Genomic DNA, 56,248 nt, shown 5'->3' with positions numbered 1-56,248 from the left:
AGCAGGAAGGCGCCGGTGATGATGAGGCCGTACTCCTGGAAGTTGGTGGCCTGGTTCATCCCGAACTGCAGCACCGCCGCGCCGATGACGGCGCCGTAGATGCTCGCCGACCCGCCGAAGATGGATGCCGCGAGCACCGTCATCGCGAACGAGAACGCGAACGCCTCCGGCGAGATGAACAGGTCGAGGTTGGCGAACAGCACGCCCGCCAGGCCCGCCGGCACCGCGCCCAGCGCGTACGCGGTGAGCTTCGTGCGGAACACCGAGATGCCCATCGACGAGGCCAGCACGGGGCTGCGCTTGAGCACGCGCAGCGCCGTGCCGTGGCGCGAGACCACGAAGTTGCGCATCACCGCGAACCACAGGATCGCGACCACGAGGATGACGATGTAGTACGTGCGGGAGTCGATCGCCTCGCCGAACATCGTCGGCGGCATGATGCCGGCCAGGCCGTTGCGTCCGCCCGTGGCCGACTTGAAGATCGAAAGCACGTCGGGGATCAGCAGGATGAGGAAGAACGACGTCATCGCCAGCGACCAGCTGCCCAGCCGCAGGCCGGGGATGCCGGAGATGAGGCCGACGACCAGGGCCGCGGCCGCACCGGCGACCAGCTGCAGCCACAGCTCGGTGACGCCCGCCTTGCTCATGAGGCCCGCGGTGTAGGCGCCGGCGGCGTACATCGCCACCTGGCCCATCGCGAGCTCGCCCGCGTAGCCCAGCGAGAGGTTCATGCCCGCGACGATGAGCGCGAGGATCACCGTGAGCTCGATCTGCCGGGTCACCGAATAGCTCATGCCCATGAACGGCAGCGCGATGAGGACGACCCCGAACAGCAGGGGCCAGATCCAGCCGGGCACCGCCCGGAACTTCAGCCAGAACGACGCCATGTCACACCGCCCGTTCCCTGCGACGGGTGAACAGGCCCGTCGGCTTGACCATGAGGATCACGATGAGGATGAAGAAGATGCTGAGGTTCGCGTAGTCGCCGCCGATGTAGCGGGTGGCCAGCGACTCGGTGAGCCCCACGATGAGGCCGCCCGCGAGCGTGCCCCACAGCGACCCGAACCCGCCGATCGCGAGCACCACGAAGCCCTTCAGGGCGAGCGAGGCGCCGAGGGTCGCGACCGCGTACGTCTTGGGTCCGACGAACACGCCCATGAAGCCGGCGAGCACACCCGTGAAGACGAAGGCCATGAAGGCGAAGCGCCGCACGTTGACGCCGCGCAGCTGCGCGGCCTCGCGGTCCTCGCTCATGCCGAGCAGCGCGATGCCGGTGAGGCTGCGCTTGGCGTACTGGGTGAGGCCGATCACGAGCAGCACGACGACGACCACCAGCGCGAGCTCGACCGGGTAGACGCGGCCGCCCAGGAAGTCGAGCACCTGGTCGCCGAAGAAGAACGGGACGCGGTGCGGCTCGCCGCCCCACAGCAGCTGCGCGACGCCCTCGATGATGATCGAGGCGCCGAGCGTGGTGACCAGCAGGTTGTGCGGGTCTTTCACGGGGCGGATCGCGACGCGCTCTTCGAGGGCGGCGACGGCGCCCACGATGACGGCGGCGACGATGCCCACGATCCACCAGGGCAGGCCCCAGACGACGATGCCGACGTACGCGATGAACGCGCCGAGCATCATGAGCGCCGCCTGGGCGAAGTTGAACGTCTTCTGCGAGAGGAAGACGATGTTGTATCCGATCGCCACGAGCGCGTACACCGCGCCCAGGGCGAGACCGGACCAGATGATCGTCATGGTCGTGAGGGTCCTTCCGTCACGTCGTCGTGTGGATGCGTCGGTGGCCCCGGACCGGGGTGCGATCCGGGGCCACCACTGTCACATCGTTACTGGTACTGGCCGTTGACGAGCGGGCCGGGTGCGATGAACAGGAACTCGCTCGGCTTGGCGTGCGGCGTGTGCGAGTCCTTCGTGAACCCGTACAGCTCGAGCATCGCGGTCTCGGCCGAGTCCTGCACGTCGGAGTCGAGCAGAGCCTCCGCGACCTTCTCGACGTCCAGCGAGCCGGCCTTCTCAGCGGCGGCCTTCACGAGCGGCATCGCGTCGTAGTTGTACGCGAGGATGAGCGACGACTTGATCTCGCCGGACTCGGTCATCAGCTGCACCGCGTCGTTGACGGTGGCGTCGTCGGCGTCGTACTTGGTGCTGCGGAACACCTGCATCGTCAGGTTCTTGACCTGGTCGGTGCCCAGGACGCCGGTGGGCGGCTCGGTCGAGATGAGGCCGGTGGCCGACACCGAGGTGTTGCCCATGATCGGGACGTCCCAGCCGAGCTTCTCGATGCCCTGCAGCACGTAGCCGAGCGGGGCGCCGTAGGCGTCGAGCACGAGCACGTCGGGGTCGGTCTCCTGCAGCGCCTCCAGCTGCGCGGTCATGTCGAGCGACGCGTTGTCGTAGCCCTGCACGCCCGTCACGGTGAAGCCGTCGTCGGCGAACGTCGAGGCGGTCAGCTGGCCGAACAGCTCGCCGTACGCGCTGGAACCGTGGAGGATCGCGACGTCGTCGTACCCGCGGTCGTCCATCTCGGCCGAGAACGAGCCGATGTAGTCGGGGACCGAGGGCGACAGGTCGAAGTTGTACGGGTTGGCCTTCGGGTCGCCCGAGGTGGCGGTCGGGCCGATGTTGAACGACAGCACCTTGTTCTGCGTCAGGATCGGCAGCATCGCCTCGGCGACCGTGGAGGGGCCGGAGTTCATGACGACGTCGGGCTTGTCGTCCGAGGCCATCAGCTCACGGAGCTTGGTGACGGCGACCGTCGGGTCGCCGGTGTCGTCGATGACCTCGAGCTCGACCTCGCGGCCGAGGATGCCGCCCGCGTCGTTGACGGCCTGGACCGACGCCTTGGCGGCGGTGACGGACGTCGTGGCGTTGTTGGCGAGGATGCCCTCGGCGCCGAGTGCGCCGAAGACGACGGCCTTGATCGGCTCGTTGCTCGTCTCGCTGGGGCTCGTTCCCGCGTCGCCGCCGCCGGCGCAGCCGGCGAATGCGAGGGCGGAGACGGCCAATGCTGCGAGTGCTGCTGGAACCCTGGTGCGGTGCATGGACTGGCCTTTCTCATCGTTGAGGGTGAAGGGTGGTGACCAAACGCTTGCTTAGTCAAACACAGAAGATCGGGAGGGGCAATAGCCAACCATGCATTTGCTTGGTTTCGGTGCTACGGTGCCGGTCATGAGCACAGTCGAACCCTCCTCGACCCCGTACGCACGCGCCGGCGCCGCGCTCGTGACCGGCGGCTCGGGCGGCATCGGCGCCGCCGTCGTGCGCCGCCTCGTCGCCGACGGCGAGCGCGTCGTCCTGACGTATCGCTCCACCGAGCCCACGGCGCTCCTGGACGAGCTCGGCCACGCCGTCGAGGCGCATCGCCTGGAGGTGACGGATGCCGCGGCCGCGGCATCCGTCGTCGCCGACGTGCTCGGCCGCCACGGTGCGATCCACACCCTCGTGCACGCCGCGGGCCCGCACGTGCCGATGGTGCACCTGTCGCGGGTGACCCCCGCGCAGTTCGCCGCGCAGGTCGACGCCGACCTCGTCGGCTTCTTCACGATCGCGCACGCGTGCCTGCCGGCGCTGCGCGCCTCGAGGGGCTCGATCGTCGCCGTCACCACCGCGGCCACCCGCCGCTACCCCGTGCGCGACGGACTGTCGGCGGCCCCCAAGGGCGGCGTCGAGGCCCTCGCGCGAGGGCTGGCCGCAGAGGAGGGCCGGTACGGCGTGCGCGTGAACTGCGTCGGCCCGGGCATGCTGAGCGACGGCATGTCGGCGCGGCTGATGGCCTCGGGCGACCTCGACGAGCGCGCACTGGCGGTGGCCACGGCGAACATCCCGCTGCGACGCTTCGGCACGGCCGACGACATCGCGGAGGCGGTCGCGTTCCTCGCGTCCTCGCGGGCGGGCTTCATCACGGGTCAGAAGCTCGACGTCGACGGCGGCTTCGGGGTCTGACGCCACGCCTCACCCCCGGCTGCGGTCGCGCGGACGGCCGATCACGGTGCGTCGTCCAGGTCGGCGGAGAGACGTTCCAGCAGCCAGTCGATGCGCGCCGCCTCGTCCCGGTAGTACCGCTCGGACCACTCCAGCACCACCGACGGGAAGTGCCATGCCGGCACGTCCGCCGCGTGCTCGGCGTGCGAGGCGGCCTGCTCGGCGCGGGAGGCGGCATCCGCCCGGTGCTCCTCCAGCATGCGACGCAGACGCCGAGGATCGGAGTTGTGGGCAGCCCACACGCGCAGCAGGACCGGGTTCTTGAGAACCACGGCCTCGGGCTCGACGGCGTCGGCCCACGCGCGGATGCGCCGGCGGCCGGCATCCGTGATCGCGTACACGCGACGGCTCTTCGCCTCGTGCGTCTGCTCCACGCGCGAGGTCGCCAGGCCCAGCTTCTCGAGCCGGCGCAGCTCGGCGTAGATCTGGCTGTGCGAGGGCGCCCAGTAGAAGAACGCGAGGCTCTGGTCGGCCCAGCGCTTCACGTCGTAGCCCGAGAGCTCCTCCTCGAACGACAGGATGCCGAGCACGGCGCGGCTCGTCGCCGGCAGATCGATCTCGGCCTCGGTCGGTTCGCTCGTCACGGTTGACCTCCTCGTCACCCGATGCGATACTCCGAAACGGAGTATGACTAATAGACATACTAGCCTCTTCCCCTCACGATCGAAGGAGATCGGATGGACGAAACACGGCGGATGCTGGAGCTTCTGAACGCCGGATTCCCCGACATCACCGGGCTCGACCCGCTCGCGGCGCGCGCCCTCGTCGACGCCCGCGTACGGGCGCCCGACAACCTCGACGACGTCGCCACAGCGCAGGATCTGGTCGTCGCACCCGGCGTGCCGGTGCGGGTGTACGAGCCGCACGAGCGCCGGCCGGAGGCTCCGGTGACGGTGTTCGTGCACGGCGGCGGGTTCCTGCACGGCTCGATCGCGAGCCACGACGGATTCTGCCGGCGCTGGGCGAAGCACACCGGTTCGGTCGTCGTCTCGGTCGAGCACCGCCGCGCGCCCGAGCACCGCGCGCCCGCCGGCGCGGAGGACGTCGTGGCGGCGGTGGACTGGGTGGCCTCGGCCGATCTCGGCGACGGCGTCATCGCCGCCGGCGACAGCTCGGGCGGCAACCTCGCCGCTGTCGCCGCACTGATGCTGCGCGACCGCGGGGACTCCCCGCTCACCGGACTCGTGCTGGCCTACCCGTTCCTCGATCCGGCGATGGACACGCCCTCGCACCGCAGCCGGGCGGAGGGCTACTTCGTCACCGGCCGCCAGCTGCGCTACTACTGGGAGACCTACCTCGGCGGCCCCGTCGAGACGGCCGAGGTCGACTGGCGCGTCTCACCGCTGCGGGCCGACCTCGCCGGCCTGCCGCCGACCATCGTCGTCACCGCCGGGCTCGATCCGCTCTGCGACGAGGGCCGCGCGTTCGCCGAGCGCCTGGCGGCCGCCGGCGTGCCGGTGCTGCACCGGCACCATCCCGACCAGTTCCACGGGTTCCTGACCATCCCCGGCTACGGCCCCGGACGCTCGGCGTCCGAGCTGCTCTGGGCCGACGTCGACGACACCCTGACCGCACCCGCTCCGGAGGAGGCAGCATGACCGAGACCTGCGACCACCACGACCTGATCGTCGTCGGAGCCGGCTTCGCCGGCCTGTACACCGTCATCCACGCGGAGCGGCTCGGGCTGGACGTGCTCGGCCTGGAGGCGGGCGACGGCGTCGGCGGCACCTGGTACTGGAACCGCTACCCGGGCGCCCGCTGCGACGTGGAGAGCATCGACTATTCGTTCTCGTTCGACCCGGAGCTCGAGCGCACCTGGCGCTGGTCGGAGCGCTACGCGACGCAGCCCGAGATCCTCCGCTACCTCGAGCACGTCGCCGACCGCTACGACGTGCGCCGTCACTACCGGTTCGACCAGCGCGTCGCATCCGCGCAGTGGCACGAGCGCGCGCGGCGCTGGGAGGTCCGGACCGAGGCCGGACTCGTCGCGACCGCGGACTGGCTCGTGATGGCCACCGGAAGCCTCTCGGCGCCGGTGCTGCCCGACCTGCCCGGACGAGACACCTTCGCCGGCGAGGTCTACATGACCGCCGCCTGGCCGCAGACCGACCCCGACCTCGCGGGAAAGCGCGTCGCCGTCATCGGGACCGGGTCCTCCGGCATCCAGGCGATCCCGCTCATCGCGCAGCGGGCGGCGGAGGTGGTCGTCTACCAGCGCACCGCGAACTACAGCGTGCCCGCGTTCAACCGCGGACTCGAGGATGCCGAGTGGCAGGCCGCGCTGGCGGACTACGCGCACCGTCGCGAGCTGTCGTGGAACGGCCTGGCCGGCTCGCCCTGGACGAGCCACCCGGTCCCTTACGACGAGGTTCCCGAGGCCGAGCGGGAGGCGGTGTTCGAAGAGGCGTGGACGCGCGGCGGCGTGCTGTTCGCCAAGGCCTTCGCTCGACAGACGGCCGACATCGAGATCAACGAGGCCGCGCGGGCGTTCTTCGAGGGCAAGCTCGTCGAGCTCGTCGACGACCCGCAGACCCTCGCCGATCTCACGCCCTCCGACCACCCCATCGGCACCAAGCGCATCTGCACCGACTCCGGGTACTACGAGACGTACAACCTGCCGCACGTGCACCTGGTGAACCTGCGGCGCGAGCCGATCACCGAGGTCACCCCGACCGGCATCACGAGCGCGCAGGCCCACCGCGAGCACGACGTCGTCGTCTATGCCACCGGCTTCGACGCCATGACCGGCGCTCTCACGTCGATCGACATCCGCGGCCGCGAGGGGCGGTCGCTGCGGGACGAGTGGCGCGACGGCCCGACCAACTACCTGGGCGTCGGCATCCCGGGCTTCCCCAACCTGCTGGCCCTCAACGGCCCCGGAACGCCCAGCGTGCTGTCGAACATGGCGCTCGGCGCCGAGCAGCAGGGCGCCTTCGCCCTGCGACTGGTGCAGCACTGCCGCGCGAACGGGTTCACCTCGGCCGAACCGCGCAGCGATGCCGCGCAGGCGTGGGCCGCGCACGGTGCCGAGCTCGCGGACGCGACGCTGTTCGGTTCGGCGCGGTCCTGGTACACCGGCGCGAACATCGAGGGCAAGGCGCGCGGCTTCCTGCCCTACATCGGCGGGTTCCGGCCTTACATCGACCGTTGCGACACCGTCGCCGACGGGGGTTTCGCGGGATTCGTGCTCAGCGAGCGGCGTCCGGTGGCGGTTCCGGTCGCCGCGGTCTAGGATCGAGCAAAACAACCAAACGCTTGATCGGGAGGCATCATGGGCGATGCGCATTTCGGGTTCGCGGAGGGCACGAGCATCCTCGTGACCGGCGCCGGCAGCGGGATCGGGCGCGCCACCGCGCTCCGTGCCGCACAGCAGGGCCTGGACGTGAGCGCGTGGGACATCAACCCCGCGGGGCTGGAGACGCTCGCCGACGAGGTCGGGGCGCTCGGGCGCCGCGTGCACACGTGGGTCGCCGATGTGGGCGATCAGGATGCCGTCACCGCGGGGATCTCCTCCGCCACCGCGGCGCTCGGCACCATCGCGCTGCTGCACAACAACGCCGGCCCGCCCTCGAGCGCGGACCTCGCGTTCGACGACGCCATCATCGCCTGCGTCGGCAGCGTCCGCCGCGTCACCGACGCGTGGGCCGCGGCCGGACCCGGAGCCGGTGCGGCGATGGTCGTCACCTCCTCGGTGGCGGGCAACCTCGTCGGCACCGCGAGCGACTGGTACTCGGCATCCAAGGCCGCGCTGGCGGGGTACATGCGCCACCTCGCCGCCCACCGCGCCGGTGAGTTCCGCAGCAACGCCGTCGCCCCCGGCATGACCGACACCCCGCGGCTCGCCGGGTTCGCCGCCAGCGACACGGGTCAGCGCGTGCTCCAGCGGATCCCGCTGCACCGCATGGGCGCGGCCGACGACATCGCCTACGCGACGCTGTTCCTGCTGTCGCCGCTCGCCGGGTACATCAACGGGGCCTACCTCCCCGTCGACGGCGGCTGGACCGTCACGCAGTGACGACGATGCGGGAGGGGCCGACAGCCCCTCCCGCACCCGCCCCGCTCATCGGGGCACGCGGACGCGCAGCGCTCTGATCGCACCACGACGCTCGGCGGCCGCCTCCTGCGGCAGCCACGTGCGAGCCGTGCACACGAACAGATCGCGGCCGTCCGCTCCCCCGAGCGCCACCGCGTAAGGGTCGTCGATCGCGAGCCGGTCGGTCACCACGCCGCCGGCGTCGACCCTGACCACCTCGCCGCTGAAGGGCGAGGCCACCCACACGGCGTCCTCGGAGTCGATCGCGATCCCGTCGGGCCACTCGACGTCGAACTCGATCAAGGTGCGACGGCCCGACAGTCCGCCGTCCGGGGCCACGTCGAACACCGTCAGCCGCCCGGGCTCGGCGCGCGTCTCGGCGACGACGAGCTCCGTGCCACCGCTTCGCAGCGCCATGCCGTTGGGGAAGTACAGGTCCTCGGCGACGACACGGGACGAGCCGTCGGTGTCGACCAGCACCAGCGTCGCCGGAGCGATCGGCTCCCCCGGAGGCGCTTCACTGCCGTAGTTGCCCACGTACGCCCGGCCTGCGGCATCCGTCAGCAGATCGTTGACGTGCCACGTCGTGAGCGAGGAGAGGTCGGCGTGCAGCACCGGCGCGCCCGCCGGCGCGCGGAGATCGACCCGATAGACCGAGCGGTCGTGCTGCGACGCCACCAGCAGGGTGTCGTCGTCGAGGAATCCGAGCCCCGAGGGCTTTCCGGGGATGTGGGCGAGGATCTCCAGCCGCCCCTCGCGCAGGCGCAGCACCTGGTGCGAGTGGACGTCGGAGAAGTACAGGGCTCCGTCGCGCCACCGCGGACCCTCGGGAAAGGCGAGGCCCTCCACGACGGCGACCGGCGAGCCCGTCACGGCAGCCCCTCGACGGCTCCGGCGGCCACGCGGCCGCCGCCGGCCGGATGCGCCCGAAGGTCGCGGTCCACGGCATCCGTCGCCGCGAACAGCTCGCGCACCTGCCCCTTGGCGATCTTCTCGGCCGCCGCCCGCGGCAGGTCGTCCACGACCGCGACGCGTTCGGGCAGCAGGTGCTTGGACACCCCTCTGGAGAGGAGGAACCCGGTGAGCGCGGCGACATCGAGCGCGACGCCGGGCACCTGGCAGAGCGCGACGCCGATCCGCTCGCCGTACACCGCGTCCGGCACCGGAACGGCCGCCGCCATCAGCACGTCGGGATGAGCCTCGACGGCCTCCTCGACCTCGACGGCCGAGATGTTCTTGCCGCCGCGGATGATGAGATCGCTGATGCGGCCCACGACCTGCAGCCAGCCGTCGTCGTCGATCTCGACCAGGTCCGGCATCAGCAGGTAGCCGTCGCGGAAGAGCTCGGCGTTGGCCGCGTCGTCCTGGTAGTAGCCGATGCCGATGGTCGGGCTGATCACCCCGGGGCGCCCGCGACCGGCTGCGGTCACGTCGCCTTCGGTGTCGAACAGCCGCACCTCGACGTCGTCGCCGACCCGACCCGCCGTGCGCAGCCGTCGCTCCTGCGGATCGCGCAGCGTGGTGTAGCTGATCGAGCCCGACTCGTTCGAGCCGTAGAACTGCAGCACCGACGCGCCGACGCGCTCTTCGAACTCGCGGGCCCGCTCATACGAGACGGCTTCACCGCCGGTGAACATCGCCCGAAGGGCGAGCCGGGGGTCTTCCTCGGCCAGCTCGGGGCAGTCCAGCAGCATCTTGAACTGCGTGCTCACGCAGGCGAGCACGGTCACCCGCTCTGTCGCGAGCAGCCGCAGCATCTCGGCCGCGTCGAAGCGCTCCATGAGGACCGTCGTCATCCCCAGCAGGGCCGGCGCATAGTGCGCGGTCCACAGCCCGAACCCGAACGGCCCGGGCACGGCGCCGAACATGATGTCGTCGGACGTGAGGTCGGCCCCCGCGATCGCGAGCTCGCTGAAGCGGAGCCAGCGGTTCGCGAACTGCATCACCAGCTTGGGCCGCCCGGTGGTGCCCGAGGTCGAGTTGAGCATCGACAGCTCGTTCGGCCCGGTCGCCCGAGCGGAGAGGTCGACGAAGGATGCGGCGGGCTGCGGCGACAGGAGACCGTCGGCGTCGCACCGATACGCCGCGGGTGCGGCATCCGGAGCCACCTCGATGAGATGCGAGACCTCCCAGCCCTCGCGGGCGAGGTCTCCGACGATCTCGCCCGCGGCGCGGCCTCGGTGGGCGCTGCGCGTGAGCAGCACGCGCGCGCCGGACCGGCTCATCAGGTGGTGGATCTCCGCGGGTCCGGAGCGCGCACCCATCCCGAGTGCGATCGTGCCGCTGCGCTCGGCCGCGCACAGCGCGATGTGGAACTCGGGCGCGTCGGGCAGCAGCACGCCGAACACCTCGCCCGGCGCGAGCACCGCGGCCAGCACCTGGGCGAGCGCGTCGATCCCGGCGTCGTACTCGGCCCACGTCATGCGCCGCCCTTCCGACACGAAGGCGACCTTGCCGGGGTGGTTGCGCGCCCGCGCGCGCACGTGATCGGCGACCGAGAGCGAGCCCCACCAGCCGTTCTGCGTGTACGCGGCGACCGCGTCGGGGTGCGGGGCGGGCAGGCGGCTCATTCGGCCTCCTCGATCTCTTCGTGGATGACGCCCATGGCGCGCTGGTACGCGTCGTCCAGGCTCGCGGCGTCGTCGTAGGGGCCGCTCAGCTCGGCGCGCAGCAGCACGTGCCCGCGATCCACGAGGCTCTGCAGCGGGCCGAGGGCGGGGTCGAGGATGAGGACGCTGGCGCCGTCGTCGGCGATCCGCCGGATCGCCTCGACCAGCGCCGCGACGATCTTCGGGGCGAGCCCGGTCATCATCTCGTCGAGGATCAGCGCGCGCGGCTCGCCCATCAGCGCCCGGCTCACGACGAGCATCTGCTGCTCGCCGCCGGAGAGGACCCCCGCGAGGCGGTTCTCCCGTTCCCGCAGCACCGGGAAGCGGTCCAGCGCCGCCTCGACGGCGTCGCGGCGCAGATCCAGCAGTTCCGCCATGACCTGCAGATTGTCGCGGACCGACAGGCGCGGGAACAGCTGGCGCCCCTGCGGCACGATGGCCAGGCCCGCTCGCGCCCGGGCGATCGGGGCGAGGCCGGAGAGGTCGTCGTCGCCGAGCCGGACCTTCCCTTGCGCGGTGACGGAGCCGTAGACCCCGAGCGCGAGGCTCGACTTCCCGGCGCCGTTGGGTCCGACGACGGCGGTGACCCGGCCGGCCGGAACCACGAACGACGCGTCCTGCACCGCGGTCGCCCGGCCGTAGAAGACCGAGAGCCCCTCGATGCGCATGTCGCCGGTCATGCCGCCTCCCCCTCGTCGTCGGCGTCGACCGCGCCGAAGTACACGCGCTGCATCTCGGGGCTGGCCAGGCACTCGCGCGGCCCGCCCTCGAACACCTTGCGGCCCTGGGCGAGCAGCATCACACGGTCGGCCAACGAGGTCAGCAGGTCGACGTTGTGGTCGACGAGGATGACGCCGTGGCCCCGGCTCTGCACGCTGCGGATGGCCTCGATGATGCCGCCCACCGAGTGCGCATCGGCACCCGCGAACGGCTCGTCCAGCAGCATCACGGTCGGGCTCTGTGCGAGAGCCCGCGCCACCTCCACGAGTCGCTGCTCGCCCAGCGACAGGTTGGCGCACGTCTCGGCGAGATCGGGCACGCCGAGCTCGCCCGCGATCCGGCGTGCAGCCTCGAGCTCGGTGCGCCGGGACAGGATGCCGTCGGTCACGATGCCGCGCGTGAGCGGCCACGCCGAGCCGAACCGCCGCGCCGAGGCTCCGACGAGGATGTTCTGCTCCACCGTCAGCTCGAGGGCGAGGTGAGGATGCTGGAACGTGCGTGCGAGGCCTCGCCGGGCCCGCGCGGACGGCGGCCCGGAAAGCCGCACCCCGCCGAGCGTGAGCTCGCCGCTGTCGGCCGACTGGATGCCGGTGATGAGGTCGACGAGGGTCGTCTTGCCCGCGCCGTTGGGACCGACGAGGCCCAGGATCTCTCCCGCCGACACCCGGATGTCGACGGCGTCGACGGCGACCAGACCGCCGTACGCCTTGGACAGGCCGCGGCCTTCGAGAAGGACGTCACTGCTCATCGCGAACCCGCTTCCCCGCACGACCGCGGACGGCCAGGACGAGCTTCTGGGCGTAGCCGATGATCCCGGACGGCGCCAAGAGCAGGATGCCCAGGACGACGACGGCCAGCAGCAGCTGCCCCGAAGCCTCGAACTCCGGCATGTTGACGGTCAGCTGAACCACGATGATCGCGCCGATCACCGATCCCCACGCGCTGCCCTGCCCGCCGATGAGCGGGATGAAGATCGCCATGAAGACGATCGACAGGGTGAACGTCTCGGGGGTGATGCTCAGCACGAAGCTCGCGAACAGCGCTCCGCCGAGCGATGCGACCGCGGCGCCCACGGCGAGCGCGACGGTGGTCAGGGACGCCGTGCGCACGCCGACGGCCTCGACGGCGGACGGCACGTCGCGCATCGCACGGACGGTGACGCCCCACGAACCGGTGCGGACGCGCTCGATCGCCGAGGCGACGACCACGACCAGCAGCAGCGCGAAGGCCGCCTGGACGATCCGCGGCGGCTCCCAGCCGAAGATCGACGGGGCCGGGATGCCGCCGATGCCGGCCGAGCCCCCCGTGAGCTCCTTGGCCTCGATGAGCCACGGCTCGAAGGCGAGTCCGAACAGCAGCGTCGCGGCGGCGAGGTAGAAGCCGCTGAGGCGTCGGGTGAGCAGGCTCAGCACCACGGCCACCAGCGCCGAGGCCAGAGGGCCCGCGATCCAGCCGACGATCGCCGGCAGATCGGTCTCGGTCGTGACGATCGCGACCGAGTAGCCTCCGATCGCGGCGTAGGCGCTGTAGGCCATCGACAGCGAGCCGGCCAGCACGAACGGGATGTACATCCCGAGCGCGATGAGGGCGTACACGGCGACGAGGACCAGAAGGTCCTGCCGGTAGCCGCTGGCGCCCGCCCACCACACCATGAGCAGCCCGACGACCAGAGCGGCGCCCGGAGCCAGCAGGCCGCGCAGCGGGGTGCGCCGCGGAGGCGCGTCGATGAGAGTGGAGACGGCGGTCACGTCCGAACCTTTGCGACGAAGAGCCCTTGCGGGCGGAACGCGAAGAACAGCAGCGCGATGACGAGCACCATCGTCGTCGGGCCGAGGTTCCCGAAGTAGTACGGCGCGAACACCTGGATCGCGCCGAGCACCAGGCCGCCGACCAGCGGCGCCCATACGCGGCCGGTGCCGCCGATCACGAGGGCGAGGAACCCGACCAGGGTCCACGAGACGCCGCTCGTGAAGGCGACACCCGCCTTGGGCGCGTACAGGATGCCGGCGGCTCCGGCGATGAGCCCCGCGACGAGGAACGCGATGAGCCGGATGCGGCCCACCGGCAGTCCGAGCAGCGCAGCCGCCGAACGGTTGTCACCGACGGCCCGCAGGAGGCGTCCGGTGCGGCTCCACCGCATCCACGCCGACATGACGGCGAAGGCGACGGCGGTCGTGCCGATCAGCAGCACGGTGGCCCCCGTCACGTACACGCTTCCGATCTGCCACGGGCCGAGCTCGACCACCTGCTGGCCGGGCAGGGCGCGGCGCCCGAAGAGGGCGCCGGCGCCCTGCTGCACGATGAACATCACCGCCGTCACCGCGACCAGCGCGGGCAGCTCGCCCCCGCCCGACCGGCGCTGCACCGGCCGGACGACGAGCAGCTCGGTCAGTCCGCTGACGATCGTCGAGATCGCCAGCCCGCACAGCACCGCCAGCCACACCGGCATGTCCCATTCGGTGACGAACCAGGACGCGCCCAGCGCGGCGACCATGGCGTACGGGCCGATCGCGAAGTTGAAGAAGCCGGCCCCGACGAGGGTGACCTGGTACCCGAGTGCGATCAGCGCGAAGAAGCAGCCGATCTCGAGCACCGAGAGCCACAGCTGTGGTTCTGTCATGGCATCCGGCTCAGCACGACACCTGGTACGCGGGCCACGCGCCGGCAGGCTGGTTCTTCTTGTCGAAGGTGCTCAGCACCAGGCCGCACAGCGAGTCCGCGCCGATGTGCTTGTCGGCCGTGAACGACAGCGTGAAGCCGTCCTGGCCGAACGAGGCGGCGTACCCGCTGATCTCGTTGAGCGCATCGTTGATCGCCGCCGGGTCATCGGTGCCGCCGGCCGCCTCGATCGCCTGCTTGAGGAGGTACACGGTGTCGTATGCCTGCGCGTCGTATGCGGTGAGGCGGTAGTCGTCGCCGTTGGCCGCGGTGAGCTTGTCGGCCAGGGCCTCGGTCGCAGGGTTGTCGGCGTCGATCGCCCCCATGTACACCACGTCCGCGAGCACGCCGGGGTTGGCCCGCTCCCACGCGTCGGGCTGGTTGCCGATCGAGGCCAGCGAGAACCGGGTCACACCCGGCAGCTGCGGGGCGAGCGTGTTGTGCGCGAGCACCTCGAAGTTGCCGCCGACGCTCATGACGAGCACCGCGTCGGGGTCGGCGTCCTTGATGCGCGCGGCCTGCGCGTTGAGGTCCGCCGCGTCCACCGGCGCCTTCTCCTGCGCCACGACGTCGATGCAGTCCTCGAGGCCCGGGATCAGCAGTCCCGAGATGTTGTCGATCGCGGGGGTGGTGTCTGCCAGCACGGCGAGGGTCTCGTAGCCCTTCTCCTCGAAGGCCCCGCAGTACACGTCGGAGAAGTCGTCGAGACCGTTGGCGAGCATGTAGGTGAACTCGTTGTCGGGCGGCAGGCCCACCGAGGTCGTGATCGCGACGGGGGCGATCGCCGGGATGCCGGCCTGCTTGACCACGGCCTTTGCCTGCAGCACCGAGCCGCCGCCGGTGGCGAGGATGATCGCCTGCGCGCCCTGGTCGACGAGCTTGCGCACGACCGAGGGGGTCTTCGTCGGGTCGGATTCGTCGTTGCCCACGACGATCTCGACCTGCCGGCCGAGGATGCCGCCGGCCTCGTTGATCTCGTCGACGGCCATCCGCACGGTGTTGCCGGCGATGGTGGCGTACGACGCGCCGGGGCCGGTGCTGTCCTCGTCCAGTCCGATGACGATGGGGGCCTTGTCGCCGGTGGCCGCCGGCTCCTCCTCGCCACTGGCGCAGGCCGTGAGGGCGAGTGCGAAGACGGTCACTCCCGCGAGCGCTGCGGTGCGCTTGCTGATCATACGAACCTCCATTGGTCGTCGTCGGGGGGCACAAAGAGTTCCCAAGCAATTGCTTGCTAGTTCCACAACATAGCCATACATTGAAGGCGAAGGCAACCAAGCATTAGGTGGGTGTCCGCTCGAGAGCGCGACGGCGACGAGGAGGCACGATGGCGGTCGAAGGCATACGAGAGGCGACGGCGCCGAGCATGGGCACTGCCACCGGCCGCGTGCTGCACTCCCACACCGTGCGGCTGAGCTACGGCGACACCGACCCGGCGGAGATCCTCTACTACGCCGCATGGTTCCCGAAGATGGAGGCGCTGCAGTCGGAGTTCCTGTACCTGCAGGGCCTGCGCCAGGACACGCTCAAGGAGCGCTTCGGCTGGTGGACGGTCTCGCGGGCGACGGAGTGCGAGTACCTCGCCGCCGCGCGCCTGTTCGATGTCGTGCGGATCGACCTGCGCCTCGGGCGGATCGGAACCAGCTCGTTCCGGTTCGAGTTCGAGATGCGCCGCGAGGAGGACGACGTCCTCGTCGCCCGAGCGGCGAACACGGTCGTCACCGTCTCGCCCGACCAGTCGACGGTGCGCATCCCGCCCGACCTGCGCGCCCTCCTCGAGGACTGGGCCGCACCGGAGCAGACCCGATGACCCCGGAAGAACGGCTGCAGCGCATCGAGGACCGCCTCGACATCGCGCGCCTCATCGCCCGCATCGCCCACCTCGCCGACACCGGCGAGGTCACTGCGTACCTCGACTGCTTCACCGCCGACGCCGCGTGGGAGCTCACCTCGGCGACCGGGCTCGCCCTGACCGAGCAGGTGCGCCGCGGGCGTGCAGACCTCGAGGCCGGCGTCCACGAGCGCCGGGCGTCGGGGATGCAGGGACCGGGCAGCCGCACGAAGCACGACGTGTCGTCCATCGCGGTGGCCGTCGACGGCGATCGCGCGAGTGCGACCTCGTACTTCCGCTACTACGCCGACGCCGACCGCACGCCGACGCTGTCGGCGATGGGCCGCTACGACGACGAGTTCGTGCGCACCCCGGGCGGCTGGCGGCTCGCGCGCCGGGTCATCGCGCGCGACTGACCCCCGGCATCCGCTCGGCTCACCCTCGCGCGGCCCGACCGCTGCGGGCGTAGTCGCCGCTGCGGACGAACTCCAGGTGCAGCGCCGTCTGCCGCAGGGCCGAATGCAGCCAGAACCCGTCGAGACCGTCCCAGCCCGCGGTCCACGACAGGCGCCGCGCGTACTCCCACACCGCGGCGTCGCCGAGCTCGGGGATGAGCGCGGCGACCTCGGCGGTGCGGCGCAGGTGGTGGGCCGCGATCGCGGCGCGGCGCAGGCCGAGTCCGTCGAACCGGTACTCGTGGCCGGGGAGCGCCTGGAGGCCGTCGAACGGCGCGAGCCGGTCGAGCGAGTCGAGGTAGTCGCCGAGGGCGTCGCTTCCCGGGAGGGTGCCGATGCCGATTCCGGAGTAGATGCCCGGCAGCACGTGGTCTCCGGTGTACACGACCCCACGCCCGGCATCGACCAGGCACACGTGCCCGTCGGTGTGGCCGGGCGTGGCGACGACCTCGAGCCGGTGGCCGGGAAGGTCGATGACGTCGCCGTCGGCGACGAGGACGTCGGGGACGAGGTCGTCCACGAGCGAGGGCCGGTCGAACGACTCCTCGAGCTCGGCGTGGCGCTCGGGCGGCACTCCCCACTCGGCGAGCCGCCGCGTGTACTCGCCGCGATCGCGGTGCTGCGTCGACGTCTCCTGCGCCAGCACCTGGCGTTCGGTCGCCGAGAGCACGATCCGCGCCCCGGTGAGCGCGCGCAGGCGCCCGGCGTTGCCGAGGTGATCGGGGTGGAAGTGGGTCGCGACGACCGTGCGCACGTCGGCGACCCCGCGCCCTACGGCGTCGAGCGCGTCGGTGAGGATGCGGATGCCGGCATCCCCTTCCCAGCCGGGATCGACGACGTGCACGCCGCCGTCATCGCTCAGCAGCAGGTAGGTGAGCGTGTGCGGAAGCGTGCCCGCGGGGATCGGGGTGCCGATCGCCCAGACGCCCGGCGCGACCTCTTCGGGCGGCGGGATGCGTCCGGCGACCCACGCCGCCTGCTGCGACGCGCTGGTCGCGCGCACGCCGCCGTTCGGATCGGACTGTGCCATTCCTCGACCCTAGCAATTGCTTGGTCGCAGCGGTGAGAACCGATAGCCTCCCAAATGAACGCTTGCTTGCTTAGGAGACCGCGACCCGCATGCCCAGCCCGCGCAGAGACCGCACGACCATCGCGGTGCTCGCCGGCAGCGGGATGCTCACGTCGCTCCAGTTCACGCTCATCGTCCCCGCGCTGCCCGAGATCCCCGCCGCGCTCGGCATCGGCGCCGACGACGCGTCCTGGATGGTCACGATCACCCTGCTGACCGGCACCGTCGGCACGCCCATCATCGGCCGCCTCGCCGACATGCACGGCCGCCGCCGCCTGCTCCTGGTATCGCTCGCGTGCCTGTTCGCCGGATCGGTGCTCGCGGCGGTGTGGCTCGCCCTGCCGACCGTGCTCGTCGGGCGCGCGCTGCAGGGGATGTCGACCGCCATCGTCCCGGTCGGCATCAGCCTGCTGCGCGACCTCGTCAGCCGCGAGCGCGCGACCCTCGGCATCGCGCTGATGAGCGGCACGCTGGGCATCGGCTCCGCGCTCGGCCTGCCGCTGTCGGGCGTGCTGTCGACATTCGGCGGGCTGCCCGCGCTGTTCTGGTTCTCGGCGATCGCCAGCGCCGTATTCCTCGCCCTCGTCGCCGCCTTCGTCGGCGAATCCCCCGTGCGCGCGCCCGGCAGGTTCGACCTCGTCGGCACGATCGCCCTGACGGTCGCGCTCACGTGCCTCCTGCTGCTGATCTCGAAATCGCAGGCATGGGCGAATGCCGCCCCCTGGGCGGTGCCGCTGCTGGTGGCCGCCGGCCTCGCGGCCGCGGCCGTGTGGGTGCTCGTGGCGCTGCGGCATCCGTCTCCCGTCATCGACCTGCGCACGTCGCTGCGCCGTCGCGTGCTGCTGACGAACGTGGCGTCGTTCTTCGTCGCGTTCGGGATGTTCGCGAACCACCTGCTGACGATGCAGGAGGCCCGGGCTCCCGTCGCCTCGGGGGCGGGGCTCGGGCTCGCACCGCTGGGCGCGGGCCTGGTCCTCGTGCCGTCGGCGCTCGCGATGGTGCTGCTGGCGCCGGTCGCGGGGCGGATGCTCGCACGCGCCGGCGGACGGTTCGCCCTCGCCCTCGGGGCGGCGATCATCTGCGGCGCCTACCTGTTCCGGCTGGTGGTGCACGACGGCCTGCTCATCGTCGTCGCCAGCGCGACCCTCGTCGGCATCGGCACCGCGTTCGCGTTCGCCGCCATGCCGACGCTCATCATCGATGCCGTGCCGGCGACCGAGACGGCGTCGGCGACGGCGGTCAACTCGCTCGTGCGGTCGCTCTCGGGCGCGACGGCCAGCGCGGTCTTCGCCTACCTGGTCGTCGCGTTCCCGTCGGCGATCGGCGCCGAGTTCCTCTCGGAGACAGGCCTCATGATCGCGTTCGCGCTGGTGGCGGTGCTCAGCGCGCTGGGGTCGGTCATCGCCCTCTCGCTGCCGCGCCCCGCGCGTTAGCCCGCGCGGAAGGAGACCGGACGCTTCTCGAGGAACCCGGCCCGCGCCCGCGCGTACTCGTCGGACGCGAGCAGCCTGCCCTGCACGGCGAGCTCCTCGGAGCCTGCCCGTTCCAGACCGACGCGATCGGCGCGGCGCAGCAGCGCCTTCGTCTCGAACACCGCGGCGGCGGGAGCGTCGAGCATGCGGTCGACGACCCGGCTCACCTGCGCGTCGAGTGCATCGTCTGGCACGACCTCGCCGAACAGCCCCCACTCGGCCGCCTGCGCAGCCGGGAGCCGCTCGCCGCCGAACGCCAGGCGCGCCGCGCGGGCGGCACCGGCGCGGGCGACGAGCGTGTGGGTCGCTGCGCCGTCGGGCACGAGCCCGAGCGGGAGGAACGGCATGAGCAGGAACGCCGAGTCGGCGGCGATCGTCAGGTCGCACGCCAGGGCGATGGATGCCCCGACCCCGGCGGCCGCGCCGTTCACGGCCGCGACGACCGCGGGCCGCACCTCGGCGATCGCCTGCACGACGTCGTTGGCGGCGGCCACCGTCTCGGCGTCCACGGTGGACGAGAGATCCGCGCCCGAGCAGAACGCCCGGCCGGCGCCGGTGAGCACGATGACCTTCGTCGCGCCGTCGTCGGCGCGCCGGATCAGCGCCGCCGTCTCGGCGAGCAGCTCGGTGGTCAGCGAGTTGAGGCGGTCCGGCCTGTCGAACGTGATGCGGGTCACCTCTGCGTCGCGCTGCACGGCGATGCCGGCCATGGGTCCTCCTCGCGGTCATACCAACCTAATGCTTGGTAGTCTACGAGCATGGCCGACGACGACGTCAAGCAGGCAGGTCCCGGACGCGAGCTGTTCGCACCGCTCACCCTGCGCGGGGTGACGCTGCCGCATCGCGCCGGCGTCTCGCCGATGTGCATGTACGCGGCGACCGACGGCCGGGCCACCGACTACCACCTCGTGCATCTCGGGCGGTTCGCGCTCGGCGGCGCCGGACTGGTGATGGTCGAGGCCACCGCCGTCGACCCTCGCGGGCGCATCTCGCACCACGACCTCGGCATCTGGAGCGACGCGCACGTGCCGCCGCTGCAGCGCATCGCGCAGTTCCTCACCGCCCACGGCGCGGTCCCCGGCATCCAGCTCGGGCATGCCGGTCGTCGCGCCGCGGTGCGCGAGCCATGGCACGCCGGTGCACCGCTGGGCACGGCCGACGAGGCCACCGGCCTCGGCCCGTGGCCTCTCGACGGCCCCTCGGCCGCGCCCGCCGGCCCGGACTGGCCGCTCCCGCGCGCGCTGGACGAGCACGAGGTCGCGGCGAGCATCGCGATGTGGGCGGATGCCGCACGCAGAGCGGCCGACGCGGGCTTCCGCGTGGTCGAGCTCCACGGCGCGCACGGGTACCTGCTCCACAGCTTCCAGTCGCCGATCGCCAATCACCGCACCGACGCGTACGGCGGCACGACGGAGCGGCGCATGCGCTATCCGCTCGAGGTCGTGCGCGCGGTGCGGGCGGCGCTCCCCGACGACATCGTGCTCTCGTACCGGGTCTCGGCCGTGGACGGCATCGACGGCGGGATCGACATCGACGACACGGTGTGCTTCGCGACACGGCTGGCCGCCGAGGGCGTCGACCTCGTCGACACGTCGTCGGGCGGGATCACCACCGACCGCACGACCGACACCCGGGTGCGGCGGCGGTTCGCGTTCCACGCCGACTTCTCGCGCGCGATCCGCGAGGGCGCCGGCGTGCCGGTGGCGACGGTCGGCCTCGTCGTCGATCCGGAGCAGGCCGCCCTCCTGGTCGAACGCGGCGACGCCGACGTCGTGCTGCTGGGCCGCGAGATGCTCGACGACCCGAACTGGGTGCACCACAGCCGCCGCGCACTCGGCGAGGACGAGTTCGCCCACTGGGACATCCGTCACGGCCACGCCCTGGCCGGTCGGGCGACGGCGCTGGAGCGGCTCGCCGAGGCCGGCCAGACGCCCCTCGCCCGGTTCGCCTGAGTCGCACCGCCGGACGCCGCGCGGCGTCGAGTCGGGTCAGACGGGACGCAGCAGCGCGCGCGCCGCGGCGGATCCGTCGAGCAGCCTCACCTCACGGTGCGCGACGCGCCACCCCTCGGCCGTGCGCACGAGCTCCCAGCGGTTGGCGCTGACCCGGGCCGCGCGCCATGCCTCTCCGGCGTGCTCGAACACGACGGAGTGGTTCATCGCCACCGCCGTGGCGCCGTCCTGCGCGAGGTCGATGCGCGGTGCGCTGAGCACGTGCGCGCACCCGGCGGCCATGAGCGCGCGATGCGTGTCGATGTCGACGAGCCCGGGCAGCTCGCCGTCCGCGAGCACGGTGTCGTCGAAGCGGTACGTGCCGCCCGGCGCCCACAGCGCGGCGATCGCGTCGCCGTCCCCACTGTCGGCCGCCGGCCCGTACCGTGTCACGAGATCGGCGATCGCCAGGCGGTCCTCGATCGCCCGCACCCGCCGTTTGAGGTCGCTCACCAGTCCTGCCACGGCACGATCGTCTTCAGGGGCCCGGCGAACAGGCGCTCCCCCGCGACCGGCGCGGAGGCGGCATCCGTCCTCTCGATCTCGGGGACGACCTCGAGCGGTTCGCCCTCGAGGTAGACCAGGCGGATGCGCATGCTGCCCGGCGGGTCGGCGGGGGACTCCTCGAACGGCAGCGAGGAATGCCGCTGCGGGTGGCTGAACGAGAACGTCCAGGCGCCCGCGACGCCGTCGATGCCCAGGAGCGCGGGGATGGTCTCGGCGTCTTCGCGCCGGAACTCCTCGTGGGCGTCGAGGCCATGCGGCTCATCGAACCGCGTGAGCGTGAGGTGGAGCCCTCGGTGCGGGCGGTACGGCAGCACCTCGGCGCCGACGCGTGCGCGCGGCGCGGCGTACCCCTTCACCGGCCGGAAGAACGCGAGCAGGCGCCGCCGCACGCCCGGGATGATCGGCCCGCGGCCCCACTGGAACGACGCCTCTCCGAGCGCATCCCACGCGGCCACCGACGCGTCGGCGGGTGGCCGGAACCAGTACATGGCCACGTAGTCGACCGCGGCGAACTCGGGGGCGGTGCGGGATGCCTCCGCGTACGCGCCGCGGCGGGCCCAGCGATCGCCCCACGCGACGCCGGGCAGCGCGAGGTTCTCCGGCCGGTGGTCGAGCTGGTGCCACCGGTTGTACGCGTCGTGCTGGGTGGGGTCGGTCAGTTCGACGAACGAGAAGAAGGCGAGATCCGAGAACACGGTCCCAGTCAAGCGCTTGCTTGGTGCGAACGCAAGAGCGGTCACCCCGCCGGGGCTGCCGGCGATGCGGCGAGCGCGGCAGCGAAGGACGCCCCCTCGTACTGCACGAAGCACAGCCGGATGCCGTGCAGCGTCGCGGCGTCGAAGATCACCTCGCGCACGTTCCCGGCCCGCAGGTCGCGGACGACACGCAGCCCTCGCGCCTTCGCATGGGCGATCGCCGCGTCGATGTCGTCGACGCGGAAGTGGATGTTGCGGAACCCCTCGCGGGCGCCGGGGATCTCGATGATCTCGAAGCAGCCCGTCGCGTCCATCGCGATCCGCCCCCGCGGCGGCGGCTGATGATCCTCGGCGTCGAGATCGAGGTCGACGAGCTCGTAGTCGAGGCCGGGCGTGAACACCTGGAACTCGAGCCCGAACAGCCCCGAGAACATCTCGAGCGCCCCGTCGAAGTCGTCCACGCCGACGCCGAGCAGCTCCATGGATTCGATGCGCATGCGCTCCGGTCTACCAAAGCGAGCGCTTGGTTGGCAAGGGCCGATGCCGACTCAGTCGTACCGGACGCGATAGCCGTGATAGACGAACCCGTTCGCGAACCGGCGCTCGTCCAGCAGCTCCAGGTCGAGCCGCAGCCCCTCGTCGAGGAACCGCACGCCCCCGCCGACGATCGCCGGGGCCACCATCACGTGCACCTCGTCGAGCACGCGCGCCCGCGCGGCGACGGAGGCGAGCTGGCCGCCGCCGATCGCGAGCGGGTCTGGCGAGGCATCCTTCATCCGGCGCGCCTCGTCGGCGTCGAACAGGTCGCGCAGAGCCGTGCGGCCCGTCGTGACCGAGCTCAGCTTGCGGGAGTAGACGATCTTGTCGATCTCGCGCCAGCGCAGCGCGAACGCGCGCTCGGCCGGCGGCAGGTCGTCCAGCGGGATGTCGTCCCACACCTTCATGACGTCGTACACCTTGCGCCCGTACAGGTGGGTGCTCGCCGGTGCGAGCAGGTCGTTCACGAACGCGTGCACCTCCGCATCGGGCGTCGCCCAGTCCCAGCGGCCGTCGGGGCCGGCGATATAGGCGTCCAGCGATGCGGAGTTGAAGTAGATGAGCGCTCCCACGCTCCCGCACGCTACCCCCGAGGCTCCCCCGCCGACCAGTCCCCGGCCGCTCGCACTCAGCTGCCGAGCGTGACGTCGACCTGGATCTCGGTCGCGATCCGCTCCAGCTCGCCGGTGAGCTCCTCGAGATCCACGGATGCCGGAACGCGCGCCACCACCGTCGCCTCGAAGAGCCGGCCGCCGTACATCGCCGCCTCGGCGGTGCGCGTGGTGAGGTTGTCGATCGACACGCTGTGCCGACGCAGCACCGAAGAGATGTCGCGGACGATGCCCGGGTGGTCATTGCCGATCACGTGGATCGTGAGCGGTCGCTCGCCCTCGGACTCGGGCGGGGTCTCGGTGCCGGCGTAGACGGTCACCTTGAGGAGCCCGTCGAGGACGGCGAGCGCCTCACGCAGCTCGCCCGCGCGCTCAGGCGCGATCGAGACCTCGATGATGCCGGCGAACGCGCCCGACAGCTCGGCCAGCTGACTGTTCTCCCAGTTGCCGCCGTGGTTGCCGACGACGTCGGCGACCGCGGCGACCAGTCCGGACCGATCGTCGCCGACCACGGTGAGCACGAGCGTCGTCATACCGCCAGGGTACCCACGCGCCGCCCTCAGCGCGGGGCGAGTTCGTCGGTCACCGGGAAGGGCAGACGGAACCGCTCCAGCACCGCGCCGACGGCGGATGCCGCACCGAACTCGTCGGCGACGACCGTGACGCCGCGCGCGCTGGCCTCGGCGATACGCACCGGCCGCTCGCTGCCGTCGGGCAGCCGCAACGTCCATCGGTCGGCGAGGTAGCCGATGCCGAGGCGCTCGAGCAGCTCCTCCGCATCGAGCCATTCGATCGGCGCGCCGTCGCCCGGCGTGCGTTCGCGTCCCAGCAGGTCGAAGACGCGGAAACCCTCGCCGTCGGCGAGCATCCACCCGACGACCTCGCCGTCGGGGCGGCGGTGTTCGATCCAGTCGGCGGGGAGCATGGCATCCGAGCCTACCGACAGGTGGCGGGGGCGGGTCCGGCCGCTGGTTGTCCCCAACCCCCGCCCGGCGTCGTCGCCGGGCGGGGGCATCCGAGTAGCATCGCCGTGAACGACCGCGTATGGGGGTGCGCGGTCCGGACTCTTGGGGGAGTCGCATGGCTGATTTCGGCACGGATCCGGCGCGGACGCCACGGCGTACGCGCCGTCGTCGCGTGTTCGCGGGCGTCGCGGGCGGCGTCGTCGCGCTCGCCCTCATCGCCGGCACGGTCGCGGCGATCGGGTTCGCCCGCGCCGGGGCTGCGGTCGACGACGCACGACCGTCCGATGCCGGCGCCACCCCCTCGGCAACGCCGACGCCCACACCGACTCCCCTCACCCCGGAGGAGCAGCTGCTGGCGAGCACGACCGACCCGGCGGCCTGCGCGGTGAGCTTCGCCGGCGACGGCGTCGCGGACGCGCCGATGCTCCAGACGCAGGGCGCGCTGTACACGGGTCTGCCGATCCCCGCCCGCGACGGGCTGGTGTTCGCCGGCTGGTACGCGACGCCGGAGGATGCCGCCGCCCTCGCGATCCCGGCACGCGTCAACGGCTCCGAGCCCGTGGCCTGCACCGATCAGCGTGTGACGCTGCACGGCGCGTGGGTGAGCCCCGAGCAGAACGCGGCCGAGAACGCCCGCATCCCGATCCTCATGTACCACCAGTTCACCGCCAAGCCCGAAGGCGAGAGCGGGTGGCTGCGCGGCAACTACGCCTACATCGGCGACTTCGACGCGCACATGAACCACATCGCCACCGGCGGCTTCTACCTGCCGACATGGGACGAGCTGTCGGCGTTCATCGACGGGCGGCTGTGGCTGCCCAACCACTCCGTCATCGTGACCGACGACGACGCCGACCAGTCGTGGTTCGACCTCGCCGCCCCGGTCGTCGAAAAGTACAAGGTGCTGACGACGTCGTTCATGATCACCGCGTACCGCCAGGATCCGCCGCCGAACATCTACGTGCTCCGCCGCTCGCACACGCACGACATGCACCAGGCCGGCGCCGACGGCCACGGCCGCATCGTCAACTGGTCGGTGCCCGAGATCGTCGCGGACATGGAGGCCTCGTACGGCGTGCTCGGCGTGAAGGAGGTCATGGCATACCCCTTCGGGCACTACAACGACACCGCCAAGGAGGCGCTGCGGCAGGCCGGGTGGGAGATGGCGCGCACCATCGAGCCGGGCTACGTCACGATCGGCACCGACAAGCTCGCACTGCCGACCGTCCGCATCAACTACGGCATGGGGCTCGACGCTCTGATCAACCTGATCGGGTGATCGAAGCCGCGTTGGCGCCGCTCCATGTATCAGATGAGCGCCGTCGGACATCTCTTTCCACAGGCCGGTGACCGGAAACAGAGCAATCCTTGAGGTAACGACACTTTCGCTGTATGAGCTCGCGCTCTAGAGTGGAGGAGCGCTCATATCCGGCACTGGGGCGGGCCACTCGAACTCTTGGGGGAGATCGATGTGGCCGGCAAGCCGGACGAGGGTGGCTGCGGTATGGGAACCGCAGTCTCAGGGGGAGATTCTGGGGAACTCGCATGCTTCATGCACTGTGGGCTGCGCTGCCTGAACGGCGGTGCGGCGAATGACTGTCATCGTGAACGCGGGGATCACGATGACGCCGACTTCGGCGCCCGTGCTCGCCGATGCCGTACCGCGGCTGTTCATCACACCGCGCCTCGCACCGGCCGTCGAACGACGCCAGGCGTGGGAGCGGCGCTACCGCCATCGGCTCATCCTGGCCGACACCCTCACCGTCCTGTGCGCCGCCGGCGCAGCCGCATGGATCCAGATCGCGACGATCGCGCGCGTCGACCTCGCTGACGCACCGTGGCAGTACGGACGCGTCTTCCTGGCGACCGTGCTCATCTGGTGGCTGATGCTCGCGCTCTTTCAGACCCGCGCGCCCGGCGTCATCGGTCACGGCACGCAGGAGTACCGTCGCGTCGCGCACGCAACGGGAATGGCATTCGGCATCCTGGCGATCGGGTTCGTCCTCCTGCAGTCCCAGGGCCTGCGCACCCAGCTGCTGATCGCTCTGCCGGTCGGCACGGCGGGGCTTCTCCTCGGGCGGTGGGTCGCACGACGGTGGCTCTCGCGCCAGCGGCAGAACGGCCAGTTCGTCTCGCGCGCCCTGGTCGTCGGAACACGCCGCGACGTCGAGTACGTCGTCAAGTCCGTCAACGACGACGACCGCATGGGCTACCGCATCGTCGGAGTGACACTGGACGGCGACGACGCGGATGAACTCGTCGTCGGCGACCAGCGATTCGACGCGATCGGCACTCCTGACACCGCTCAGATGGTCGCCGCCCAGCTGAGCGCAGACGCCGTGATCGTCGCGAGCACCCCGGACAGCGACCCTGAGTATCTCAAGCGCCTCAGCTGGGACCTGGAGGGCACCGCGTCCGAGCTGGTTCTTTCGAGCCCGCTCGCGGATGTCGCCGGTCCCCGCATGTCGCTGAAGCCTGTCGAAGGACTCCCGCTCATCCAGGTGCAGCTCCCGACATTCGAAGGCGGCCGCTACATGCTGAAGCGTGCCGTCGACATCGCGCTCGCCGCCGGCGCACTGCTGGTCGTGGGTCTTCTCACGCCGATCATCGCACTGGCGATCAAGCTCGACAGCCCCGGCAAGGTCTTCTTCCGCCAGACGCGGGTGGGACGCGACGGGGAAGAGTTCCAGATGGTCAAGTTCCGGTCGATGTGCAGCGACGCCGAGGAACGGCGTGGTGAGCTCATCGACCGGAACGAGGGTTCCGGTCCCCTGTTCAAGATGCGCGCGGACCCGCGGGTCACGCGGGTCGGCGCACTGCTGCGGAAGTACTCGCTGGATGAACTGCCGCAGTTCTGGAACGTCCTGGTGGGCGACATGAGCATCGTCGGCCCTCGGCCGCCGTTGCCCTCGGAGACTCGCTCCTACGGCGGATCGACCTACCGGCGGCTGTTCATCCGCCCGGGGATCACCGGGCCCTGGCAGGTCGGTGGCCGCAGTGCTCTGACGTGGGAAGAGAGCCTCCGGCTCGATCTGCGCTACGTGGAGAACTGGTCGCTCACCGGCGACCTGCTCATCATGGCGCGCACCGGCCGTGAGATGATCCGTCCGTCCGCGGCGTACTGATCACTTCCCGGCCGGCGGGAAGATTCCGTCGACCATGCTGTCGATGGCGGGGATGAGGTCCGCCGACATCGCCCGCCAATCCTCGAGCGGGCGATTGATCGGGTCCTGGACGTCATCGCCCGGGTCCGACGAGAGGATCCGACGGCGCGAATCGGTCGGATCCTGCGTGGCGAGCCACGCGCGCACGTCGACGCCCCCGGATCGCGGATGATCACGCGCCCAGGCCGCGAACTGCTTCAGCGTGAACAGGCGTGATCCGATGCCCGGGTCCATGGTCGCCAGTTCCCGCACATGGTTGCGTGCGAGGCCCAGGACGATGTCGTAGTCGTCGAGGAAGTCGGGATGCACGGTCGTGCTCACGTGCCCTGCGAGATCCAGACCGAGCTCGCGCGCATGCCGAAGCCCGGTCTCGGGCACACCCCTGTGCCACGTCTCGACGCCCGCGGAGTCGAACACGACGGGCAGACCCTCTGCGCGGCGCTGCGCGAGCGCGGCCGCGAACGGGGACCTGCACTCGTTGGCGGTGCAGACGAACAGCACGCGGATGTCGCCCGTCTGCGTCATACGGGCTGATCCTGATCGAGACCGAGGTCGATCTCGCCCGTGCGACGTCGGCCGTCACGGCGGAGGCCACCCGCGCTGCCACGGGTTTCGTCCGAATCCGCGAACTCACCGTCGATGATCTCATCGTCGATGATCTCATCGTCGATGATCTCGTCGTCGGCGATCCCGTCGTCGGCGATCCCGTCGTCGGCGATCTCATCGTCGGCGATCTCATCGTCGGCGACCTCATCGTCGGCGATCTCGTGATCGGGGAAGAGATCCGTCGCGTCGCCGTCGACCGGATCGTGGTCGACCGCACGAGGTGCGCTCGACGACTTCTCGATCCGCGGCGGGACCGCGGTCGCCTCCCGGTCCGGTGCGGCGTTGTCCGCGCCCTCATCCACCGCGAGCAGTGCCCGATCGTTCTCGAGCGGCTGGGCGGAAGGGCGGGGGGCCTGTCGTGCGGCCGTCGCACGCACGGCCCCTCTGTCGACGTAGTAGGACGAGTACGAACGGGGCAGCCGACGCCGAGACCGATTCACGACGATGCCCAGCACCTCGATCCCGTTCGCCCGGAGGTTGGCGACCGTGTCGCGCAGCAGCGCGCGACGCGTGCGGTTGACCGTGGCCACGAGGATGACCCCGGCCGAATGCGCGGCGAGCTCCGACGCATCGGCGAGCGCCAGCGCGGGGGGCGAGTCGATGACGACCACGTCCGCGCTGCGCACGAGGTGCGCGATGACACGGCCGAGGTCTCGGCCGCCCAGAAGGTCCGCCGGCTCGTCGGTCGTCATCCCGGAGGGCATGATCCGCAGGCCCCGATACGACGTCGACTGCAGCGCGTCGATGATCTGCGTCTGATTCGGCGCGCGGCGCGCGGCAGCGGCATCCGAGAGCAGATCCCCGAGTCCGCTGACGTTGTTCAGGCCGTAGAAGTATGAGCCGAGCTGGCCGCGGCGCAGGTCGCCGCCCACCAGGATCACCTTGCGACCCGCCCGCGCCCACGACACCGCGAGGTTCGTCGACAGGAAGGTCTTGCCGTCGCCGGGCTCCACGCTCGTGATCACGACAGCGCCCTTCCCCTCGGGGAGCATGACCTGGATCGTCGTGCGCAGCGAGCGGATGCCTTCACTGAGGGCCGTCCGCTCGGCAGAGCCTGCCGGCAGCCGCATCTTCTTGCGGGCGACGCGGCGGTCGTTGGCGAGTTCGGCGATCGCCGGCACTCCGGTGAGCGGCTCGACCTCGTCGGAGGCGCGGATGCGGTCGTCGAAGAAGTCGCGCACCAGCGCGATCCCCGCGCCTGCGAGGAGACCGCACACCAGTGCCAGTGCAGCCACGATCAGCATGCTCGGGTTCGTGGAGGTCCCTGGGGCGGCGGGACTGGTCACCGTCAACGGCGCCCCGGCGTTCTGGATCGCGACGATCTGCGCGTTGTAGCCGCTGAGCGACGCCAGCGCGGTCGCCAGGTTCTGCGCCGCGATGGGATCGTTGGGGTTCGCCGCGAGCTGCGTCTGGTACGCCCGGATCTGCTCCGTCGTGGCGGCCACGCTGGCCTGCAGATTCGCCAGCGTGGTCTGGATCGTCGTGTCGACGTAGTCCGAGTAGCTCTGCATCACCGCCTTCGCGCGCTCCTGGGCGGATGTCGGCGTGGGCCCGTTCGCGGTGACCTCGAGGTTGTTGGTCCGCAGCCCCTCGATCACCTGATACGTCACGCTGGAGGCGAGTGCTCCGACGGGTTCGCCGATCGCGTCCGCGGCGGGCTCGAGGATCGTGGGCGTCATGATGATGGAGGGATCCACATCCGCGGTGACACCTGCGATCGATCCCGACGTGATGGAGTCGGTGAGGAACGTGCTGGCGCGCGCTGTCGTCGACGACTTGTAGTTGGGATCGAGACGTGCAAGGTAGGCGCCTGCGACGATCGCGGCCAGGAGGGTCACCGCGACGATGATCCACTTGCGCCGCCACAGTGCAGCGAACACCTCTCTCAGAGTCAATCCGCTCCCCTACCTCGTTGCTGAGTCGCTCAGACTAGTCTGTCACGCGGATCCGCGTCCCCGAATCATCCCAGCCGACAGGCGATCACGGTGCGACCACCGGCTGGAGCACCTCCCACAGCATGTCGCAACGATCGGCCCACGTCGGCACCGACGCGTCGAACGTCACGCCCGGGGCCGACACGGCAGACAGGACCGCCGAGGGGAACTGCTCGCGACGAGCGAGCGAGATCGCATCGGAGTCGGTGTCGCGGAACCCCGCAACGGGCGTCGAGACGATCGGCCGGCCGACGGCGAGGTACTCGTAGAGCTTGATCGGATCGAGGCTGTCGGTGAACGCGTCGACGAGGTGCGGCACGATCAGCACATCGGCGTGCTGCAGATACCCCGGCACGGCGCCGAAGTCGCGCGGCCCGCACAGCCGCACACCCGGCGTGCGCTCGAGGGCCTCCCGGTTCGCCGCCGCGAGCGACACCGGGCCCACCAACACCACCGATCCCCCGACGGCCGAGAGAGCGGATGCCGTCTCCACGGTCAACGGCACGTCCAGCCGGTCCTCGTGCAGCGTGCCGACGTAGAGCGCGACCGGTCCGGCGGGAAGATCCGCCGGGCGAGGCACCGGCCGCCGATACCTCTCGAGGTCCACGGCATTCGGGATGAGCACGACGTCGGGGCGCTGTCCGCTCTTGCGCGATTGCAGCTCCGGCGAGCAGACGATCACCGCACGGCACCAGCGGAACAGATCCTCCTCGTTCCTCGCCAGCCGATCGAGCTGCCGACGCGGCCGGTCGGCGGCGAGCCAGTCGTCGGTGATGTCGTAGATCGCGGGTTCTTCACCGTGCACGACCGCGTGCGCCCAGCCGGGGTCGTTGATCCAGCGCAGCACGTCGGTGGCACCCGTGCGCCTGAGGGCACGGGAGACCGACCTGCGCAGCAGGAAGTCGGCGAGCGGACCCGCGGCCCGGGGAAGCCACTTGGCGGGCTGGAAGAGCATGAGCCGACCGTCGTAGCCTGGCGCCTCCCGCAGGCCGGCAGCGCGCGGTGTGGCGCGTCTCGCGACGAGATCGTGGAGGTGGTCGCGCGCCGGTTCGACGAAGACGACGCGGAGGCTGCGGTGGCGGCGTAGCAGACCGTCTACCAGATACTGGTTGCGTCTCCAGACGCCGTCCCAGGGCTCGAGGGAGAAGACCACGATGGTCCGATTCATCGCGCGAGGACCTCCTCGTAGAGGCCCACGGTGCGCTCGACCTGCGCGTCGACCGAGAACCGCTCGCGCTGCCTCGCCCGAAGCGCCGCACCGTATTCGGCACGACCCTCGTCGTCAGCGACGAGGGCATCGATGATCGCGGCGGCTGCGATGTCGTTCCCCGGCTCGAACAGTCGCTCCGGAGCCACCTCACCGGCCGTCTCGAGGTGACCTCCGCTGGCCGAGGCCACGACCGGCAGCCCGCGCGCCATCGCTTCGAGGACCGACAACCCCAGGCCCTCGCGGGGCGTCGGAGCCAGCAGCAGCCCGGCCCGCGACATCGCATCCCCTACATCCGCCAGATGACCGACGAAGTCGACCGTTCCCGCGACGCCGAGATCCTGCGCGAGCCGCTCCAGATCGCCTCGTTCTGCACCGTCGCCTGCCACGATCAGTCGCCAGCCGTCGGCGGCAGCGGTCGTCCGGCTCCATGCCCGGATCGCCGTGGCGGTGTCCTTCTCCCGTTCGAGCCGCTGCGCGACGAGCACGGTCCTCTCGCGATCGCCCGGCATCGAAGCGACGGCATCGGCGACGCCGGTGTGGACGACCACGCTCGCGCCCTCGATCGCGTCGGCGACGAAGTGGGAGATGGCGATCTGAGCCGAGAACCGGCGGCCGACCCAGGCGAACACCGGCCGGAGCTGAGGCCGGCTGCCGCGCCGCGCCGCGAAATGCCGGGTGCTCACGAGGCGCGCGCGACGGGCGAGGCCCGGGACGGCCGCGACCACATCGGCCTCGGTCATATGGGTGTTGACGACATCGGCGCTCTGCACGGCCGCGAGCGCGCGCATGGCCTGCGACATCGTGGCCGCGGGCACGAAGTCGATCCCGGCGGCGGACAGCGGTGGCCGCATGTGCTCGGGTGCGCCGCCGATGACGGTGACGCGCGTGCCGCGCGCCGCCAGCGCGGGCGCCAGTGCGCTGACGTAACGCTCCACTCCCGCGAATCCGTCTGAGCACACGAGCTGGACGATATGGATGTGCCTGCTCCTCACAGATACCGGCGTGCCGTCAGCACGCGCGCGGGCTCGGACGTGGGCGTCGCTGCGAAGCGATCCGGGCGCAGCGGCCCGCCGTCGCGAAGGGCGACGGCGCCGTAGCAGATGCCGGCGACGATCCAGAGCAACGAGGCCTGGCCCGCGACCCAGTACAGATCGAACTGGCCCTGTGTGAACCTGGTGGCGACGACAGCGACGCCGACCGTGCCGTAGGCGGGGTCGAGTCTCCATAGGGCGATCGCAGCGACAAGGAACATCACCAGGAACCCGATCAGCCCGACGACGCCGACCGAGGACAACACCTCCAGCTCCGCGTTCGGCGGCTGGAACGCCGCGTACTGCCCGGTGTACCACCAGCGCAGGCCGACGCCGAACACCGGCGACTCCCGCCAGATCTCGACGGTCTGGGCGTACCAGTCCAGCCGCTGATAGGCGGAGTTGAACTGGTTGTCTTCTGCGAGCTGGTCGTCGACGAGGGTGAACACCGCGATCGCGATCGGGATCGCCGCGAGCCAGGGCACGACCCTGATCCGACCTGTCTCGGGGTTTCTGCGCAGCGCCACCACGAGGAGACCGACGACGGCGCCGACCATGCCCTGTCGCGACCCGGAGGCGGCGATGCCGACGACGCACGCGCCGATGGCGACCCAGGAGAGCAGACGAGGCCATCGGAACCAGGCCGGTCGCGCGTACAGCAGCACGATCGCCACCGCGAGGGCTCCGCCGATCGTGTTCTTATGCAGTTCCGGCAGGTAGACGGGGCCGAATGACCCCTCCGTCGCCAGCTGGTACACGCCGGCCACGGTCGCGGCGATCGCGATTCCGACGCAGGCGATCGTGTAGATGCCGGCGGAGAGCGCCGCCTGCCCGCTGCGTCCGATCGTGAAGCCGACGACCATGCTGCCCAGGATGAGCACGACCTCGTGCACCCACTCGACGATGTTCGCGCTGTAGGGATTCAGGATCACCGCCGGAAGCGAGGCGGCGATGTACGCCATCCCCGCCCACATCAGGGCGCGCATCGGGAGCAGATCCCGGCCCTTGATGACGGTGAACGACAGCACCGTCGCCAGTGCGAGGACGAAGTCCGAGATGCTGAGGAGGCCCCCCACCCTGGCCATGAGAAGCGTCGAGGGCAGCGCCAGCGCGATGAGCAGCTTGGGCGCCGCCACCGCGACGCCGACGGCGAGCACGGCCAGCGCTGCCAGCACCGCGTAGTCGCCGTATTCGGCGACGCCGCCGCTCATGACGCCGATGCCCACTCCGACGACGAGCACGGCGATGCCGACGGGGATGACGCGAACCGCCACCCCCGACACAGTCCCCCAGCGTCCGCGCACGACACGATTGTAGGGCCGCGGCCTGCGCGGGGACCCCGATGGGGACGGCCGTCACCTAGCATGGCGTCGTGCGCATCGGCATGTCGGCATACCGCTTCAACCATGAGGGCGGGATCGAGCGGGCGTCCTACGAGCTCGCGACCGCGCTCGGCGCGCTGGGCTCAGACGTCACCCTCATCGCGGAGTCCGTCGATCCGCCCGCCGCAGATCCGCTGCGGTGGCAGCGGGTGCGGATGCCGAAGGTCCCCGGTTTCGCTATTCCGGCGGTCTACCCGCGGCGCGCCACGAAGCAGGCCGCGGGCGCGGGGTACGACATCCTGCACAACCAGGGCGCGTGCGCGCTCATGACGCAGGATGTCATCACCGCGCACAGCTGTCACCGCGCCTGGTGGGAGATGAAGTTCCGCGGCGGCGAGGCGGCGCGCGCGCTCCTCAATCCGCTGCACCACGTCGTGCTCGCCACCGAACGGCGCAACTACAGCCCCGGCGCCTATTCGAAGGTGATCGCGGTGTCCAACGGCGTCGGGCGCGAGCTCACCCGCCACTACGACGTTCCGCCGGACCGCATCCGCGTGATCCCCAACGCCGTGGACGTCGCGAAGTTCCAGACGTCCCGCACGACGGGCGCCCGCGCGCGGATCCGCGCCGATCTCGGCATCCGTCCCGACGCGCACGTGCTCCTGTTCGTCGGCAAGGAGTTCCGCCGGAAGGGCCTGGCTCCCGTCATCGGCGCACTGCCCGACCTGCCCGAGTCGGTCGTCCTGCTCGTGGTGGGTGGCGACGACCAGGCGCCGTTCCGCGCCCAGGCCGCCGCCGCAGGCGTCGGAGCCCGGGTCTTCTTCGCCGGGCATTCGCCGAACGTCCACGAGTACTTCGCCGCCGGAGACGCCTTCGTCTTCCCGACGCTCTACGAAGCCTTCGCGCTGGTGTCGCTGGAGGCCGCTGCAGCGGGTCTGCCGCTGCTGACCACCAAGGTCAACGGGACCGAGGACTTCGTGGTCGACGGCGTCAACGGGTTCTTCATCCAGCGCGAGGCGGGGTCGATCGTCGCCGCGGTGCGCCGACTCCTGGACGATCCGGTGATGGCCGAGCGCATGGGGCGCGCCGCGCGCAAGGGTGTCGCGGCGTACACCTGGGACCGCATCGCCGCGCGGACCCGGGACGTCTACGCGGAAGTGGCGGAGGAGAAGAGTGCGCTCACGCGGACGTGACGCGCGCCGCCGTGCCGCGGAACAGATCTCGACGCCGCCGCGCCGACTGGCCGCGTTCGCCGCGCAGCACCAGTGAGCGCACCGACGCGCCCGTGATCATCGCGAGGCGGAAGGACCTCCATCCGCGCTCTCCGGAGTGCTTCCGGAGGAACCGCTGCATGCTCGCGAAGAACAGCTCCTCGCGGCGTACGCCGTCCGAGCTCGTCGCCCCTCCGACGTGCGTGGCCTGCACGGTGGCGACGTCGATGGACCAGCCGAGGTCCCGCGCGCGCTTCTGCCAGTCGGTCTCCTCCGCGTACAGGAAGAACTGCTCGTCGAACCCGCCCACCTCGTGCAGCGCCTCAGCCCGCAGCATCAGGATCGATCCGATCGCGAAGTCGCGCGCGGTGGTGAACCGGCCGAGACCGACCGCCTCGCGCCACGCGCGCGCGGGAGTCGGGAAAGGCCACCAGACCCTGACGTCGTCCCCGCTGTCGGGCTCGGTCTGCGTCGCGCCGACGGCGGCCAGACGCCGATCGGCGTGGAGGAGCGCGTGCATCGCGTCGACGCCGGCCGGCGCGATCCGCGCATCCGGGTTGAGCAGCAGAACGTCCCGATCCGACAGGCCCCGAGCGGCGAGCGCCTCCAGCGCGACGTTCACACCGGCCCCGAAGCCGAGGTTGGAGCCCGGGTCGATGTACGCCGCCCCGTAGGCGCGCGCGACCGCTGCGGTCTCGACGGACGACGAGTTGTCGACGATCGTGACCGGGAACCGATGCTCCAGGCCCTCGAGCGCGTCGACGAGGAGGTCGGGCGAGCCGTACGCGACGACCACCACCTCCGGGGGATGCTGCGCGCCGCTGTCTCGGGACTCCACGACGCGATCGTAGAGGGCGCGGTGCTGCGCGGCCACGTGCTCCCAGGTGAACGCGGCGGCGCGCTCGAGCCCCGCGTCGCGCATCTGCTGCCAGGCGACGAGGGCTTCGTCGACGCCGTCGGCGAGAGCCGTGGCGTCGCGGGGCTCGACGAGCACCCCGACGTCGCCGAGCACGTCGGGGATCGCTCCCGTGCGGCTCGCGACGACCGGCACCCCCGATGCCATCGCCTCGACGGCGACACGGCAGAACTGCTCGAGCCAGCTCGGCGTGGGGATCGACGGCACGACGAGGACGTCGAGCTCGCGGTAGTGCTCAGCGAGGGCGTCGCCGCCGGCGTGCCCGAGGAAGCGGACGCGGTCGGCGATGCCGAGCTGCACCGCGAGTGCCTCCAGCTCCGCCCGCTGCGGACCGTCACCGGTGATGCGGACCTGCCAGCCGGGGCGCGACGCGGTCGCGCGCAGCAGCTCCGCCACCCCCTTGTGCGGCTCCAGCCGGCCGACGTAGCCGACGACCGGGTGCTCGCCGGGGGCGCCGCGCTCGCGGGGGCGGAAGCTCTCCACGTCGACTCCGAGCGGGATCAGCGTCGCAGGACCGCGAAGCCCCTTGCGTTGCAGGATCTCGCCCGCCTCGACGTTGCACACGTATGCTCCGGCGGCATGGCGGAGCGCGTACGACTCGAACCAGCGGAACGGGATGGGATAGCGCTTGTCGATGTTCTGGGCGGAGTACAGGACGTACGGGACCGTGGATCGCCGAAGCGCCCGCAGCGCCAGGATCTCGGCCGTCGCCAGGGCGAACGGCTCCTCATGGAGGTCCAGCAGATCCGGGCCGGCACCGAGCGCGCGCCACAGCCGGCCCGGCGCGTAGACGAACAACGCGGGGTGGGAGCCGACGGTGCGGACGCCGTGGACGAACGTGTCCTCGTCCGGCGACAGCTGCACGACCTGACCGCCCTCGTTCCAGCGGCGGGCCGAGAAGAGCTCGACACGGGCGCCGTCGCGTCGCAGCTGCCGCTCCCGTTCCCGCCACGCCGACACGACCGCGTGGTGGGCGATCCGCAAGATCTTCATGCGGTCCCCCCGTCGCGGTCCGAGGTCACCGCGTCGAGCACCTCGGCGAGGTGACGCCATGCCCACCGCCAGTCGCGCTCACGGGCCCGCGCCAGGGCCGCGGCGCCGCGCCCGGCACGCAGTTCCGGGTCGTCGGCGAGCCGTTCAATGGCCGCCGCCAGGCCGGCGGCATCCCCCGGCTCGAACAGCACGCCGGCATCGCCGAGGATCTCGGGGATGCCGCCGATGCGGGCCGCGACGACCGGCACGCCTGTCGCCATGCCCTCTGCCACCGTGAGCGGACACGGATCCGGCCACCGCGAGGGGATGGTGAGGATGTCGGCATCCTGCAGCAGCTGCGGAAGGCGCTCGCGGTCGACGAACGGCTGGAATCCCACACCACCGGGCACACGCAGGGCGAGCTCCCTCAGGCGCTGTTCGAACGGCGACAGCGTCGCGTCGGCGTCGAACCCGTGGCTGCCGACGACGGTGAACCGGATGTCCGCCCGCCCCAGCCGCGCCGCCGCCTCCAGCAGCGTGTCCGCCCCCTTCTCGGAGATCGCCCGCCCCATGAACATGACGCGCAGCGGCCCGGGGTCGCGCGAGGCTGCGGGAGTGAACTGCACCGTGTCGACGCCGTTGACGACCACGCGCAGCCGATCGTGCAGAGCGGCCGGCAGGTGCTCCCTCATCTGGGACGCGAGCGATTCACTCACGCAAACGATGGCCGAGACCCCCGCCAGCATCCGGCCGGATTCCCGACGAGAGAAGCTGCGCAGCACGTCGTTGTGGGCGTAGAGCACGACACGGTGACGTTGTGCGCGCAGCAGCCAAGGCACGATCGGGGCGTTGTGCGCCAGCACGACCCCGCGGGGCGCCGACGCGAGCGCGTCGGCGACCGGCCGGAAGTAGGCGGCGGCGCCCGAGCGCGGAACGCCGAGGCGTCCCAGAGCGGCGTCGATCATGCGGCGACGATCGCCCGGAGCAGGCACGCCACGGAACGTGAGGGCCGCGGCTGACGTGTACCGGGGCTCGAACGTCCCTTCCTGGACGACCACCCGTTGCGGGTACCGATCGATGTCCCCGTTGGCCGCCGCGCCGGTGGCCAGCCCGTGCACGACGGTGGGGATCGCTGATCCGGTGCGCGCGGAGAAGTGGTCGCCCGGAGTGATGACGTGGTACACCGGCACCTGATCCCCCGCCCCGCCGCCGACCGTCATCGTGTCGTGCCTCTCGCCGCGGCGCAGCACAGGAGCAGCGGACGCCCCACCGCGCGCATCGGACCGGGAAGCGCACCGCTGATGGCATCGACGTCGGCGCGCGACAGTCCGGTGCGCGCGAGCCACAGCAGTCCCACGAAGAGCGCGAACGAGACCGCCCCCGCCAGGACCGACGACACGATGGTCGGCCATGAGAGGGCGGTGACCCCCAGCCACGCCACGACGCAGGCGAAGCCGCCCGCCGCGTACGGCCCCAGTGCGGCGAGCGTCGTCCGCCACCTGACCCCCGCGAGTCTCGACTCGCCGAGGAGGAGGATGAGCAGCTGGGTCACGGCCGATGTCGCGTTGCCGATGACGGCCCCCCACACGCCCAGCACGGGGATGAGCACCAGCATGAGCACGATGTTCGCCGCGAGCGACACGATGTTGGTGACCAGCAGGCGGGAGCCCAGCAGGCGGGCCATCACGAAGGCGGTCAGCGGGCTGACGATCACGACGAGCCCGCCCGACAGCCCGAGGACGACGAGCAGCGGAACGGCGTCGGCGAAGTCCTTGCCGTAGATCAGCGGCACCAGGAACGCCAGCAGCGGCAGCGCGGCCGCGACGATCGCGCCGACTGCGGTCGCCGACGCCCGCAGGGTGCGCACGAGGGCGGGTGCGACGGCACCGCGGTCCACCTCGTGCAGACCCGAGATCGCGGGCACCAGCGGGGCGACCAGGGCCTGCGCCGGCCCGAACAGATGAGCGGCGAGCCCGAAGGCGAGGGCGAAAAGGCCCGCGGCATGGGCCGCGCCCATCCATGTCAGCACGACCACCTCGACGCGAGACGAGATCATCGTGCCGACGGCGGCTGCCGCCCCGGCAGGAAGCGCGAACTTCCAGAAGCCGGCGGGGAATCGCGGAAGCCGCGGGCGGAACGCGGCGCGACGATATGCCGGGGCCACGTAGAACAGCGCGAGGAGGACGCCGATGCCTCCGAAGATCATCCGCGTCGCCCACACGGAGTCCGCGGTTCCGATGGTCAGCACCGCGACGACCACTCCCGCCTGGGTCAGCGCGTTCACGAGCATCGCGTTCTTCGCGTCCTCGGCGGTCTTGCTCTCGATGCCGAAGCAGTAGGTGGCGGCGCCGAACACGGACGGGATCAGGACCCCGAAGACCACGGCGACCCCGAGGAGCACGGGGCCCACTTCCGCGATGCTGAGGACCAGCAGCGTCATGACGGGCGCGATGGTCGCCAGGCGCACGGTCTGCGCTGAGGACAGCAGCCGCATCACATCGGCCGTGCGCCCCGCGGCATGAGCCTTGGACCCGAACTGCACCACGCCGATGCCGATCCCCATCGAGATGATGCTCTCGACGATGCCCATGACGGACGTGAGATAGGCGAGTCGTCCGTAGTCCACGACCCCGAGGATGCGGGCGATGAGGATGTTCACCAGGAAGGCGATGGGCAGCGCGATGAGCGTGTGCAGGAGCGTCCACGATGCTCCGCGGATGGCCAGCCGCTGCAACTGGGCACGGGACATCGCGCCTTCGCCCTCGCCGCCGTCGATCGGCGACAGCTCGGCCGCCGGATCGAGCGGGAGATCCGCGGCGTCACGGATCTCGTCGTCGGCGGAGGAGCCGCTCACCGCGGTCTTCCCGCCCGCGATCCGGCTTCGCCCCGCCTGCCCCCAGACATGTGCCTATCGTATGGGGTGGGCTGCGGCGTCACGCTGCGGCATCGTTCCAGATCACCGCATGCTCGGCGGCGCAGCGCTCCCACGTGAACTCCGCGGCTCTGCCACGCCCGCGTGCGACGAGTCCGTCGCGGTCGACCTCGCCGTCCAGGAGCGCGGTCAATCCCTCGGCGATCCCCTCGCCGGTCGGTGGGACCAGGATCGCGGCGTCGCCGGCCACCTCGGGCAGCGAGCTCGTGTCGGCCGCCACCACCGGAGTCCCCGCGGCCATCGCCTCGAGGACGGGCAGCCCGAAGCCCTCGTGCAGGGACGGGACGACCACGGCTTCGGCCCCCGCGAGGAGCCCCGGCACGACGGCTCCGTCCACACGGCCGAGCAGGACGACGCGCTCGAGGTCTCGGAAGAGCTCATTGCGCCGGGGATGCGCTGGGCCCGACAGCGCCAGGGTGATGTCGGGGTGGCGGGCCGCGATGCGCCGCCACGCATCGGCGAGGGCAGGCAGGTTCTTGCGCTCACTGGCTCCGCCGGCGTGCAGGATGTATCGCCCGGGCAGCCCGAGTCCTTCGCGCCTCGCCCGATCCAGCGGAGCAGGATCGCGGAACCTCTCGTCCACACCGAGGTGGACGACCCTGGTGTTCTCGAGCCCGAACATGTCGACGGCGTCGGCGGCCGTCGCCTGGGAGACGCAGATCACGGCGGCGGCTCGCCGCAGCTCTTCCGCAGCGGCCCTGATGGGCGTCCCTTCGTCGGGGAAGCGCCATGCCACCACATCGTGCAGGGTCACGACCTCACGCGGCGCCGGGGGGAGCATCAGGCTCATACGATGCACGAGCACGCCGCGGGGGTAGACGACGCGGCCGATCGAGCGCCGCATCCCGACCCCACCGCGTTCGAGCATGCCGACGGGCAGCCGCAGCGTTCCCTCGAGGTCGGATCGCAGCGAGCGTGCGGCGACACGCTGCACCGTCCACTGCGCGCCGCCCGCGGCCAGCGCCTGGCGCGCACGCGCGGCGATCTCGCGCTCGTACACCTGCGCCCCCATCGGGACCGCCGTGACGGCGGTGGCCAGTGCGAGCCGGTTCATCACGGTGCCCCGTCGCCGGGAGCGGTGGGCGTCACGGGGACCTCGGTGCTCACGCGCCCACCCTACGCGTCGCGGTGCGATACAAGGACTCGTACTGCTGCACCACCTTGTCCCAGGCGAAGTCGGGGATCCGGGCGTGTCCCGCCTCCGCCAGGCGACGGGCCCGGGCGGGGTCGGCGACGAGTGCGCCGATCGCATCCGCCAGCGACGATGTGCTCTCCGGATCCACGATGACACCGTCGATCCCGTCGCGGACGAACTCGCGCATGCCTCCTCGTGTCGTCGCCACCAACGGGGAGCACGCCCGCCACGCTTCGAGCGCGGTGAGGCCGAACGCCTCGAACCGGCTCGGGACGACGACCACCGCCGCCTCGTCGAGGACGGTCGCGACCTGTCCCCGCGACAGCCGGCCGGGCAGCACGACGTGCCGGCCCACCCCGAGCTCGTCGGCACGGCGGCGGAGGGCCTCGGCCTCAGGACCTGCGCCGCCGATCACCAGTCCGACCTCGGGGGCCACGCCCGCCGCGGCGTACGCGTCCACCAGGAGGTCGAAGCCCTTCACCCGCTGCAACCGTCCGATCCCGGCGATGAACCGACCGGGAAGGCCTGTCACCGGCTCGTGGGCGGCCTCATCGACGTCGATGCCGTTGAACACGACGATGCCGCTTCCCGGTGAGAGCCCGAAGCGGTCGACGAGGTCGTCGAGCACGAGCTGCGAGCAACCCGTCACCGCGGCCGCCATCTCCAACGATGCCCGGAGGCTGTCGCGCGCCAGGCGCGAGTGGGTGAACAGCCCGTCGTCGTCGGCCATCGTCTCGCCGTGCGTCGTGACGATCATCGGCGTGCGGGTCGCCCGTGACACGTATCGTGCGTATGTGCCGTTCGGTCCGAAGCAGTGGACGTGGATCACGTCGGGCCGGAACGACCGCACGGCCCGCCACCAGGCGAGCGCGGCTCGAGGCAGCCGGAGCAGGAAGCGCGCGACGTCGCCGATCGAGCGCGCGGGCAGGGGCGCGGGCAGGTCACGGACCTGGATGCCGTCGACCTCGCGCGCGGCGGTCACGCCGTCTCGCGAGATCGTCCACACCACCACGTCGTGGCCGCGCGCGCGCAGCACCCCTGCGACGTGCCGGACGTGCTCCTCGACACCGCCGATGTAGGGCGAGAACGAGCTCGTCGCCAGCGCGATCCTCATGCCTCTCCTCCCGGGGCGATCCTGCACCCGGTCGGTGGCACCGGCGCCCCTATCCTGGAGTTCGGTGATCCGGAGCGGAGGGGACGGTGGCGCTCATGCGGGTCGTCGTGCTCGACCATACCGCCAAGGAGGGCGGCGCGGAGCTTGCACTCCTGCGCCTCGCGCAGCGGCTGCGCGACGACGGCGATCCCGAAGTCGTCACGATCCTCTTCTCGGACGGCCCGCTGCGCGGGCGGCTGCGCGGCGCGGGCGTTCCGACGGTCGTGGTCCCACTCGACGAAGAGGTCGCCACCACCTCCAGGGACGCCCTCGGCGCACGTGCGGCGCTGCGCTCGGGCATCGCGGCAGCGACGTTCGTGCCGCGGCTCGTGCGCGGCATCCGTGGCTCTCGGTCGGACCTCGTCGTGGCCAACTCGCTGAAGTCCGCGGTCTTCGCCGCGGTCGCTGCGCCCCTCGCGGGGCGGAGGTGGGTGTGGCACCTGCACGACCGCCTCTCCGCGGACTACCTGCCGCGCGGTGCGCTCACGGCGATGCGACTGCTCGCGGTGTGGGGCCCGCGGCGCATCGTGGTCAACTCGCAGGCGACGTTCGACACGCTGCCGGCACGGGCGCGCGCCAAGTCGTCGGTCGCCTATCCCGGCCTCGCCGATGCGGCGTTCGAGACCGTGGCGCACCGCCCCGCCGCGCCGGTGGTCGGCATCGTCGGCAGGATCAGCCCCACCAAGGGCCAGCGCGAATTCCTCGAGGCTGCGGCACTGGTCGCGGCGCGGCATCCGTCCGCGCGCTTCCGGATCATCGGCGACGCGCTCTTCGGCGAGGACGCGTACGCCGCCGCGCTCGAGGGTCTGGCGCGCGACGGCGGCATCGGAGACCGCGTCGAGTTCACCGGGTGGGTGGACGATCCGATCGCCCGCATGGCGGAGCTGTCGCTGATCGTGCACGCGTCTCCCGTTCCCGAGCCGTTCGGCCAGGTCGTCGCCGAGGCGATGGCGCTGGGGGTCCCCGTGGTCGCCACGGCCGCGGGCGGCGTGCCGGAGATCCTCGCCGGGGACGGCGCGTCAGGCGACCTCGGGCTCCTCGTTCCACCCGGGGATGTCGATGCTCTCGCCGAGGCGATCGACCGCACGCTGACCGATCCCGCGGACGCCGAGGCCCGGGCGCGACGTGCGCGGCTCGCCGCCGAGCGCTTCCGCATCGAAGCCACCGCGAACGTGGTCCGCGCGGTCTGGAATGCGGCTGCCGCGCCGGGTGCGGCATCCGCTAACCTGACTGCGGGTCCGGCCGGTCCGGACGACGAGGGGGAACGATGAAGCTGCGCACCGACGGCGTGACATGGCAGGAGATCGACGGCGAGCTGGTGATCCTGGACATGCAGACCTCCGCATATCTGACGACCAACGTCGCGGGGGCGGTCCTCGCCAAACTGCTGGTCCAGGATCGCGAGCAGCAGGAGCTCAGCGACGCCCTCATCGCCGAATTCGGCATCGACCGCGACACCGCGGACAGGGACGCCGCGACCTTCGTCGACCAGCTGCGAGAGAAGGGGCTTCTGGCATGAGAATCATCCCGACCGACATCGAGGGTCTCATCGTCCTCGAGCCCACCCCCCATCGCGACGAGCGCGGCTACTTCACCCGCACGATGGACGTGTCGATCCTGTCCGACGCCGGCATCGACCCCGCCGGGTTCAAGCAGGAGAATCAGTCGCGCTCCTACCAAGGGGTGGTGCGCGGGCTGCACGGGCGTACGGGCAACGGCGAGGCGAAGCTCGTCCGTTGCGCGCACGGGGCTGTCCTCGACATCGCGATCGACGCCCGCCCGGGTTCGCCGACATTCGGCGAGGTGCGCACCTTCCTCCTCGACGACCAGGTGCACCGGCAGGTCTACATCCCGCGCGGGTTCCTGCACGGGTACCAGGCCCTGACATCGGTGACCGACTTCGTCTACCGCATCGACGACTTCTACGGACCCGACGAGGACGTCACCGTCGCGTTCGACGACCCCGACCTCGCAGTCGTCTGGCCCGCCCCGATCACGATCGTGAGCGACCGCGATCGCAACGGCATGTCGTGGGCCGACTTCACCCGGAGCATCGGCGTCGCCTGAGTCCTCGGGGCGCGGTGCTACTTCGCGTCCGCGTGCAGGATCAGCAGCCAGTCCCCCGCTGAGGGCGGCTCCAGCGCGTCCAGCCGCGCGGGCGTCGACGCACCGCTGCGTGCGTCGACCCACGTTCCGGCCGGGTTCGCCCCCAGTGCCGCGAGATCGATCGTGATCTCGCGCGCCGTCGGCAGGTACGCGATCGCGAGAGTCCCGTCAGCGGCGACCGCCGCGGTGGCGTAGTCGTGCTCCGCGAGGGTGGGCGGCGATGATGACGCATTGGGGCCGTCCGGATCGTCGAACTGACTCGGCGAGGCGGGATCGTTGATGAACGGGAACCGGTACGGCGTGCCCGCACCGGACGTGATGAACCCCTTGTCGGGCTCCAGCGTGAACCACGCGGTCTCCTCGACGGCGCGTCGCATCGCCGACACCTGCTGGGTGGTCTCCTGGCCGAGCCGGTCCTGCCAGCCCTCCTCGAAGGACCAGTCCGGGGTGCCGTAGAAGTCGCCGGGCGAGCCGGAGGTGAGCGCCCAGCCCAGCTGCATCCGCGTCGCCGCCGGCGGGTTGTCGTACATCCCGGCGTAGACCCCCTCGCCGAACAGGGCGGGACGCGGGGGCGAGAGCTCCCACGACTCCCAGACCAGCTCGTACGGAGGCAGGCGCGTGTAGAGGAAGTCCCAGTCGACACGGTCCCGCCACACCGGCCACATGCGCGACGACGAGCGCTGATAGATCGTCTGCAGGGAGTACGGCCGGGAATCGAAGCGACGGATGCCGTTGAACACGCCCTGGTGGATCACCTCGCCGTCAGTACCGACCCTCGGCTCGAAGTCGCCGCCGCCCATCCACATCACGTTCGGCGCGGCCGCGTACCGCCGCGCGATCCATTCCCCGTATCGCTGCGCCTCATCGCCGCTCATCCGTGCGACCACCCCGTGCATCGACTCGCTCACCACCCAGCCGTCGACCGGGTAGAGGAAGACGGTGATCCCGTGCTGCGCCGCGATCCCCACGAAGTCGTCCACCCGTTCCCAGTACGCCTCGTTCGGCGTGAACTGCCGATCGGAGAACGGAAGGAGGCCATCGAAGGTGGCTCCGGAATCCGACGGTCCGCCGTTGACGGAGTTCCCGAGCGCGGACACGATGGCGGCGTTGAAACCGCGGGCCTCACGGTCTTCGCACCATGCTCGCCACTCGTCCGTGGACAGGTCCACGAACGCCGACCACGGCGAATCGCCCTTCACCAGGATCGGCTGCCCGGTCTGGTCGACGAAGAAGCGCCCCGACTCGTCGACCGCCTGGATGAAGCGCTGCGAACCCGACCCCGAGGGCGCAGGCCTCGGGACGCTCCCCGGCTCCGACGCCTCGGGCGGAGGGGCTGCCCCGCGCGGCGCCAGCGTGGCGGCGAGCGCAGCGGCGACCAGGAGCGCCCCGACGACGACCACGGCCACCAGGGCGACCACGGCACCTCTGCCGATGCGCCGCCGTCCTGACCCGCCGGGGGCGGGCTCGGAAGGCTCGGGCGCCTCGGGCATGTCGTCCTGCTACTCGGGGTCGATCTCGCGCGGCACCGGATCCACGACGACCCAACGGCCGCCGCTCGCCTCGATCTCCGGCATCGCCCTGCGCACTTCGGGCAGAAGATCCGAGATGAACAGCAGCACACGGTCGGGCCGCGCGGCGACGAGGTCGGCCGGAGAGCCGATCGGTACGCGCGTGCCCGGCATGGTCCGTCCGTGCTTGGCCGTCGACGCATCCGCGATGAGCACCACGTCGTCGGAGGTGACGCCGGCCGAGGTGAGCAGCGCGGCGGTGCGCGATGCGGCGCCGTATCCGCCGACCGTCAGCCCCGCCGCCCGAGCCTCGTCGAGATAGGCGCGGATCGCGCCGACGGATTCGACGAGCGCCGTGTGCAGCGACGCGATGATGCGGTCGGGGTCGAGCACGCCCTCGGCGGTCTCGGTCTCCACGAGCTCGGTCACCGACGGCGCCTGCTCGGAGCCCCATTTCCCGCCGCGCTTGGCGAACGCGAGCATTGTCGTGCCGTTGTTGTACAGCGGGTACGACCACGCGCCGATCGCGACCAGGCCGATCTCATCCGCCATGCGGACGAACGAGGGGGCGGTGTAGTAGGCGAAGTGGCCGTTCTTCAGAGCGTTCCACATGCCCTCGCGCACCACGGCCGCGGCGTTGTGGATCATGAAGAGCGCGACGCCGTCATCCGACAGGTGCCCCAGACGCTCCACCAGCCCGGCCTTCTGGTCGGCGTCGTGCATGATGCCGTGCACGTCGACGATCAACTCCGCCTCGCCGTCCGTGACCTCGACGAGCCCGAAAGGCTCCAACTGCTTGTGCCAGGAACCGCCGTGAGGGCTCGGGTAGTGGAACACCCGGCTCCCGGGCACGATGAAGCCGGCCGCGTCAGCGTCGGCGACACACAGCTCGGCCTGGCGCACCAGGGCGGCCGGCTCGACGCCCATGACCTCTTCGGGGGTCGTCGGGTCGTCCTCCAGCTGCAGCAGGCCGCTCACCGGACTGAACACCATCCGCATGCGATAGCGCGGGTCGGGGGTCGGATCGGTCGGCAGCGGGAACAGATCCGACGCCGGCTGCTCGCCGAGATCGAGCACGACGACCCCGTCGGTCGTCCCCGACCACCGGTCCCGCCACGACTCGATGGGAGTGCGATCATTCACAGCAGTCCTCCTTGTGCGAGATAGAACTCGACCTGGCTTGCGGTCACTGCGAGAGGGGTCTCCCCCGCCCGTACGCGCTGCTCCCATTCGACGGTGAGCGCGATCGCCTGGGGAACGCGGAGCGTCGGGGCCCACGGCAGCTCCGCTCGCGCCTTGGACGAGTCCACCATCAGCAGGCCGGCCTCGTGCGGGCCTCCGTCGTCCTCGTCGATCCACGAGGCCCCGGGGCCCCATACGGCGGCGGCGGAGTCCGCGAGCCCACCCACGGTCAGCCCGTCCTCGGCGGTCGGGCCGAAGTTCCAGGCGGTGTCGTGCCGGGACGCGTCCAGCTTCTCGGCGAGCGTGAGGTAGCCGCTGAGCGGCTCGAGCACGTGCTGCCAGGGGCGCGTCGCCCGCGGTCGACGAAGTCGCGCGGGACGCCCCTCCGCGAATCCGGCGATCAGCTCGGGGATCAGCGCATCGGGCGTCGCGTCGCCACCGCCGATCACATTCCCGGCACGCGCCATGGCGATCGCCAGGTCGTCCCGCGGGAACGACACCGCGAACGAGTGCGCCGCCAGTTCGCAGGCCGCCTTGCTCGCGCTGTACGGGTCGTCTCCGCCGAGGTGGTCGATCTCGCGGTAGCCCCACGGCCATTCGTTGTTGCGATACACCTTGTCGGTGGTCACGACGACGACGCGGCGGACGGATGCCGTGGATCTGGCGGCGGCGAGGACCGACAGCGTGCCGTCGACGTTGACCGAGAAGCTCTCGCGCGGCTCGGCATAGGACTCGCGGACGACGGACTGCGCCGCGAGGTGGAGCACGACATCCGCTCCGGATGCCGCCATCGCGGCCGCCACAGCCTTCTCGTCGCGGATGTCGCCGCGCACATCGCCGGCCAGCAGGTCCGCCAGCCCCGCCCGATGGAAGAGGAATGACGTGGGCGTCTCCAGCGCGAATCCGTGGATGCGGGCGCCCATCCGGGACAGCAGCGCGATCAGCCAGGCGCCCTTGAATCCCGTGTGTCCGGTGATGAAAACCGAGCGCTCACCCCAGTACGCTGAGTCCATACTCAAACAGTAGGACATCGACGGCCGCCGTCGACGACCGATCGAACGCCATGGGGAGCGTCGAGTGACTGAAGAGAAGCGCGTGTTCACACTGTCGCAGCAGGCGCAGGCGCGCCTCCACGAGCTGGTGCCGGGCGGGGCGCACACCAATGCGCGCGGATCCGACCAGTATCCCGAGGCGATGACGCCGATCATCACCCGCGGACAGGGCGCGCGCGTGTGGGACGTCGACGGCAACTGGTTCGTCGAGTACGGCATGGGGCTGAAGGCCGTGACCCTCGGCCATGCCTACGCTCCGGTGGTCGACCGCGTGTGCGAAGCCGCTGCGGCGGGCGTCAACTTCTCACGCCCGAGCGTGTGGGAGCTCGAGGCCGCTGAGCGCTTCCTCCAGATGGTGCCCACCGCCGACATGGTCAAGTTCGCCAAGAACGGCTCCGACGTGACGACGGCCGCGGTCAAGCTCGCGCGCGCCGCCACCGGGCGCGACCTCGTCGCCGTCTGCCGCACCCAGCCCTTCTTCTCGGTCGACGACTGGTTCATGGCGACGACGGCCATGCCCACCGGCATCCCTTCGGCCGTGCGGGACCTCACCGTCTCGTTCGCGTTCAACGACCTCGACTCCCTGCGAGACCTCCTCGCCGCCCACCCCGGACGCATCGCCGCGGTCGTGATGGAGGCCGCGACCGGCACGGTCGAGCCGGCACCGGGCTTCCTGGAGGGCGTGCGCGAACTCGCCGACGACGACGGCTTCGTGCTCGTCTTCGACGAGATGATCACCGGGATGCGGTGGTCGGCAGCCGGTGCGCAGTCCGTGTACGGCGTCACCCCCGATCTCTCCACGTGGGGCAAGGCGCTCGGCAACGGGTTCAGCGTCTCCGCCCTCGCCGGCAAGCGTTCGCTCATGGAGCTCGGCGGCCTGAACACCGACGAATCCCGCGTGTTCCTGCTCTCCAACACGCATGGCGCCGAGACGACCGGGCTCGCTGCGTACCTCGCAGTGGCCGACGCCTACGCCGAGCGCGACATCGTCGGGATCATGCACGCGCAGGGCGAGAAGCTGCGAGCGGCGCTGACCGACGCCGTCGCGGCTGCCGGCGTCGCCGACCACATCGGGATCTTCGGACGCGCCAGCGCACTCGTGTTCGGCACGAAGGACCACGAGGGCAAGCCGTCGCAGCCGTTCCGCACGCTGTTCATCCAGGAGCTGCTGCGCCGCGGTGTGCTCGGGCAGTCGCTGGTGATCTCCGCCGCCCACACCGACGAGGACATCGCCGTCACCGCCGAGGCGGTCGCCGCGGCATCCCTCGTCTACGCCGATGCGATCGCCGCCGGAACGACGGACGGGTATCTGGAAGGACGACCGGTCGCTCCTGCGATCCGAGAATTCGCGTCGCCGCGACGACTGGAGGTCTGACATGAAGGTGGTTCTCTTCTGCGGCGGGATGGGCATGCGCATCCGGGCCGACAATCAGTCGGCCCCGAAGCCGATGACCCCCATCGGCGACCGCCCGATCCTGTGGCACATCATGCGCTGGTATGCGCACCACGGGCACAAGGAGTTCATCCTCTGCCTGGGCTACGGGGCGAGCGCCGTCAAGGACTACTTCCTGAACTACCGCGAGACCGCGTCCAACGACTTCGTGCTCTCGGCCGGCGGAGACAGCGTCGAACTGCTCGAGACGGACATCTCGGACTGGACGATCACCTTCGTCGACACGGGGTTGACCACGGCCATCGGCGAGCGCCTGCGGCGCGTCCGGCCGTATCTCGACGGCGACGAGATGTTCCTCGCCAACTACGGCGACGGGCTGTCCGACGCGCCCATGAACGAGCTCATCGCGAGCCTGCCCGACGACCACGTGGGCAGCCTCCTCGCGGTGCCTCCGCAGGACTCCTTCCATGTCGTCGGCCTGAACGGTTCCGGCGAGATGACCGGCATCCAGGCCGTCGCCGACATGGACATGTGGATCAACGGCGGATTCTTCGTGCTCCGCCAGGGGATCTTCGACTACATCGGTCCCGGAGACGACCTCGTGATGGACGGCTGCATCCGCGCCGCCGCGGAGGGGCGGTTCACGGCCAACAAGTACGCGGGCTTCTGGGCCTGTATGGACACCCTCAAGGAGCGCGTCTACCTCGAGGAGCTTCACGCCAGCGGCGACGCGCCCTGGGAGATCTGGCGGAACCCGGCACCCGCGCAATGACCCGCCGCGGGCCCGTCCGGCTGGCGGTGTGGGGCGTGTACGGTCGCGGGAACTTCGGCAACGAGGCCACGCTCTCCGCGATCCTGCAGCGCCTGGACGCCCGCGACGTCTCGCCCGTGCTGTTCACCGAAGACCCGGACGAAGCGGCACGCCTCCACGGGGTTCCGGCCTTCCGTATCGGTCGGCCCGTCTCGGGCCGGGCGCGCTCCCGGCCCATCCGCGCGCTGAGCGCGGCGTTCAATCGGCTGGGATTCCTCGCGAGCGCGCTGCGGCGGGTCGCTGCGGTCGACGCCGTCGCGATCGGCGGCACCGGCCCGCTCGAGCAGTACGGCTCGGGGTCCTTCGGCACGCCGTACGAGATCTGGTGCCTCGGGATCGCCTGCCGGATCCTCCGGAGGCCGTTCCTCCTGCTGGACATCGGCGTCGGGGTCCTCCCCGGTGCCGCCGGACGGTTCTTCGTCCGCGGCATCGCCCGCGCCGCCTCCTATCGCTCGTACCGCGACGAGGCGTCCCGCGAGAGCATGGACCGCAGCGGAGCGAGAGGAACGCTCGACGACAGCGTGGCGGCCGACCTGGCGTTCGCGCTGCGCCCGCCTCTGAGTCCGCTCCGCGAGCCGGGGCTGGTGGTCGTGGGTCTCATGGACTTCTGGGGAGCCGACAGCTCGTTCGATGCGACCGACGAGCACGCCTCCTACCGAAGGCGCTGCCTCGAGCTGGTGGACGGTCTCACCTCGCGCGGGCACGAGGTCGTGCTCGTCGGCGGCGACGACGTCGACCTCGCCTTCGCCCACACGATCGCACCCGATACGGCGGCCGGCGTGCGCGTCGTGGAGGCGCGCACGCCGGACGACCTCTGCCTGACGCTGTCGGCGGCTGCGGCCGTCGTCGCGACGCGGTTCCACACGCTCGTGTTCGCCCTCCTCGCGCAGACACCGGTCGTGTCGATCGGATACGACCGCAAGCACCAGTCGGTCCTGGAGCAGTTCGACATCGACGGCTCGCACTTCGGGACCGAGGTCTTCGATCCGGACACCGTCGTGCACCGTGTCGAGGAGGCCATCCTCCACACGGAGCCGCTGCGCGAGAAGATGGTCCGAGGCGTCGAGGCCGCGCGCACGCGGCTCGACGACCAATGGCCGGACATCGCCCGTGCGATCACGCGGCGGGGAAAGGGAGGCGCATGAGCGGCTTCGCGTTGCCGGAGGGGCCGCTGGCTGTGGCCGCGATCGGCGCCCACCCGGACGACATCGAGATCGGCTGCGGCGGGACGCTGCTGTCCTTGGGCGCGCGCGCGGGGACCGACATCCGCTCGCTCGTGCTCACCGGCACCCCCGAGCGCGAGCGCGAGGCATCGGCCGCCGCGACGGCGTTCGGGCTGGCGCAGGAGCCTCGCTTCCGGCGTCTGACCGACGCCCGCCTCCCCTCTCAGTGGGACGAGGTGAAGGACGGGCTGCACGAGTTCCGCGACCAGATCGGCCAGCCGGACATCATCTTCGCCCCGCGTCCGGACGACGCGCACCAGGATCACGCGCTCATCGGCAGTCTCGTCCGCACGGTGTGGCGCGGTCCGGTGATCCTCCACTACGAGATCCCCAAGTGGGACGGCGACCTCGGCCGCCCCAATGCCTACGTCCGCCTGTCGGACGAGGTCGCCCACCGCAAGGTCGCCCTGCTCAACACGTCGTTCCCGAGCCAGCACGGCCGGGATTGGTGGGACGACGAATTCTTCCTCGCGCTGATGCGGCTGCGTGGCGCAGAATGCCAGAGCCGGTATGCAGAGGCGTTCACGACGAGCAAGATCGTCCTGGGGGTGTCATGACACGACTCACATTCGGGATCCCGGTCTACAACGGCGAGCGCTATCTGCCCGCCGCGCTGGACTCGCTGCGCGCGCAGGATCTCGAAGACATCCGGATCGTGATCTCGGACAACGGCTCGACGGACGGCACGCAGGAGTACTGCCGGGCCGTGTCCGCCGAGGATCCGAGGATCGACTACCACCGCTACGACGACAACCGCGGCGGCATCTGGAATTACGGCAACGTGCTCACCCTGACGCAGACCGAGCTGTTCAGCTGGATGGCCGCCGACGACATCAAGCTCCCGGGCTTCGCCCGCGCGAGCATCGAGGCGCTGGATGCCGCAGGGCCGGGGGCCGTCTTCTCCTGTCCGCGGACCCGCATCATCGACGGCCAGGGGGTCGTGTACGAGGACCTCAACGACGAGGCGATGGGGATGGATGCCGCCACCGCGCACGAACGGATCCGCAACATGCTGCGCGCCCAGGCGTCGCATCCGATGTACGGCGTGATCCGGATGGACGCGCTGCGCAAGACGCGGGGCGTGCTCTCGGTGCTCGGAGACGACATGGTGCTGCTGGTGGAGCTCCTCTGCCAGGGCACCATGGCGCTGGCCCCCGAGCAGCTCTTCCTGCAGCGACGCCACGACGAGCAGGTGTCGGTCCAGGGCGTGGGGGCGACGAGCTGGTTCGCGCCCACGCAGAAGCCGAACCGCACGTTCCCCGAGCTGCGCACCGACATCGAGCTCTACCGCGGCGTCGCGCACAGCGAGCTGCCGTGGCGAGAGAAGATGCGATGCTGGGCGACGCTCGGACCTTCGTGGGCGTTCCGTCGGTGGCGCGCAGTGGCACGGGACGTCGCGAACGCGGTGGGATTCAACCCCGGATCGGGCCGGCTGCGCGCACAGCAGGCGGCGCAACAGGCCGCCGCACGCGCCACTCCCCCCTCGACCTGATTCCGCCAGAACCCTGGCCAGGAGGAGGACGGGTCGGCTACACTCCCAAAAACTCCCCCCTGGCCGTGCGAGCTGTGCACGCTGCACAGATCGCGCTCGGTACCCGAACCGAGGAGGCGCGATGCGCCGATCGATCACCCGAGTCCTCTCGCTCTTCGCAGCCGCCGTCCTGGCGAGCACGATCGGAGTGGTGGTGGTGGTCGAACCGGCCGCCGCGGCTGCGAACCCCTCGTTCAAGGTGACGTGCTACCCGCGTGGCATGGCCCAGAACGATCCGATCGTGTTCCCCGGCCAAGCCGGCAAGTCCCATATGCACTCGTTCTTCGGCGCGAAGGGCGTCGACCAGAACACGACGGTGGACTCGCTGCTGCGCCAGTCGTCGTCGCAGTGCGGGGCCGGCTTCGACACGGTGGACTTGTCGGCCTACTGGATCCCGACGCTGTACAAGGACGACCAGCCGGTGCATGACGAATCCGGAGCCCACCAGCTGGCCGTGTACTACCAGCGCGCGGGCGGGCCGACCGGCGCGCCCGTCGCGCAGGCGATCCCGCGGGGACTCAAGATGATCGCGGGCGACATGCGGGCGACCACCCCGCAGTCGAACGTCAGCTATGTCTGCGCGAAGACCGACGACGCCGGGCAGCAGCGCGGCGGAGGCCACGAGTTCCTGACGTGCAACCCCGACGAGCTGTTCATCGCGAAGCTCGTCTTCCCCGACTGCTGGGACGGGAAGAACCTCGACTCCGCCGACCACAAGTCGCATATGGCATTCTCCGGCGGCAGCCAGGCCACGTGCCCCGCCGGCCATCCGGTGAAGCTTCCGCAGATCACGTTCGAGGCGTGGTACCACGGGGTCAACGGCCCGGCCGGCAGCTTCCGCTGGGCCAGCGGCGGTGCTTACACCTTCCACGGCGATGTCATCGCGGCGTGGGACACGCGTGCGGCCGCGAACCTGGTCAACCAGTGCATCAACGTCGCGTTCGACTGCAACCCGCTGCCGTACTCCCGCGTCCCGCAGGGGGCGGTCACCCAGGCGCAGATCGATGCGCAGCTGGCGGGCACCGCGCCCGCGCCACCGGCGACGCCGGCCCCGCCGACACCCGGTGGCGGATCAGGCCACGAGGACCACGGCACAGCGGCACCCAGCCCGTCGACCACGTCCGGCGCCACCCCGTCAGCCACCTCGTCGGCGTCGGCTCCCGCCGGCTCACAGCCCACCGCGACGCCCACTCACGGACACGATCACGCAGGCCAGACACCCGGCGCGACCGCGACCCCTGGCTCGGACGCCTCGGCACCCCGGCCCGCCGATACGCCCGCGACCGTGGCCTGGTTCGCGGCATTCGCCAGCGCGATCTTCGCGACCATCGTGGCGTGGGGCTTCGCACGCCGGCTGCTGCCGCGCCGGAGACGCTGACCGAAGGCCCCGTCGCCGCAGGCTCGGTGGATCGTCCTAGGACGCTCGCACGGCTCCGAAGTACGCCCGTCGCGCGTCCTGATCGGGCACGTCGTCGTCGAGCGGATTCCGCTGCGGCCCCGACGTGCGCACGTGACGTTCGATCCGGCGCACTTCGAGCGCGTCCCGGGCGGCGGCGACCGTCGACACGGCGAAGGTGGTCCGCGCGCTCGAGTACAGGCGTCCGCCCAGCGACGCGTCGCCCGGCAGTCCGGGGAACGGGTGGTCGCGATCCGCTCGCGCCGCCAACCGCGCCCACCCCGTGCGGGAGGCATACCTCCTCAGGCTCCTCGGCAGCGGGAGCGTCGTACCGAAGACCCGTTCCACACGCGCGAGTGTGAGCGCGACCGGGGCCGACGCACGCAGCGCACGTGCACGCAGATCGAGCTCGTCCCAGTCCACCTCCAGGCGACGGATGCCGTGCCGGAGGTCGCCGATCCACATCAGCTTGTTGGATCCCGCGTGGGCGGCGTGCAGAGCGACGTGGAGCACGGCATCCGTCGCATCGAAGACCGGAACGACGACGCCCGAACCGAGCGTCGCCGGAGCCGCGCGCCCGAGCATCGCGGGCAGTTCGGCACGGACGCGCTCGCGACCCGCGGAATCTCCGACCAGGTGCCAGTGCAGGTCGAGCGTCATGCCGCTCGGACCGCGCAGCGCGATCTCCGACCGCATCTGACGTCGCATCTCCGGCCAGTTGCGGTCGATGAGCGCGAAGCCCGCCGCCTCGAGGGCGACCAGCGCCGTCTCGAAGTCCTCGGGGTGGACGTACACGTCGATGTCGGTATAGGCGCGCATGTCGGGGTGCGGCCAGACGAGATCCGAGAGGACCGCTCCCTTGGACACTGCCCATCGAGTCGACGGACTGAGCGCGGCGCCGATCGCCTTCAGATCCGACGCGGCCTGCATATGCCGGAACAGCTGCGCCGACCTCGCCCGATCGAGCGCCGGCATCCATCCGTCCGGCCCGCCGCCGGCCGCAGCGACACGCCGTCGGATGCCCGGCGCCACCCGATGGAGTTCTCCTGCACGGAGGACGTCCTCGATCGACACCGTCTCGAGAGCGGCGTCCAGCGGACCCGCGACGGCATCGACGCTCTCGACCAGCAAGCGGGCAAGGGGGCGCAGCTGTGCTGTCACGTCGTCAGCGCATCCATCAGCGCATCGGTGAATCCACCGGCGAACGGCTCGCCCCACGGCACATTGGCGACCACGACCGGCACGGCACCGGCCGTCGAGGTGGCCAGGGAGAAGTAGGCGCCGAGCACCTCCGGGTCCCGCCATCCCATCAGCCGCGGGAACGCCAGAAGGGCGAGGACAGCATCCTTCGTGGACAGCCGCTCGAACGACAGCGGAGAGCCGTCGCGCCGAGGACGGGGAATGACGATGGCGCGCAGCGGAAGTCGTTCGTGCACGGTGTAACGCGGGGTCAGCACGGTGCGTGCGTCCACCGTCGTGCGTGTCGCGGCGTCGGCGTCACCGCCGCCGACCAGGTCGAGCGTGCCCTCACGGAGCCTGAACTCCCGAGAACCACGCCGGACCAGCGGCTGCCGGCCCGGTTCCACGTCGATGACGAGCACGTCGTCGGTGACGGATGCCGCACCCTCGGCGCAGAACGCGGTGGCCATGGTGGTCTTGCCCTGACCCGAGTGTCCGATGAAGCCGATCGCCGCGCCGTCCACCTCGACGGCGCTGCCGTGCAGCACCGGATCGCCGCGGAGGAAGAGCAGCGCCGACAACAGCGTGCCGGTCGTGAGCACGGCATCCATCCCGTCTTGAGCATCGATGTGCATCGCGACAGTCACGTGGACGAGATCGTCCGAGATGACGAAGTCGCAGAGGGTGGGGATCCGCAGCGTCAGCCGGCCCGAGGCATCCCGGACGAGCACGTACCAATGATCGTTCTCCGTCGAGAAGTCCAGCAGGATCTCGCCGTCCAGCGGCGCCCACTCGGCGAACCGGGGCAGGGAACGCACGTCGACGTCGGGGGCCCCGTCGAACGGGTCGCCGATCTCGTGAAGGTCGTAGTCGGTCTCGACCTTCAGCCCGTAGAGTCGCGCACGAGTCATCTTTCCTCCTCCGGCTGCTCCAGCACCGCGTACTTGCCCGCACCGTCCGGGTCGAGGCTCACCCCGTCGATCTCCAGCCACGCGTGCGCGGCCACCTCGCCGTTCGCCTTCGTGACTCCGATGCGCAGGAGCGGATCGCGGTGACGAACGAAATAGCCGCCGACGAGCGCGCGCCTCAGGCAGGTCCCGTTGAACGGCGGCTGGCGCAGCAGCCGCCATGCCGTGTCGAG

Annotated in this window: 55 protein-coding genes (2 of these 55 running past the window's edge); 20 read left to right on the top strand and 35 right to left on the bottom strand. The window is 71.1% G+C overall.

Going from position 1 to position 56,248, the window contains the following annotated elements; all coding sequences use genetic code 11:
* From AC1DDU_RS08795 to AC1DDU_RS08785, 3 genes are all read right to left on the bottom strand, one after another.
* A protein-coding gene (locus AC1DDU_RS08795) for a branched-chain amino acid ABC transporter ATP-binding protein/permease (protein WP_477433098.1) crosses the window boundary here: on the bottom strand, positions 1-887 show its start. Its footprint begins 934 nt before the window's first position; only the first 887 of its 1,821 coding nucleotides appear in the window; its start codon is at positions 885-887; the stop codon falls past the left edge of the window.
* 1 nt (position 888) lies between these two features.
* Positions 889-1,746, bottom strand: a complete 858-nt coding sequence (locus AC1DDU_RS08790) for a branched-chain amino acid ABC transporter permease (protein WP_477433096.1) — start codon at positions 1,744-1,746, stop codon at positions 889-891.
* Between the two features lie 89 nt (positions 1,747-1,835).
* Positions 1,836-3,014, bottom strand: a complete 1,179-nt coding sequence (locus AC1DDU_RS08785) for an ABC transporter substrate-binding protein (protein WP_477433094.1) — start codon at positions 3,012-3,014, stop codon at positions 1,836-1,838.
* A gap of 163 nt (positions 3,015-3,177) precedes the next feature.
* Here AC1DDU_RS08785 and AC1DDU_RS08780 point away from each other — a divergent pair, with 163 nt between their 5' ends.
* Positions 3,178-3,951: an SDR family NAD(P)-dependent oxidoreductase gene (locus tag AC1DDU_RS08780; RefSeq protein ID WP_477433092.1), complete on the top strand. Its 774-nt coding sequence runs from the start codon at positions 3,178-3,180 to the stop codon at positions 3,949-3,951.
* Between the two features lie 41 nt (positions 3,952-3,992).
* Here the strand turns inward: AC1DDU_RS08780 and AC1DDU_RS08775 are convergent, their stop codons facing one another.
* Positions 3,993-4,574, bottom strand: a complete 582-nt coding sequence (locus AC1DDU_RS08775; protein ID WP_477433090.1) for a PadR family transcriptional regulator — start codon at positions 4,572-4,574, stop codon at positions 3,993-3,995.
* Positions 4,575-4,667: 93 nt separating this feature from the next.
* Here AC1DDU_RS08775 and AC1DDU_RS08770 point away from each other — a divergent pair, with 93 nt between their 5' ends.
* The 3 genes from AC1DDU_RS08770 to AC1DDU_RS08760 are packed head-to-tail and all read left to right on the top strand — an operon-like array spanning position 4,668 to position 8,005.
* A complete protein-coding gene (locus tag AC1DDU_RS08770) occupies positions 4,668-5,588 on the top strand; it encodes an alpha/beta hydrolase (RefSeq protein ID WP_477433088.1) in 921 nt (306 codons plus the stop codon).
* Positions 5,585-7,222 carry a flavin-containing monooxygenase gene (locus AC1DDU_RS08765; RefSeq protein ID WP_477433086.1) on the top strand — a complete coding sequence of 546 codons (1,638 nt, stop codon included), beginning with the start codon at positions 5,585-5,587 and terminating at the stop codon, positions 7,220-7,222. The genes AC1DDU_RS08770 and AC1DDU_RS08765 overlap by 4 nt, the downstream gene beginning before the upstream one ends.
* A 39-nt stretch (positions 7,223-7,261) precedes the next feature.
* Positions 7,262-8,005 (top strand): SDR family NAD(P)-dependent oxidoreductase, encoded by a 744-nt coding sequence (locus tag AC1DDU_RS08760; RefSeq protein ID WP_477433084.1) that lies wholly within the window; start codon positions 7,262-7,264, stop codon positions 8,003-8,005.
* 45 nt (positions 8,006-8,050) lie between these two features.
* Here AC1DDU_RS08760 and AC1DDU_RS08755 read toward each other — a convergent pair whose 3' ends face one another.
* Genes AC1DDU_RS08755 through AC1DDU_RS08725 form a run of 7 tightly spaced genes read right to left on the bottom strand, consistent with a single transcriptional unit; the run spans position 8,051 to position 15,185 of the window.
* On the bottom strand, positions 8,051-8,896 hold the full coding sequence (locus AC1DDU_RS08755) for an SMP-30/gluconolactonase/LRE family protein (protein ID WP_477433082.1): 846 nt from the start codon (positions 8,894-8,896) through the stop codon (positions 8,051-8,053).
* A complete protein-coding gene (locus tag AC1DDU_RS08750) occupies positions 8,893-10,593 on the bottom strand; it encodes a class I adenylate-forming enzyme family protein (protein ID WP_477433080.1) in 1,701 nt (566 codons plus the stop codon). The genes AC1DDU_RS08755 and AC1DDU_RS08750 overlap by 4 nt, the downstream gene beginning before the upstream one ends.
* A complete protein-coding gene (locus AC1DDU_RS08745; RefSeq protein WP_477433078.1) occupies positions 10,590-11,312 on the bottom strand; it encodes an ABC transporter ATP-binding protein in 723 nt (240 codons plus the stop codon). Before AC1DDU_RS08745 ends, AC1DDU_RS08750 begins: the two co-directional genes overlap by 4 nt.
* Entirely contained in the window at positions 11,309-12,100 is a 792-nt protein-coding gene (locus tag AC1DDU_RS08740; RefSeq protein WP_477433076.1) for an ABC transporter ATP-binding protein, read from the bottom strand. Before AC1DDU_RS08740 ends, AC1DDU_RS08745 begins: the two co-directional genes overlap by 4 nt.
* Positions 12,090-13,100 carry a branched-chain amino acid ABC transporter permease gene (locus AC1DDU_RS08735; protein WP_477433074.1) on the bottom strand — a complete coding sequence of 337 codons (1,011 nt, stop codon included), beginning with the start codon at positions 13,098-13,100 and terminating at the stop codon, positions 12,090-12,092. The genes AC1DDU_RS08740 and AC1DDU_RS08735 overlap by 11 nt, the downstream gene beginning before the upstream one ends.
* Positions 13,097-13,972, bottom strand: a complete 876-nt coding sequence (locus tag AC1DDU_RS08730) for a branched-chain amino acid ABC transporter permease (RefSeq protein WP_477433072.1) — start codon at positions 13,970-13,972, stop codon at positions 13,097-13,099. Before AC1DDU_RS08730 ends, AC1DDU_RS08735 begins: the two co-directional genes overlap by 4 nt.
* A gap of 10 nt (positions 13,973-13,982) precedes the next feature.
* On the bottom strand, positions 13,983-15,185 hold the full coding sequence (locus AC1DDU_RS08725; RefSeq protein ID WP_477433070.1) for an ABC transporter substrate-binding protein: 1,203 nt from the start codon (positions 15,183-15,185) through the stop codon (positions 13,983-13,985).
* A 149-nt stretch (positions 15,186-15,334) separates the two neighbouring features.
* Between AC1DDU_RS08725 and AC1DDU_RS08720 the strand changes: the two genes are divergently transcribed.
* Positions 15,335-15,817, top strand: a complete 483-nt coding sequence (locus tag AC1DDU_RS08720) for an acyl-CoA thioesterase (protein ID WP_477433068.1) — start codon at positions 15,335-15,337, stop codon at positions 15,815-15,817.
* Entirely contained in the window at positions 15,814-16,254 is a 441-nt protein-coding gene (locus AC1DDU_RS08715; RefSeq protein ID WP_477433066.1) for a nuclear transport factor 2 family protein, read from the top strand. The genes AC1DDU_RS08720 and AC1DDU_RS08715 overlap by 4 nt, the downstream gene beginning before the upstream one ends.
* Before the next feature lie 19 nt (positions 16,255-16,273).
* On the opposite strand, the gene AC1DDU_RS08710 is transcribed toward AC1DDU_RS08715, so the two are convergent.
* A complete protein-coding gene (locus AC1DDU_RS08710; RefSeq protein ID WP_477433064.1) occupies positions 16,274-17,323 on the bottom strand; it encodes an MBL fold metallo-hydrolase in 1,050 nt (349 codons plus the stop codon).
* A gap of 89 nt (positions 17,324-17,412) precedes the next feature.
* On the opposite strand from AC1DDU_RS08710, the gene AC1DDU_RS08705 reads away from it, so the two are divergent.
* A complete protein-coding gene (locus AC1DDU_RS08705) occupies positions 17,413-18,795 on the top strand; it encodes an MFS transporter (RefSeq protein WP_477433062.1) in 1,383 nt (460 codons plus the stop codon).
* Here AC1DDU_RS08705 and AC1DDU_RS08700 read toward each other — a convergent pair.
* Positions 18,792-19,544, bottom strand: coding sequence for an enoyl-CoA hydratase-related protein (locus AC1DDU_RS08700; protein WP_477433060.1), 753 nt, complete (start codon positions 19,542-19,544; stop codon positions 18,792-18,794). The genes AC1DDU_RS08705 and AC1DDU_RS08700 overlap by 4 nt on opposite strands.
* Positions 19,545-19,592: 48 nt before the next feature.
* On the opposite strand from AC1DDU_RS08700, the gene AC1DDU_RS08695 reads away from it, so the two are divergent.
* Positions 19,593-20,786, top strand: coding sequence for an oxidoreductase (locus AC1DDU_RS08695; RefSeq protein ID WP_477433058.1), 1,194 nt, complete (start codon positions 19,593-19,595; stop codon positions 20,784-20,786).
* Positions 20,787-20,822: 36 nt separating this feature from the next.
* Here AC1DDU_RS08695 and AC1DDU_RS08690 read toward each other — a convergent pair whose 3' ends face one another.
* From AC1DDU_RS08690 to AC1DDU_RS08665, 6 genes are read right to left on the bottom strand one after another with little or no spacing between them, the layout of a single operon-like run.
* Positions 20,823-21,290, bottom strand: a complete 468-nt coding sequence (locus AC1DDU_RS08690) for a nuclear transport factor 2 family protein (protein ID WP_477433056.1) — start codon at positions 21,288-21,290, stop codon at positions 20,823-20,825.
* A complete protein-coding gene (locus AC1DDU_RS08685) occupies positions 21,275-22,027 on the bottom strand; it encodes a hypothetical protein (protein WP_477433054.1) in 753 nt (250 codons plus the stop codon). The genes AC1DDU_RS08690 and AC1DDU_RS08685 overlap by 16 nt, the downstream gene beginning before the upstream one ends.
* 41 nt (positions 22,028-22,068) lie before the next feature.
* Positions 22,069-22,524: a VOC family protein gene (locus AC1DDU_RS08680; RefSeq protein WP_477433052.1), complete on the bottom strand. Its 456-nt coding sequence runs from the start codon at positions 22,522-22,524 to the stop codon at positions 22,069-22,071.
* A 51-nt stretch (positions 22,525-22,575) separates the two neighbouring features.
* Entirely contained in the window at positions 22,576-23,136 is a 561-nt protein-coding gene (locus tag AC1DDU_RS08675; protein ID WP_477433050.1) for a dihydrofolate reductase family protein, read from the bottom strand.
* Between the two features lie 56 nt (positions 23,137-23,192).
* Positions 23,193-23,708 (bottom strand): glycine cleavage system transcriptional repressor, encoded by a 516-nt coding sequence (locus AC1DDU_RS08670; protein WP_477433048.1) that lies wholly within the window; start codon positions 23,706-23,708, stop codon positions 23,193-23,195.
* Between the two features lie 26 nt (positions 23,709-23,734).
* Positions 23,735-24,100 (bottom strand): hypothetical protein, encoded by a 366-nt coding sequence (locus tag AC1DDU_RS08665; protein ID WP_477433046.1) that lies wholly within the window; start codon positions 24,098-24,100, stop codon positions 23,735-23,737.
* A gap of 155 nt (positions 24,101-24,255) precedes the next feature.
* Here AC1DDU_RS08665 and AC1DDU_RS08660 point away from each other — a divergent pair, with 155 nt between their 5' ends.
* Entirely contained in the window at positions 24,256-25,419 is a 1,164-nt protein-coding gene (locus AC1DDU_RS08660) for a polysaccharide deacetylase family protein (protein WP_477433044.1), read from the top strand.
* A 313-nt stretch (positions 25,420-25,732) separates the two neighbouring features.
* A complete protein-coding gene (locus AC1DDU_RS08655; protein WP_477433042.1) occupies positions 25,733-27,265 on the top strand; it encodes a sugar transferase in 1,533 nt (510 codons plus the stop codon).
* Here the strand turns inward: AC1DDU_RS08655 and AC1DDU_RS08650 are convergent, their stop codons facing one another.
* From AC1DDU_RS08650 to AC1DDU_RS08630, 5 genes are all read right to left on the bottom strand, one after another.
* On the bottom strand, positions 27,266-27,829 hold the full coding sequence (locus AC1DDU_RS08650) for an arsenate reductase/protein-tyrosine-phosphatase family protein (protein WP_477433040.1): 564 nt from the start codon (positions 27,827-27,829) through the stop codon (positions 27,266-27,268).
* Positions 27,826-29,805, bottom strand: coding sequence for a polysaccharide biosynthesis tyrosine autokinase (locus tag AC1DDU_RS08645; protein WP_477433038.1), 1,980 nt, complete (start codon positions 29,803-29,805; stop codon positions 27,826-27,828). Before AC1DDU_RS08645 ends, AC1DDU_RS08650 begins: the two co-directional genes overlap by 4 nt.
* Positions 29,806-29,890: 85 nt before the next feature.
* Positions 29,891-31,012 carry a glycosyltransferase gene (locus tag AC1DDU_RS08640; RefSeq protein ID WP_477433036.1) on the bottom strand — a complete coding sequence of 374 codons (1,122 nt, stop codon included), beginning with the start codon at positions 31,010-31,012 and terminating at the stop codon, positions 29,891-29,893.
* Positions 31,009-32,013 (bottom strand): glycosyltransferase family 4 protein, encoded by a 1,005-nt coding sequence (locus tag AC1DDU_RS08635; protein WP_477433034.1) that lies wholly within the window; start codon positions 32,011-32,013, stop codon positions 31,009-31,011. The genes AC1DDU_RS08640 and AC1DDU_RS08635 overlap by 4 nt, the downstream gene beginning before the upstream one ends.
* A gap of 29 nt (positions 32,014-32,042) precedes the next feature.
* On the bottom strand, positions 32,043-33,389 hold the full coding sequence (locus tag AC1DDU_RS08630) for an O-antigen ligase family protein (RefSeq protein ID WP_477433032.1): 1,347 nt from the start codon (positions 33,387-33,389) through the stop codon (positions 32,043-32,045).
* Between the two features lie 68 nt (positions 33,390-33,457).
* Between AC1DDU_RS08630 and AC1DDU_RS08625 the strand changes: the two genes are divergently transcribed.
* A complete protein-coding gene (locus tag AC1DDU_RS08625; protein ID WP_477433030.1) occupies positions 33,458-34,600 on the top strand; it encodes a glycosyltransferase family 4 protein in 1,143 nt (380 codons plus the stop codon).
* Here the strand turns inward: AC1DDU_RS08625 and AC1DDU_RS08620 are convergent.
* The 5 genes from AC1DDU_RS08620 to AC1DDU_RS08600 all read right to left on the bottom strand — a co-directional run bounded on the left by AC1DDU_RS08620 (position 34,587) and on the right by AC1DDU_RS08600 (position 41,687).
* On the bottom strand, positions 34,587-36,527 hold the full coding sequence (locus AC1DDU_RS08620) for a glycosyltransferase (RefSeq protein ID WP_477433028.1): 1,941 nt from the start codon (positions 36,525-36,527) through the stop codon (positions 34,587-34,589). The genes AC1DDU_RS08625 and AC1DDU_RS08620 overlap by 14 nt on opposite strands.
* Positions 36,524-37,726 carry a glycosyltransferase gene (locus AC1DDU_RS08615; protein ID WP_477433026.1) on the bottom strand — a complete coding sequence of 401 codons (1,203 nt, stop codon included), beginning with the start codon at positions 37,724-37,726 and terminating at the stop codon, positions 36,524-36,526. Before AC1DDU_RS08615 ends, AC1DDU_RS08620 begins: the two co-directional genes overlap by 4 nt.
* Positions 37,723-39,360 (bottom strand): oligosaccharide flippase family protein, encoded by a 1,638-nt coding sequence (locus AC1DDU_RS08610; RefSeq protein ID WP_477433024.1) that lies wholly within the window; start codon positions 39,358-39,360, stop codon positions 37,723-37,725. The genes AC1DDU_RS08615 and AC1DDU_RS08610 overlap by 4 nt, the downstream gene beginning before the upstream one ends.
* Before the next feature lie 79 nt (positions 39,361-39,439).
* Positions 39,440-40,492 carry a glycosyltransferase family 4 protein gene (locus AC1DDU_RS08605; RefSeq protein ID WP_477433022.1) on the bottom strand — a complete coding sequence of 351 codons (1,053 nt, stop codon included), beginning with the start codon at positions 40,490-40,492 and terminating at the stop codon, positions 39,440-39,442.
* A gap of 49 nt (positions 40,493-40,541) precedes the next feature.
* On the bottom strand, positions 40,542-41,687 hold the full coding sequence (locus tag AC1DDU_RS08600) for a glycosyltransferase family 4 protein (protein ID WP_477433020.1): 1,146 nt from the start codon (positions 41,685-41,687) through the stop codon (positions 40,542-40,544).
* A 95-nt stretch (positions 41,688-41,782) separates the two neighbouring features.
* On the opposite strand from AC1DDU_RS08600, the gene AC1DDU_RS08595 reads away from it, so the two are divergent.
* The 3 genes from AC1DDU_RS08595 to rfbC are packed head-to-tail and all read left to right on the top strand — an operon-like array spanning position 41,783 to position 43,793.
* Positions 41,783-42,997 (top strand): glycosyltransferase family 4 protein, encoded by a 1,215-nt coding sequence (locus AC1DDU_RS08595; RefSeq protein WP_477433472.1) that lies wholly within the window; start codon positions 41,783-41,785, stop codon positions 42,995-42,997.
* Positions 42,994-43,245 (top strand): PqqD family protein, encoded by a 252-nt coding sequence (locus AC1DDU_RS08590; RefSeq protein ID WP_477433018.1) that lies wholly within the window; start codon positions 42,994-42,996, stop codon positions 43,243-43,245. The genes AC1DDU_RS08595 and AC1DDU_RS08590 overlap by 4 nt, the downstream gene beginning before the upstream one ends.
* Positions 43,242-43,793, top strand: coding sequence for a dTDP-4-dehydrorhamnose 3,5-epimerase (gene rfbC, locus AC1DDU_RS08585; protein ID WP_477433016.1), 552 nt, complete (start codon positions 43,242-43,244; stop codon positions 43,791-43,793). Before AC1DDU_RS08590 ends, rfbC begins: the two co-directional genes overlap by 4 nt.
* 17 nt (positions 43,794-43,810) lie before the next feature.
* On the opposite strand, the gene AC1DDU_RS08580 is transcribed toward rfbC, so the two are convergent.
* From AC1DDU_RS08580 to rfbG, 3 genes are read right to left on the bottom strand one after another with little or no spacing between them, the layout of a single operon-like run.
* Complete coding sequence (locus tag AC1DDU_RS08580; protein WP_477433014.1) at positions 43,811-45,322, bottom strand: apiosidase-like domain-containing protein; 1,512 nt, start codon at positions 45,320-45,322, stop codon at positions 43,811-43,813.
* A gap of 9 nt (positions 45,323-45,331) precedes the next feature.
* Complete coding sequence (locus tag AC1DDU_RS08575) at positions 45,332-46,483, bottom strand: class I SAM-dependent methyltransferase (protein ID WP_477433012.1); 1,152 nt, start codon at positions 46,481-46,483, stop codon at positions 45,332-45,334.
* Entirely contained in the window at positions 46,480-47,535 is a 1,056-nt protein-coding gene (rfbG, locus tag AC1DDU_RS08570; protein ID WP_477433010.1) for a CDP-glucose 4,6-dehydratase, read from the bottom strand. Before rfbG ends, AC1DDU_RS08575 begins: the two co-directional genes overlap by 4 nt.
* 64 nt (positions 47,536-47,599) lie before the next feature.
* On the opposite strand from rfbG, the gene AC1DDU_RS08565 reads away from it, so the two are divergent.
* From AC1DDU_RS08565 to AC1DDU_RS08540, 6 genes are all read left to right on the top strand, one after another.
* A complete protein-coding gene (locus tag AC1DDU_RS08565) occupies positions 47,600-48,949 on the top strand; it encodes a glutamate-1-semialdehyde 2,1-aminomutase (RefSeq protein ID WP_477433008.1) in 1,350 nt (449 codons plus the stop codon).
* A gap of 1 nt (position 48,950) precedes the next feature.
* Complete coding sequence (locus AC1DDU_RS08560) at positions 48,951-49,739, top strand: glycosyltransferase family protein (protein ID WP_477433006.1); 789 nt, start codon at positions 48,951-48,953, stop codon at positions 49,737-49,739.
* Positions 49,736-50,923, top strand: coding sequence for a polysaccharide pyruvyl transferase family protein (locus AC1DDU_RS08555; RefSeq protein ID WP_477433004.1), 1,188 nt, complete (start codon positions 49,736-49,738; stop codon positions 50,921-50,923). Before AC1DDU_RS08560 ends, AC1DDU_RS08555 begins: the two co-directional genes overlap by 4 nt.
* Positions 50,920-51,558: a PIG-L deacetylase family protein gene (locus AC1DDU_RS08550; protein ID WP_477433002.1), complete on the top strand. Its 639-nt coding sequence runs from the start codon at positions 50,920-50,922 to the stop codon at positions 51,556-51,558. Before AC1DDU_RS08555 ends, AC1DDU_RS08550 begins: the two co-directional genes overlap by 4 nt.
* Positions 51,555-52,493, top strand: coding sequence for a glycosyltransferase family 2 protein (locus AC1DDU_RS08545; RefSeq protein ID WP_477433000.1), 939 nt, complete (start codon positions 51,555-51,557; stop codon positions 52,491-52,493). Before AC1DDU_RS08550 ends, AC1DDU_RS08545 begins: the two co-directional genes overlap by 4 nt.
* A 121-nt stretch (positions 52,494-52,614) precedes the next feature.
* Positions 52,615-53,910 carry a DUF1996 domain-containing protein gene (locus AC1DDU_RS08540; protein WP_477432998.1) on the top strand — a complete coding sequence of 432 codons (1,296 nt, stop codon included), beginning with the start codon at positions 52,615-52,617 and terminating at the stop codon, positions 53,908-53,910.
* A gap of 36 nt (positions 53,911-53,946) precedes the next feature.
* Here the strand turns inward: AC1DDU_RS08540 and AC1DDU_RS08535 are convergent, their stop codons facing one another.
* The 3 genes in view from AC1DDU_RS08535 to AC1DDU_RS08525 are tightly spaced (each overlapping or abutting the next) and all read right to left on the bottom strand, a layout consistent with a single transcriptional unit that may run on beyond the window.
* A complete protein-coding gene (locus AC1DDU_RS08535) occupies positions 53,947-55,089 on the bottom strand; it encodes a nucleotidyltransferase family protein (protein ID WP_477432996.1) in 1,143 nt (380 codons plus the stop codon).
* Positions 55,086-56,018 (bottom strand): hypothetical protein, encoded by a 933-nt coding sequence (locus tag AC1DDU_RS08530; protein ID WP_477432994.1) that lies wholly within the window; start codon positions 56,016-56,018, stop codon positions 55,086-55,088. The genes AC1DDU_RS08535 and AC1DDU_RS08530 overlap by 4 nt, the downstream gene beginning before the upstream one ends.
* Positions 56,015-56,248: the 3' portion of a lasso peptide biosynthesis B2 protein gene (locus AC1DDU_RS08525; RefSeq protein WP_477432992.1), read on the bottom strand. It continues 162 nt past the right edge of the window; only the last 234 of its 396 coding nucleotides appear in the window; the start codon falls outside the window, past its right edge — the gene reads right to left on this strand; it ends in the stop codon at positions 56,015-56,017. The genes AC1DDU_RS08530 and AC1DDU_RS08525 overlap by 4 nt, the downstream gene beginning before the upstream one ends.

This window comes from Microbacterium sp. 05T445, assembly GCF_056395865.1.
The sequence above is the reverse complement of the archived record's forward strand: the minus strand, read 5'-3'. Positions and strand labels throughout refer to the sequence as shown.

Bases quoted from the DNA above. Each gene is read 5' to 3' on its own strand.
- AC1DDU_RS08790 (WP_477433096.1), bottom strand. From the start codon at position 1,746: ATGACGATCATCTGGTCCGGTCTCGCCCTGGGCGCGGTGTACGCGCTC.
- AC1DDU_RS08780 (WP_477433092.1), top strand. From the start codon at position 3,178: ATGAGCACAGTCGAACCCTCCTCGACCCCGTACGCACGCGCCGGCGCC.
- AC1DDU_RS08770 (WP_477433088.1), top strand. From the start codon at position 4,668: ATGGACGAAACACGGCGGATGCTGGAGCTTCTGAACGCCGGATTCCCC.
- AC1DDU_RS08765 (WP_477433086.1), top strand. From the start codon at position 5,585: ATGACCGAGACCTGCGACCACCACGACCTGATCGTCGTCGGAGCCGGC.
- AC1DDU_RS08760 (WP_477433084.1), top strand. From the start codon at position 7,262: ATGGGCGATGCGCATTTCGGGTTCGCGGAGGGCACGAGCATCCTCGTG.
- AC1DDU_RS08750 (WP_477433080.1), bottom strand. From the start codon at position 10,593: ATGAGCCGCCTGCCCGCCCCGCACCCCGACGCGGTCGCCGCGTACACG.
- AC1DDU_RS08745 (WP_477433078.1), bottom strand. From the start codon at position 11,312: ATGACCGGCGACATGCGCATCGAGGGGCTCTCGGTCTTCTACGGCCGG.
- AC1DDU_RS08740 (WP_477433076.1), bottom strand. From the start codon at position 12,100: ATGAGCAGTGACGTCCTTCTCGAAGGCCGCGGCCTGTCCAAGGCGTAC.
- AC1DDU_RS08730 (WP_477433072.1), bottom strand. From the start codon at position 13,972: ATGACAGAACCACAGCTGTGGCTCTCGGTGCTCGAGATCGGCTGCTTC.
- AC1DDU_RS08725 (WP_477433070.1), bottom strand. From the start codon at position 15,185: ATGATCAGCAAGCGCACCGCAGCGCTCGCGGGAGTGACCGTCTTCGCA.
- AC1DDU_RS08720 (WP_477433068.1), top strand. From the start codon at position 15,335: ATGGCGGTCGAAGGCATACGAGAGGCGACGGCGCCGAGCATGGGCACT.
- AC1DDU_RS08715 (WP_477433066.1), top strand. From the start codon at position 15,814: ATGACCCCGGAAGAACGGCTGCAGCGCATCGAGGACCGCCTCGACATC.
- AC1DDU_RS08710 (WP_477433064.1), bottom strand. From the start codon at position 17,323: ATGGCACAGTCCGATCCGAACGGCGGCGTGCGCGCGACCAGCGCGTCG.
- AC1DDU_RS08705 (WP_477433062.1), top strand. From the start codon at position 17,413: ATGCCCAGCCCGCGCAGAGACCGCACGACCATCGCGGTGCTCGCCGGC.
- AC1DDU_RS08700 (WP_477433060.1), bottom strand. From the start codon at position 19,544: ATGGCCGGCATCGCCGTGCAGCGCGACGCAGAGGTGACCCGCATCACG.
- AC1DDU_RS08695 (WP_477433058.1), top strand. From the start codon at position 19,593: ATGGCCGACGACGACGTCAAGCAGGCAGGTCCCGGACGCGAGCTGTTC.
- AC1DDU_RS08680 (WP_477433052.1), bottom strand. From the start codon at position 22,524: ATGCGCATCGAATCCATGGAGCTGCTCGGCGTCGGCGTGGACGACTTC.
- AC1DDU_RS08670 (WP_477433048.1), bottom strand. From the start codon at position 23,708: ATGACGACGCTCGTGCTCACCGTGGTCGGCGACGATCGGTCCGGACTG.
- AC1DDU_RS08665 (WP_477433046.1), bottom strand. From the start codon at position 24,100: ATGCTCCCCGCCGACTGGATCGAACACCGCCGCCCCGACGGCGAGGTC.
- AC1DDU_RS08660 (WP_477433044.1), top strand. From the start codon at position 24,256: ATGGCTGATTTCGGCACGGATCCGGCGCGGACGCCACGGCGTACGCGC.
- AC1DDU_RS08655 (WP_477433042.1), top strand. From the start codon at position 25,733: ATGACTGTCATCGTGAACGCGGGGATCACGATGACGCCGACTTCGGCG.
- AC1DDU_RS08650 (WP_477433040.1), bottom strand. From the start codon at position 27,829: ATGACGCAGACGGGCGACATCCGCGTGCTGTTCGTCTGCACCGCCAAC.
- AC1DDU_RS08640 (WP_477433036.1), bottom strand. From the start codon at position 31,012: ATGAATCGGACCATCGTGGTCTTCTCCCTCGAGCCCTGGGACGGCGTC.
- AC1DDU_RS08620 (WP_477433028.1), bottom strand. From the start codon at position 36,527: ATGAAGATCTTGCGGATCGCCCACCACGCGGTCGTGTCGGCGTGGCGG.
- AC1DDU_RS08615 (WP_477433026.1), bottom strand. From the start codon at position 37,726: ATGACGGTCGGCGGCGGGGCGGGGGATCAGGTGCCGGTGTACCACGTC.
- AC1DDU_RS08605 (WP_477433022.1), bottom strand. From the start codon at position 40,492: ATGAACCGGCTCGCACTGGCCACCGCCGTCACGGCGGTCCCGATGGGG.
- AC1DDU_RS08600 (WP_477433020.1), bottom strand. From the start codon at position 41,687: ATGAGGATCGCGCTGGCGACGAGCTCGTTCTCGCCCTACATCGGCGGT.
- AC1DDU_RS08595 (WP_477433472.1), top strand. From the start codon at position 41,783: ATGCGGGTCGTCGTGCTCGACCATACCGCCAAGGAGGGCGGCGCGGAG.
- AC1DDU_RS08590 (WP_477433018.1), top strand. From the start codon at position 42,994: ATGAAGCTGCGCACCGACGGCGTGACATGGCAGGAGATCGACGGCGAG.
- rfbC (WP_477433016.1), top strand. From the start codon at position 43,242: ATGAGAATCATCCCGACCGACATCGAGGGTCTCATCGTCCTCGAGCCC.
- AC1DDU_RS08580 (WP_477433014.1), bottom strand. From the start codon at position 45,322: ATGCCCGAGGCGCCCGAGCCTTCCGAGCCCGCCCCCGGCGGGTCAGGA.
- rfbG (WP_477433010.1), bottom strand. From the start codon at position 47,535: ATGGACTCAGCGTACTGGGGTGAGCGCTCGGTTTTCATCACCGGACAC.
- AC1DDU_RS08560 (WP_477433006.1), top strand. From the start codon at position 48,951: ATGAAGGTGGTTCTCTTCTGCGGCGGGATGGGCATGCGCATCCGGGCC.
- AC1DDU_RS08555 (WP_477433004.1), top strand. From the start codon at position 49,736: ATGACCCGCCGCGGGCCCGTCCGGCTGGCGGTGTGGGGCGTGTACGGT.
- AC1DDU_RS08550 (WP_477433002.1), top strand. From the start codon at position 50,920: ATGAGCGGCTTCGCGTTGCCGGAGGGGCCGCTGGCTGTGGCCGCGATC.
- AC1DDU_RS08545 (WP_477433000.1), top strand. From the start codon at position 51,555: ATGACACGACTCACATTCGGGATCCCGGTCTACAACGGCGAGCGCTAT.
- AC1DDU_RS08540 (WP_477432998.1), top strand. From the start codon at position 52,615: ATGCGCCGATCGATCACCCGAGTCCTCTCGCTCTTCGCAGCCGCCGTC.
- AC1DDU_RS08530 (WP_477432994.1), bottom strand. From the start codon at position 56,018: ATGACTCGTGCGCGACTCTACGGGCTGAAGGTCGAGACCGACTACGAC.